This is a genomic window from Okeania sp. SIO2C9 (assembly GCF_010672455.1).
Taxonomy (GTDB): domain Bacteria; phylum Cyanobacteriota; class Cyanobacteriia; order Cyanobacteriales; family Microcoleaceae; genus Okeania.
The window spans coordinates 53,268-93,729 of record NZ_JAAHGO010000035.1; the positions used below are offsets into that span (position 1 = coordinate 53,268).

Annotated in this window: 24 protein-coding genes and 1 pseudogene; 17 read left to right on the forward strand and 8 right to left on the reverse strand. The window is 35.4% G+C overall.

Translation table 11 applies throughout. The annotated features are described in order from the left end of the window. Positions 1-1,473 (reverse strand): DNA primase (dnaG, locus tag F6K23_RS23875; protein WP_293160431.1); only part of this gene is annotated, 1,473 nt, incomplete at its 3' end. A gap of 2,529 nt (positions 1,474-4,002) precedes the next feature. Between dnaG and F6K23_RS23880 the strand changes: the two genes are divergently transcribed. From F6K23_RS23880 to argH, 8 genes are all read left to right on the forward strand, one after another. Continuing rightward, positions 4,003-4,722 carry a DUF502 domain-containing protein gene (locus F6K23_RS23880; protein ID WP_293160433.1) on the forward strand — a complete coding sequence of 240 codons (720 nt, stop codon included), beginning with the start codon at positions 4,003-4,005 and terminating at the stop codon, positions 4,720-4,722. Between the two features lie 1,156 nt (positions 4,723-5,878). After that, positions 5,879-6,058 (forward strand): hypothetical protein, encoded by a 180-nt coding sequence (locus F6K23_RS23885; protein WP_287244680.1) that lies wholly within the window; start codon positions 5,879-5,881, stop codon positions 6,056-6,058. Positions 6,059-6,203: 145 nt separating this feature from the next. Then, positions 6,204-6,827 (forward strand): transcription antitermination factor NusB, encoded by a 624-nt coding sequence (nusB, locus tag F6K23_RS23890; RefSeq protein WP_293160436.1) that lies wholly within the window; start codon positions 6,204-6,206, stop codon positions 6,825-6,827. A 1,862-nt stretch (positions 6,828-8,689) separates the two neighbouring features. Beyond that, positions 8,690-10,351, forward strand: coding sequence for a signal recognition particle-docking protein FtsY (gene ftsY, locus F6K23_RS23895; protein ID WP_293160437.1), 1,662 nt, complete (start codon positions 8,690-8,692; stop codon positions 10,349-10,351). A gap of 813 nt (positions 10,352-11,164) precedes the next feature. Continuing rightward, a complete protein-coding gene (locus F6K23_RS23900) occupies positions 11,165-11,443 on the forward strand; it encodes a zinc ribbon domain-containing protein (RefSeq protein WP_293160439.1) in 279 nt (92 codons plus the stop codon). A gap of 652 nt (positions 11,444-12,095) precedes the next feature. Next, complete coding sequence (locus F6K23_RS23905) at positions 12,096-13,523, forward strand: PP2C family protein-serine/threonine phosphatase (protein ID WP_293160441.1); 1,428 nt, start codon at positions 12,096-12,098, stop codon at positions 13,521-13,523. Between the two features lie 112 nt (positions 13,524-13,635). After that, positions 13,636-13,878, forward strand: a complete 243-nt coding sequence (locus tag F6K23_RS23910; RefSeq protein WP_293160443.1) for a hypothetical protein — start codon at positions 13,636-13,638, stop codon at positions 13,876-13,878. Positions 13,879-14,193: 315 nt separating this feature from the next. Beyond that, positions 14,194-15,582: an argininosuccinate lyase gene (argH, locus tag F6K23_RS23915; RefSeq protein ID WP_293160445.1), complete on the forward strand. Its 1,389-nt coding sequence runs from the start codon at positions 14,194-14,196 to the stop codon at positions 15,580-15,582. A 107-nt stretch (positions 15,583-15,689) separates the two neighbouring features. On the opposite strand, the gene F6K23_RS23920 is transcribed toward argH, so the two are convergent. Next, on the reverse strand, positions 15,690-15,875 hold the full coding sequence (locus tag F6K23_RS23920; protein ID WP_124146119.1) for a hypothetical protein: 186 nt from the start codon (positions 15,873-15,875) through the stop codon (positions 15,690-15,692). 1,231 nt (positions 15,876-17,106) lie between these two features. On the opposite strand from F6K23_RS23920, the gene bioF reads away from it, so the two are divergent. From bioF to F6K23_RS23935, 3 genes are read left to right on the forward strand one after another with little or no spacing between them, the layout of a single operon-like run. Continuing rightward, positions 17,107-18,288 (forward strand): 8-amino-7-oxononanoate synthase, encoded by a 1,182-nt coding sequence (bioF, locus tag F6K23_RS23925; protein WP_293160447.1) that lies wholly within the window; start codon positions 17,107-17,109, stop codon positions 18,286-18,288. 57 nt (positions 18,289-18,345) lie between these two features. After that, complete coding sequence (locus F6K23_RS23930; RefSeq protein WP_293160449.1) at positions 18,346-18,759, forward strand: hypothetical protein; 414 nt, start codon at positions 18,346-18,348, stop codon at positions 18,757-18,759. A 39-nt stretch (positions 18,760-18,798) separates the two neighbouring features. After that, on the forward strand, positions 18,799-19,038 hold the full coding sequence (locus F6K23_RS23935) for a hypothetical protein (protein WP_293160451.1): 240 nt from the start codon (positions 18,799-18,801) through the stop codon (positions 19,036-19,038). 309 nt (positions 19,039-19,347) lie between these two features. Here the strand turns inward: F6K23_RS23935 and F6K23_RS23940 are convergent, their stop codons facing one another. Together F6K23_RS23940 and F6K23_RS23945 are read right to left on the reverse strand one after the other, a co-directional pair. Continuing rightward, positions 19,348-20,208: an alpha/beta fold hydrolase gene (locus tag F6K23_RS23940; protein WP_293160453.1), complete on the reverse strand. Its 861-nt coding sequence runs from the start codon at positions 20,206-20,208 to the stop codon at positions 19,348-19,350. A 68-nt stretch (positions 20,209-20,276) separates the two neighbouring features. After that, positions 20,277-20,729 carry an NUDIX hydrolase gene (locus F6K23_RS23945; RefSeq protein WP_293160475.1) on the reverse strand — a complete coding sequence of 151 codons (453 nt, stop codon included), beginning with the start codon at positions 20,727-20,729 and terminating at the stop codon, positions 20,277-20,279. Positions 20,730-21,501: 772 nt separating this feature from the next. Here F6K23_RS23945 and F6K23_RS23950 point away from each other — a divergent pair. The 4 genes from F6K23_RS23950 to F6K23_RS23965 all read left to right on the forward strand — a co-directional run bounded on the left by F6K23_RS23950 (position 21,502) and on the right by F6K23_RS23965 (position 30,652). Next, a complete protein-coding gene (locus F6K23_RS23950; RefSeq protein WP_293160455.1) occupies positions 21,502-23,028 on the forward strand; it encodes an NADH-quinone oxidoreductase subunit M in 1,527 nt (508 codons plus the stop codon). Between the two features lie 779 nt (positions 23,029-23,807). Continuing rightward, a complete protein-coding gene (locus F6K23_RS23955; protein ID WP_293160457.1) occupies positions 23,808-24,938 on the forward strand; it encodes a CO2 hydration protein in 1,131 nt (376 codons plus the stop codon). 1,161 nt (positions 24,939-26,099) lie between these two features. Next, positions 26,100-27,917 (forward strand): diguanylate cyclase domain-containing protein, encoded by a 1,818-nt coding sequence (locus tag F6K23_RS23960; protein ID WP_293160459.1) that lies wholly within the window; start codon positions 26,100-26,102, stop codon positions 27,915-27,917. 572 nt (positions 27,918-28,489) lie between these two features. Continuing rightward, positions 28,490-30,652: an N-acetylmuramoyl-L-alanine amidase gene (locus F6K23_RS23965; RefSeq protein WP_293160461.1), complete on the forward strand. Its 2,163-nt coding sequence runs from the start codon at positions 28,490-28,492 to the stop codon at positions 30,650-30,652. 839 nt (positions 30,653-31,491) lie between these two features. On the opposite strand, the gene F6K23_RS23970 is transcribed toward F6K23_RS23965, so the two are convergent. The 4 genes from F6K23_RS23970 to F6K23_RS23985 form a co-directional block, all read right to left on the reverse strand. Next, on the reverse strand, positions 31,492-33,726 hold the full coding sequence (locus tag F6K23_RS23970; protein WP_293160463.1) for an adenylate/guanylate cyclase domain-containing protein: 2,235 nt from the start codon (positions 33,724-33,726) through the stop codon (positions 31,492-31,494). 1,047 nt (positions 33,727-34,773) lie between these two features. Next, a complete protein-coding gene (locus F6K23_RS23975; protein WP_293160465.1) occupies positions 34,774-35,565 on the reverse strand; it encodes a DUF928 domain-containing protein in 792 nt (263 codons plus the stop codon). 1,332 nt (positions 35,566-36,897) lie between these two features. After that, positions 36,898-37,821 carry an N-acetylmuramic acid 6-phosphate etherase gene (gene murQ / locus F6K23_RS23980; protein WP_293160467.1) on the reverse strand — a complete coding sequence of 308 codons (924 nt, stop codon included), beginning with the start codon at positions 37,819-37,821 and terminating at the stop codon, positions 36,898-36,900. 252 nt (positions 37,822-38,073) lie between these two features. Then, positions 38,074-38,445 (reverse strand): DUF3110 domain-containing protein, encoded by a 372-nt coding sequence (locus F6K23_RS23985; RefSeq protein ID WP_293160469.1) that lies wholly within the window; start codon positions 38,443-38,445, stop codon positions 38,074-38,076. Between the two features lie 1,103 nt (positions 38,446-39,548). Between F6K23_RS23985 and F6K23_RS23990 the strand changes: the two genes are divergently transcribed. Together F6K23_RS23990 and F6K23_RS23995 are read left to right on the forward strand one after the other, a co-directional pair. Continuing rightward, the gene (locus F6K23_RS23990) at positions 39,549-39,917 is read left to right on the forward strand and encodes a hypothetical protein (protein WP_293160471.1); all 369 of its coding nucleotides are present in this window, start codon (positions 39,549-39,551) and stop codon (positions 39,915-39,917) included. Beyond that, a pseudogene (locus F6K23_RS23995) lies at positions 39,898-40,462 on the forward strand (RNA-guided endonuclease TnpB family protein); the annotation flags it as partial. The gene F6K23_RS23990 and the pseudogene F6K23_RS23995, both read left to right, overlap by 20 nt.

The window sequence follows — 40,462 nt, forward strand, 5'->3', positions numbered from 1 at the left end:
TTTCTGTGAATTATTATTTTTTCCCTGAGTGAAATTTCTATTATTTTTTCGATAATATTTTAACTGTTTTGCTACTAGCAATGGTGCTGATAAAAATTCGTTCTCTGCTAAAAGCTTTTTCCAATGAATAACAACTTGGTTCAACAAATTTTCAGTAAGTAATGAAACTCTCCGAGAATCTCCTTGACTCAAAATATCTGCACAATATTGAAGATAATAAGTAAGCTGATTATCGTTAGTTATTTTCGTTAAAATTTTAATTATTTGTTGAGTTGTTTGACCATACTCATCAGCTAAACTCAAATTTTTATTTGCTGCAATATTTTGAATTTGCCAGTCAATCCATAGTGGAGAATTAACTAATAATTCCCGATACTTTTCAGCCGAATAATTTTGCAAATATTCATCAGCATCTTTCCCATCAGGAATATTCAGTATTCGCAGTTGAACGTCCCCACTATAAGCAAGATTTTCTATTTCTCCAATTGCCCGGTCTGTTGCTTGAATACCTGCTCGGTCGGCATCAAAATTTAAGATAATTTGTTTAGAATCTGTATAACGTAAAAGTTGTTTAATTTGAATAGAACTTAATGCCGTACCTAAAGAAGCAACAACATTATTAATTCCCGCAGCATGAAGAGCAATTGCATCAAAATATCCTTCTACAACCACAGCTTTATCCTGTTTTGAAATAGCAGTTTTTGCCTTATCCAAACAAAATAAAGTTTTACCCTTATCAAATAATTCAGTTTCAGGAGAATTCAAATATTTAGGTTGTTCATCACTCAAAGTTCTCCCACCAAAACCAATAACTCTACCTTGCACATCATGAATAGGAATCATCAAGCGATCGCGAAATCTATCGTAATAACTATTGCCTGATTTTCTAGGTAAAATTAATCCTGCTTTTTCCACTAATTCTACAGGAAAACCTTTTTGTTCCACCAAATAACCATAAATAGTTTCCCAACCATTAGGAGCATAACCCAGTTGAAATTTTTGAATAGTTTCTTCTGTAATTTGACGTGAAGATTTTAAATACTCTAAAGCAATTTTTCCCTGTGATTGTCTCAAAGCGTGTTGATAAAAACTATTAGCCATTGCCAAAATTTCATAAAGTTGTTCCCGCAGAGAAATTTGACGTTGAAATTCTTGTCTATTTTCTGGTGATTCAGTTTTAATTTGTATTTGATAACGTCTGGCTAAATCTAAGACTACATCGCTAAAAGAAGACTTACCAACTTCCATCAGAAATTTCAAAGCATTACCACCTGCACCACAGCCAAAACAGTAGTACATTTGTTTGCTGGTACTAACAGTAAAGCTAGGAGTTTTTTCTTCATGAAAAGGGCATAATCCTACATAATCTTTACCTCGCTTTTTTAATACAATATGCTCTGAGATAACATCATAAATGTCAGCTCTTTCTTTTACTTCTGTAATGGTATCTTGATGAAAACGAAAATTATTCATAGAATTTATTGCAGCGGTTTTTATTTAAGTAGACTAGAAAATTATTTGAGGTTAGAAAATAGGGAATAGGAGAATGCTTTGAGCACTGTAGTCTATCTATTTTCAAACTGCTATAAATCGTTGTGAAATACTATTTTTTGCGTTGAATAAAAAGTCATGTACAGGGGCGAACGCAACCCAATAATTGCATACTATCATAATTTTTTTGGGGAAGCAACGGCTAAAGCCTTGCCTTTTTTTTGAGCTTCAGGAAATGATGATTTTCCTTGTGAATATAGCGATCGCTTCTACATGAGTAATATTGATGTGTTGATGGGGTGAAAATTTTCCCTATCATCTGGGAGATGCTTCACAGGATGATGATTTTTCTGGTGTTTTGATGTTGTGAGTATCTCTTCTATATATATTCAGTGGCGAAATGCTGTTTTTGTGTTGAATAAAAAGTCATGCTCAGGGGCGAGCGCAACCCAATAATTGCATATTATCATAATTTTTTTGGGAAAGCAACGGCTAAAGCCTTGCCGTTTTTTTTGAGCTTCATAAAATGATGATTTTCCTTGTGAACATAGCGCTGGCACAGCAAGTGCGGTAGCTACATCGCTTCTACGTTAGATACGATGTGTTGGTGGAGTGAAAAATTTTCCTGTGGTTACTTTTTTTGAGTAGTGCTTCACAGGATGATTTTTCTGGTGTTTTGGTGTTGTGAGTATCTCTTCTATATGTATTCAGTTGCAAAATACTATTTTTTGTGTTGAACAAAAAGTCATGCGTAGGGACGAACAACACCTAATAACTGCATAGTATCATAATTTTTTTGGGGAAGCAACGGCTAAAGCCTTGCCGTTTTTTTTAAGCTTCATAAAATGATAATTTTCTTTGTAAATATAGCGATCGCTTCTACATGAATATTGCTCATGTGTTGATGGAGTGAAAATTTTCCCTATCATCTGGGAGATGCTTCACAGGATGATTTTTCTGGTGTTTTGATGTTGTGAGTATCTCTTCTATATATATTCAGTGGTGAAATGCTGTTTTTGCGTTGAATAAAAAGTCATGTATGGGGGCGAGTGCAACCCAATAGTCGCATACTATCATAATTTTTTTGGGGAAGCAACGGCTAAAGCCTTGCTATTTTTTTTGAGCTTCATAAAATGATAATTTTCTTTGTAAATATAGCGATCGCTTCTACATGAGTAATATTGATGTCTTGATGGAGTGAAAATTTTCCCTATCATCACTTTTTTGGTTGGGGAGTGCTTAAGCGGATGATAATTTTTCTGGCGTTTTGATGTTGTGAGTATCTCTTCTATATATATTCAGTGGCGAAATGCTGTTTTTGCGTTGAATAAAAAGTCATGTGCAGGGGCGAGTGCAACCCAATAATTGCATACTATCATAATTTTTTTGGGGAAGCAACGGCTAAAGCCTTGCTGTTTTTTTTGAGCTTCATAAAATGACGATTTTCTTTGTAAATATAGCGATCGCTTCTACATGAATATTGCTCATGTATTGATGGAGTGAAAATTTTCCCTATCATCATTTTGGGAGGTGCTTTACAGGATGATAATTTTTCTGGTGTTTTGATGTTGTGAGTATCTCTTCTATATATATTCAGTAGTGAAATGCTGTTTTTGCGTTGAATAAAAAGTCATGTGTAGGGGCGAGCACAACCCAATAATTGCATACTATCATAATTTTTTTGCGGAAGCAACGGCTAAAGCCTTGCTGTTTTTTTTTGAGCTTCATAAAATGATAATTTTCTTTGTAAATATAGCGATCGCTTCTACATGAGTAATATTGATGTGTTGATGGGGTGAAAAATTTTCCTGTCGTCACTTTTTTTGAGTGAGTGCTTAAGCGGATGATATTTTTCTCTGCCCTTACCGCCCCAGCAGTTATAAAAGATGAATATTAACTACATATCAAGATAAATAACCCTCAGCATAGGGAATAGGAAAATAAGGAACGCCGAAGTAATAAAATTCTCATAAATAATTCCATATTGCTATAGTTGCAAATATATATAGCTATCCTATACAGAAGATGAATATTAGCTACATATCAAAATAAATAATCCTCAGTATTTAAGTAACTAAAATTTGTTCACAATCTATTTAGGACAGGTATAGTATTTTAATTTTAGGCGTGAAGAAAGTTAACATTAAATCTTTTTTACTTCCTCCCTTTTCTCTTCTATTGCTTTTGATCCCTGTGACTTATGTGGCGAAGTCTACAGTTGAGAAAAACAGACAAATTGTTTTACCATATAAACTTATCGAATATCATCTGAAAATCAGCCACGACTCTCAGTCAAATTCTTCCTATGGATAAGTGGTAGAAAATACCTCTGAATATTTTAGATGATTAAAATCAGTCCAATTTTGATTTGGATTTACAATTGCAACAATTCTTGACAGTTGTTAATAATTGTAAGTATTCAGAATAAAAACTATAAATATTAAATTAAAAAAAATTGGTTTCAAGCTAGATCAAAAAATATCTAGCAATTTACGAGGAAATGGATAAACAGTGTTCCAACGCATAAGGCAGGATTTAAAAAACGACCTAATTGCAGGTCTGCTGGTAGTTATACCATTAGCTACAACAATTTGGTTGACCATAACTATTGCTCGGTGGGTAATAGATTTTTTGACCAAGATCCCCAAACAAATCAATCCCTTCGATGGTTTACACCCAGCTTTAGTGGGTCTACTAAATTTCTTAGTAGGACTAGCAGTACCATTGCTAAGTATTCTAGTGATTGGGTTAATGGCTAGAAATATTGCTGGAAGATGGTTATTAGATGTAGGCGAGCGAATATTACAAGCTATTCCATTTGCAGGGTCAGTCTACGGTACTCTCAAGCAAATCTTAGAAACTTTGCTCAAGGATTCTAACGAGAAATTTCGCCGTGTGGTACTTGTAGAATATCCGCGTCAGGGAGTTTGGACTATAGCTTTTGTCACTGGTACGATTAGCGATCAAATTAAATCTCATCTAGGAGACTCAATGCTAAGTCTTTTTATTCCAACTACTCCTAACCCTACATCTGGTTGGTATGCCATAGTGCCAGAAAAAGATGTGCTTAACGTTTCAATGTCAGTGGAAGAAGCATTTAAAGTTCTCATATCAGGTGGAATAGTAACTCCAAATCAATCAGTACGTCCAGAAAAAAAATCAAATGCTCGACTCAAACCTTTACTTTTAGAAAGCGAGGACTATCAAAAATTTTCCACTGAAGAAGATTGAACGACTGATAATGAAAGGCTATCAAAAACTGTCAACGACCCAACAGTAATTCTGAGAATATTTAGAATATAATTTTGCCTTGGTAAAGCCAGTCTTTATTAAGTCTTAGTTGACCCGCCTAAGTATTAATTTACTACGTTATTTAAGCGAGGGCGACCTTCAGATGTTTCAACAGTATGAAGCTCTATCACTAACTATTAAATATTCTATTTGGGTATTGAAAGTGTAGTTAGTCTTAAAAGCTTAAATAACATTTGGTAGTTGGATATTACCCTAGTAATAGGAGAGTTTTAAATGTTAAATATAAATTCAGTTGCAGCTTGTTTTGGTACTTCTACTCCAGATACTTTGAATATTTTTCAACAATGAATAATGAATAATGAATAATGAATAATTACCTCTCCTTGAAAAGAAGAGGATTGACTAATTCATGAAATTTTTTTTTATTATCCCCTTAAAAGGGGAGGCTTTAAACCACAATTTTTCGGTAATTATCAACCATTAATAATTAAAGCAATGGGTAGAGGTAGTAGACAAATGGTTAAGCCACATAAATATGTTTTTCCTATAACTAAAGCCAAACTTAGAAAGAAATCATTCTATAGCTTCCAAACCGGAGATACTGTTAAAGCTATAGTAACCAAAGTTCAACAATTAATAATTAATAATTAATTATTAATTATTACCTCTGCTGGAAAAGAAGAGGATTGACAAAGAGATGAAAATTTTTTCTTTTCTTGGTCGATGGTCGGCCAGCGAGGAGAGCCGTTCTTGCAGACCCGCTCCGAATTGCGCCATCCCACCCAACGGGGAAGCTGCGAAGATCGACCGCTTTTTTCTCCTTTAAAGGAGAGACTTTAAACCTTAATTATTCGGTAAAAAATTGGTACTTATGTTAGTCGAGTTGCTGTTATAAAAACTGGAAATTTCAATATTAAAACTCAAACTGAAACAGTCCAAGGAATTAATTATAAGTATTTTCAACAATTAATAATTAAGAATTAATTATTAACAATTACCTCTGCTTGAAAAGAAGAGGATTGACAAAGAGATGAAAATTTTTTTTCTCTTGGTCGATGGTCGGACAGCACAGGTTTCGGAGCCATCCCTCCACCGCTAAAGGAGAGGCTTTAAACTTTAATTATTCGGTAAACACTTGCATGAAATAGATGGTTATACTTATAATTTCAGTGAATTGGTCAAACAGAAAACTACTGATTTTCTCAAGAAAGTAGTTGAGGTTTTAACTTTACCAGTTCAACTTAGTATATTTGATACTTCTGAGCTAACTACTGTTGGTGTTAGTATTACAAAGCAAAGTACAACCAAAAGTTAGAAGGAAAAAGAAAAAGTTTAATGGCACTGAAGGAGAATAATTAAGTTTGTTTTAAGTTAATAGAGGAAAGTAATTTATTTGCTGGTTGCTTTCCTCGTGGCACTAAATTAAAAATTATAGTGTAGGTCTTCAGCAACTATTTAAGATGAACAAAGCTCCTCGCTCCACAGCTCGCGAACTAGCTCTGCTTGGTCTGAGTCAATTACCAACAAATTCAGGCAGTCTAGAAAAAAAGCAACTTCAAGAAGTTATACTCGCAGCAGTTAGGACTCTTAGAACTGAAGTCCAAGATATTTTAGAAACTGCTGCAGCAGAATTACAGAGAGGGAGCGATCGCCTCCTTAATAGTCAAATTAGTGCTAGTGATGTTCAAAGTGCAAGTTCGATGGTCCACGAAGCAGTGGAGTTAGGCCAAACGGCAATTAATCGTATTGGCACTGCTGTGGAGTTACCAGAATTAATTCAGTTAACTAATCAATTAGAAGTTCGCAAGTATGCTTTAGAAATTCTGATAAAAGTGAATGATAATAAAGAGGAAATTGATAGTTTATTGAGAGAATCAATTGTAGATTGGCAAATAGAACGTTTGCCTAGAATAGATATAGATATTCTCAGAATTTCAGTTACAGAAATGATGTTTATTGGCATTCAAGAACAAGTGGCAATTAATGAAGCTGTAAAATTAGCCAAGCGTTACAGTAGTGAAGATGGATATAGATTTATTAATGGGGTATTGCGAAGAGTGCTAAATAAAATAAATTTAGCTTGAATAGTTATAGCAGAAGGAAGAAGGAAGAAGGAAGAAGGAAGAAGGAAGAAGGAAGAAGGAAGAAGGAAGAAGGAAGAAGGAAGAAGAAAAAGTATTATGTTGTCTGAGTATTAAGCTTTTGATCTGTTCTAACCTTTGCTTCGATTGCTATATATAGATATAGTTGTCAAAAGTTAAAATTAAGGTCTTTGCTTTGACAGCAATTATGTAAAAAAACTATAGTGCTACACTCAAATTAATACCAAATTGATAAATGTTGGCTACAAATAGTTAGGGTATTTCTTGGAATTCACGACTTAGGAAGACCTAGTTAGAATGAATAGCTTCAATACCAGTTTTTAGGTCATAAATTCTCTTTACATAACTGCTAAAAAAATTCCTACAGCACTTTTGAGGAAGCGAGAAGTACGGCTTAATATTAATCTCTATTCCCTATTTCCTAAAAGTGAAGTGCAGTTTAATACTAATCTCTGTTTCCTATTTCCTATTCGCTAAACTCATAAAACTTTGTACCTCATCAACTCCAAAACTGCTGTAACTGAACTGTATTGACCTAAGTCCTATCTGACAAAAAAATTAACTGGATCGAGAGTCAAGGAATTTATTCCTAAATGTTTTAGGTCTTATAGCAATTTAAAATAAATAGGGTTTGCTGAAAAAGTCTTATGGGTGAGGGTAGGAGACAGGAGACAGGAGACAGGAGACAGGAGACAGGAGACAGGAGACAGGAGGAATGGGAATGAGCGAGGAGGTAGGAGTAAGAATTTTCCCTTGATTTTTCTGCCATAATCATCCCAAAATACTAGCTTTATGCAGCTCTTTCCATTCCAAAGCTGGTACTTTTTTAGACAAAAAAATGCTAAAACCAATATCAGTCAATGCTTTGATATTTAATCAGCAAGCCCTAAATAATGTTACGAATAATAAGTACGAGAAAATGACTTTCTAGGAGATATCCCTTTGAGCAACAAAATAATTTATGAACTAAGAAAAGGCATAGAAGCTATTCATTCTGTACGTTTCCCTACCGACGGCTTCCCTGCCTGAGGACTAAGAAATACCCTAGCTTTTTGTAGCAAATACTTATCAATTTGATATTACAGAAAATGTAGTCGGAACAATTTTTCCTACATTTTTCTGCTGTTATCTACTCAAAATGCTCGCATTTACAGCTTAAGGGAAAAACCTTGCACATCTATATATCAGTACTTTTAGATTTAATCAGCAAGCTTTAATTATCTAGTTTTACAAAGTATTTATGCTTAAGTTATTCAGTTTTTATTGGCTTTTGTCTAAGTTAAATTATGATGATTTATAGACTATAAGTGCTTAGTTCTAGTCTGATTAATTAGTCATAGTAAAAATGTTTTCTTTGATAAATTTCTCCCTATTCCCAGAACCGGTGTTTCCTATTCCCTAAAATTTTTATTGTGGGTATTTAAAGATCAATGATATTAGCAACCAACTGATGTTTGTGGTACTTTTTATTTATGTGAGAAATTGACGTGCATAATTTGAGTTACAAGTAGTTGACAGGGTATTTCATATTAGTAAGGTACACCAGTCGCGGGCAAGATGCTCACACTGGAAAAACTTTATCATTCTTATGTGTACCTCATTTACCTGAAATCTGCTGTAATTAATTAATAAGGAAATAATTTATGGTTTCCACAAAGCAGGTTATTGAGTTTGGATATTCACAAATATCTGACAGTGGTTTTCCAATGGATAAACTATAAGTCTGGAAAATAACCCCAAAATATTTTGTGGTTTACTCAAACAAAAAGTTCTGTAATTATGCGATGGTTGAACATAACTCAGTATAAAATAGACTATTTAAAATAGTAATATCTAGAATAAGTATGGTTTTTAATTGGTTCCGTCGTCAATATAATGACAGCTCAGACAAAACTTCAAAGGAGATATCTAAACCTGAAGCTGAAAAAGAACAGAAAGAACAGGTAGAAGATCAAGTTGAATCACAAGCAAAATCAACAGAAGAGTCAGAACAGACAACAGAAGATTATTTAAGTTGGGCTAAAGCAGCTTACAAAAATCTTCAAGAAAAGAAAAAAAATGATTCACAAGAATCTCAAATCGCAACAGAGACTACTGATGTAGAGGAAAAGCTAGAAACTCAAATACCCTCAACAGAGACAAAAAGCGATCCAACCATATCAGATACTCTACCTATAATAGAGCATATTGCAGCAGAAAAACCAGAATCCACAGAAACAGATACCCTGGTTAAACCAGTTCCAATAGTAGAGGAAACCCCCTCTAGCCAAGCAAAACCGACCGAAGAAGAAACTCAAGTCAAGCCAGATTCAACTTTTGAAGAAACTCAAACATCAGAACAACTACCTTTCTGGGCTAAAGCTCAAGCAGAAAGACAAGCAAGAGTAGAACGTCTCAAAGAAACAGCCATAGAAGAACCAGAACCAGAAACTCTTGAGAAAACAACCGTAGAAATAGAACTAGAAGAAATAGACCCCCTAATACTTGATGAAGCATTTCTCTGGTCAGCAGAAATTTTAGCAGCTCAAGGACGTCGTCCAGAACAAGTATCTGTAGAAGAAATTTCTTGGCTGAAGAAATTACGACAAGGCTTAGATAGAACTCGACGCAACTTACTCAATCAATTACGGGCAATTGTTGGCCAAGGACCGCTAAATCAAGATGCGGTGATGGAAATAGAGTCAATGTTACTACAAGCTGATGTAGGAGTAGAAGCAACAGACTTAGTGATAGAAACCCTACAAAATAAATTGCGTGAAGAAGTTTTACCACCAGAAGAAGCGATCGCCTATCTGAAAAGCATTTTACGAGATATTCTAGATAAGCCATTCCAAGATTCTGAAACAATTAGTCCTGCCTACAACTTAACTTTTGTCCCAGAAAAAGATACTTTGAATATTTGGCTGGTTAATGGTGTAAATGGGGCAGGTAAAACCACAACTATCGGTAAAATTGCTCATTTAGCTACCAAGTCAAACTATAGATGTTTAATTGCAGCAGCAGATACATTTCGAGCAGCAGCAGTAGAACAGTTGAAAATTTGGGGACAACGCAGTGAAGTAGAAGTAATTGCTAATGCAGGAAAGAATACCGATCCAGCAGCGGTAGTGTTTGATGCTATAGTAGCTGCTCAAGTCAGAAATACAGAATTATTACTGGTGGACACTGCCGGAAGACTACAAAACAAGAAAAATTTGATGGACGAACTTAGTAAAATTCATCGGATAGTGGAGAAAAAAGCACCAGATGCAGTGGTGGAATCTCTACTAGTGTTAGATGCTACACTTGGTCAAAATGGTTTACGGCAAGCAGAAGTATTTGCAAAAGCTGCTAAACTTAGCGGAGTAGTCTTGACAAAACTTGATGGAACTGCTAAGGGTGGTGTTGCACTAGCTGTTGTCAAGCAACTAGGTCTACCGATTCGTTTTATTGGTGTGGGAGAAAGTCTGGAAGACCTGCGTCCATTTTCTAGTTATGAGTTCGTTGAAGCTCTTCTAAGTGGTTAGAGATTCATCACTCTTAACTGTTGAAAATGGGTAAGGATATAGCAGTAGTAGTAGTGAAAAAACGGATGTATTTTTCGGTAGAAGTGTAAAAATAATTAAGGTGGGAGTATCAGACTCTATAATTTTGATTTTCCTATAGAACCTAGTGTTATTTAGGATATTTTTTAAATTAAGAATCATCCTTGAAATTTACTTGAAACTACAGGAAACAAAAATAAACAAACTAAATGTTGATATTGCTTTCAGTATCTAGTAATAATTAGTATGAAAAATAACTACAAATTTAGCTGTAAAAAAAAATGAATTTAACAGCAATATTATTCATACTTTGAAGCTGAAAAGAAGTGATGTAGATAAATTTGTTGTTTGGTGACTGAACCTTAATTTTTTATAGAAAATATCAATCTAATTTAGCAAGAAAGCAAAAAAAAGTATCTAGAAAAGAAATTGGGTCTAACAACTGGAGGGGGCACAAAATAGAATAGCTAGACTACATCAAAATATTGCTAGGCAAAGAGAAGATTTCCACTATAAAGACTGCTCATAAATTAGTGAAAGGATATGACCTAATTGCCATTGTAGACGCGGAGTGGCGCGCCGAAGGCAGACCTTAACATTAAAGGCTTGGCTAAAAACACTAAACTATCAAAATCAATTTATGATGTAGGTAAATAATTAACAATGAATAATGAATAATGAATAATGAATGATTCTTTAATAATTAATTATTAATTATTAATTATTAATTATTTAAGGTGTTCATGTAAGTAGGGGCGAATGGCTATTCGCCCGTAAATCCTCACAATACGTCACATGCATTGTAGTAATTGCAGTCAAAAAGTACCTAAAACTTTATCAGTTAGAACTCACTTTTGTCCTCAATGTCAAGTAGTTTTAAATAGGGACGAGAATGCTGTAATTAACATATTAAATAAAGAATTAAACGAGGTGGGTATTATCTTGTCTGCTTGTGGAGACTTAGATGTTAATCAGCCGGTGTTCGCGCAGCGTTGCGTCAGCACTCGCAAGAAACTTCTTTGTTTGAGAAGCTCCCGTTATAATCTCCGATTTAACGGGAGAGAACTTAACTAGCAAGAAAAATTCAGCAGAAAATTCACAAAAATAGTAATTCAAGCAAAAATAAATAATTTAAAATATCATCTATGAAAAAGATACACATTAGATAAAAAAGTATAAAATTAATAATTTACTTTGAGATAAAAATTTTATAGTTATGGTAAAAAAAATCAAAGACTGAAACTATAAAATTAAGTTTACTTAGGAATTTATCCTGAAGATATTGTGGATAAATTAATGTAAGCATTCAGCGGTCAGCGGTCAGCTTTATTACCTTTAGCGGACAATTTAAGCTCGTTGTTCTTGTGCTTCAATTCTTTGTTCAAAAATGCGGTAGAAGTTAAGCAAATACTTAGTTCATTAATTTTTATTGCGCTCGAGCTGATTGCTAATAGCTGTTTGCGCAGCATTCCGCAGGAAATGCTTACAAATTAATAGACTAAATCTCCTAAATTGAGGGAATAAAATTTTATCTAAAAAAAATCAAACTCAAGAAAGTCATAGCACCAAAACAAATAGCTCAAATCAAAACTCTTAGCAAAACAAGACAGAGACAAGATAACAGCAACTAGAGAAACCAAAAATTGTCAAAACTTGAGTTAAAAATGTATAACTAACCATCAAACATCAACAGACTTTAAGTAAATCAAATCTATATATCAAACAAATGACTATAGTGCCAGTACATCGAAACTACCCCGAACCAACAGACCAAACTACCAGTGAGACATCTTCACCAATAACATCAGTATATGCTCTCAAACAAATGGTGGCCCGTTTACACAAAGAACAACAAAATGTTAATGATTTATTAAGTTCTCTTGGCTTTGCCTTACGAAGCTTCAATAATCTAAATCAGTTTCTAGAATTGATTCCTCTAATTGGTTGTCGAGTAACCGATGCTGATGGAGGCGCACTGGTATTATTTAAACCCAATGGTCAAGTTAGGTTCCAACAACTACACTGCCAAGAAGGTCGCCAATGTCAAGATATTCGCCAAGCATTAGAAGTAGCAACTAGTCAATTTATTACAGAAACAACCTTACCCGCAGAACTACAAGAAATCTCAATTCAAACCGCTAGTTTGGACTATCAAGTTAGCAACTATCTAGGCAATGATGTTCAATTATTTGGAGCATCAATTCTGGTGAATAACTCAGAACGAGGTCGTCTATATGTATTTAGTCACGACCCAGAATATGTATGGACACCAGCAAGGCAAAAATTAATTCGTCTAGTAACAGACCAGACCGCAGTAGCGATCGCTAATGATGAATTAGCTACATCCTTACGAGAAAAGGAACGTTTGGACAGAGAACTAGAAATAGGGGCAGAAATTCAACTGCAACTATTGCCTCCAGAATGTCCAGAAATTCCTGGCATTACCCTTGCTGCTCGTTGTCAAACAGCAAACCGAGTAGGAGGAGACTATTATGATTTTATTCCCTCCAACTACGACCAGTTGAATTCCAAGAATAAGACACAGCAACCCTGTCGCTGGAGTATAGTGATTGGAGATGTAATGGGCAAAGGTGTACCTGCTGGTTTAATTATGACCATGACTAGAGGAATGTTGAGAGCTGAGGTATTAAACCGCCACTCACCAGCACGAGTTCTCCAACATTTGAACCAAGTAATGTATGCTGACCTGGAAAGTTCTCATAGATTTGTGACTTTGTTTTATTCAGAGTACGATCCAGAAACCCGCATTTTGTCCTATAGCAATGCGGCCCATCATCCTCCAATGTTGTGGCAAGCTGCTAGTAATTCTATCGTACAGTTAGATACTGTGGGAATGTTAGTTGGTTTAGAAGTAGACCCTGAATACCATGAAGCACAAGTGAAACTCAATCCAGGAGATACTATTATTTATTATACAGATGGGTTTACAGATGCAGCTAATCAAAATGGCGATCGTTACGATGATATTAAATTGAGCGAAGCTTTCAAGTTTGCGTGTCAAAATTATCGAGAACCACAAGAAATATTAGACTACCTATTTGCTCAAGTAAAACAATTTGTTGGTGAAGGAAACCAAAATCCAGATGATATGACTCTAGTAGTGATGAGAGTAAAATCTTCTACAGGAGATTAACGCACGTCAGAAGTCAAAAGTTGTTTTTGTAACGGGGATGCGTGAGCAACCCTCCAAAAACATTTCACTATTTCCCTGCGGGGTGGCGCGACCCAATTATTTTGATAAATATATGATTATTAATATAATTTCCACAACTACATCAGATTTTAATCAGATTATTTATGAGACTAATATTCTAGATTTGTTAGGACCAAAAATATTGTATAGTTGGCAACTTTTCGCTCAACAAGTTGATGTAAACTTATGGTCTGATGTGCAAAAAGCTTGGAACAATTTTATAGAATGTGGTCAAGTATGGGCACTATTAGTTGGTCTAGTTATTGGTTGGATGGTTAAGAGCATTTTGCCTTGAAGTAGCACTCAGCAATCAGCAATCAGCAATCAGCTTCTCAAGGTGTATAATTGTGGTTTTAATCCATCATTAACACGCACCACTAATTTTCAAATATAGTGGAGGACTTAAACCCTTGAATTTTCAGCGCTCCAGCTAAATTATGGCCAGTGGAGCATGACTTGAGGAAAAGCTGATAACTACTAACTATTATAAAGGAAGAAGGAAGAAGCTGGCAATGTCTGAATTTTGAGCTTTTGATCTGTCTGCGTCCTTTCCTTCCACTGCTATAAAACCTTACATCTGAATAGAGTTAAATAGAAAAAAATCTGCAAAATGACGCAAGATAAACAAACTTGGAGCAAAAGATTTGAAAAGGCGTTGCATCCTACTATAGCTAAATTTAATGCCAGTATTAGTTTTGACATTGAATTAATTGAGTACGATATTACTGGTTCGGTAGCTCATACAAAAATGTTGGCTAAAACAGGTATTATTTCCGCAGACGAAGGTGAAAAGTTAGTTAAGGGTTTAGAACAAATTCGTCAAGAGTATCGAGAGGGAAAATTTTGCCCTGATGTAGATGCGGAAGATGTTCACTTTGCTGTGGAAAAAAGACTTACAGAAATTACTGGAGATATTGGTAAGAAGTTACATACAGCTAGGTCGAGAAATGACCAAGTAGGAACTGATACGAGACTTTATTTACGAGAAGAAATTCAGCAAATTAGGGATTTATTAAGAAGTTTTCAATCATCTTTATTGGGGTTAGCTGAATCTAATATAGAAACTTTAATTCCTGGTTATACTCATCTACAAAGGGCACAACCTTTGAGTTTAGCTCATCATTTTTTGGCTTATTTTCACAAATCTGAAAGAGACTGGGAACGACTAGGAGATGTTTATCGCCGAGTGAATATTTCTCCTCTTGGTTGTGGTGCTTTAGCAGGTACAACTTTTCCTATAGATAGACACTATACTGCTGAATTATTAAAGTTTGAAAAGCCTTATGCTAATAGTTTGGATGGGGTAAGTGACCGAGATTTTGCTATTGAATTTCTCTGTGCAGCTAGTATAATTATGGTTCATTTAAGTCGTTTGGCAGAGGAAATAATTTTATGGTCATCTGAAGAGTTTAGGTTTGTTACTTTAACTGATAGTTGTGCTACTGGTTCTAGTATTATGCCTCAAAAGAAAAATCCTGATGTGCCAGAGTTAGTTAGGGGAAAAACAGGCCGAGTTTTTGGTCATTTACAAGGTATGTTAGTGGTGATGAAGGGACTGCCACTAGCTTATAATAAAGATTTACAAGAAGATAAAGAAGGTTTATTTGACACTATAAGAACAGTTAAAGGTTGTCTAGAAGCAATGACAATTTTACTTTCTGAAGGTTTACAGTTTAATAGTCATCGCTTAACAGAGGCAGTTTCAGAAGATTTTTCTAACGCCACAGATGTGGCAGATTATTTAGCAGCTCGTGGCGTGCCATTTCGAGAAGCTTATAATTTAGTAGGTAAAGTTGTGAAAACTTGTATTTCTACTGATAAATTGTTGAAAGATTTAACCCTAGAAGAATGGCAAGAATTACATCCAAAATTTGCAGCAGATATTTATCAAGCGATCGCTCCTGAACAAGTAGTATCAGCACGGAATAGTTATGGTGGTACAGGTTTTGAACAAGTAAAAAAAGAAATTGCTACAGCTAAACATAAATTGGCAATTTAATTTTATTTAATTGTCAGATTCTAGATTTGAGTTACTAAGTCTCAAATCTAGATTTGACATTTTACATATCAAAATTTATCGCTTGGAACCTTAAACAGTCAAATGTACTATTGATCTACAGCAGCAGTTTCTTCTGAATTTTGCTCGTTACTACCATTTTCATTATTGTTAGATGAAAACTTAGACGAATATCGCTTAGAAAAAAAACCTGTACCTTTTTTCTTACGAAACTTACGTGCGTAAGCCAGATTACGTTGTGCTTTCTCTTTTTTTGGATTACGGCGTTTAGCCATTATTACCTCACTAATTGACATCCTCCCGACTTTGTCGTTCAAGGACAAAGCGGGATTCCTAAACCTCGCAATTTAGGTTTCTGCTTCTATGCACCTACCTCCAAGGCAAAACCTTTTTTTTGGTCTTACGGTCGCTCCACAGACTGAAACTGCTAGCCCAGCAGCCTCACTAATTATAACACACCGTTGGGAAAACCAATTAATCTTAAGGTTTTCCCGTGCCTCCTTTTATTTTCCCTTTTCAAATAGGGGCTATAGGGGATGAAGAGCGCGGGTCTTCAACCAACATTGAGATCAAGAACAAAGGTGCTTATTTTTAGACAGTTTTTTTATTATAGCAAAGACTTGAATATTTGCCTACTAAAAATAAATCTAAAAAGTCAGCAATAAATATTTTATCTGGAATTGCTAATATATGAAAGTATATAGGAATTTTATCTGAATTATGAGATATTGGCAATACAGAAGAAAGAAAAAACGGTATCTATATGAATATGAGAACCACTATCTTCTAGACTTTTAGGGAATAATAAAATTCTCACATCAGATTCGAGATCGCTACATAATCAAAATCATCAAAGTTCACGATAAATATTATATAAAACTTCAATTAGATGGTCATTTCAGTTATCAGTTATCAGTTATCAGTTATCAGTACCGACCACTAAAGCTGGAGGTTTAAAAATACTGAATTGAATATTCTCTTGGTCTCATGGATATGGCGCAGGTTTCCTCGCTATCCCACCCTACTGTTGTGTCAAGTTTAAAATAGGGTGATAGAAAAATGGCAAAATCTAAGCTATATATTGTTTTTGTCCAAAATCCTAATACAACATTTAAAGCTTGACATGACACTACGGGAAGCTCCGCTTTTCATCCCCTTAAAAGGGGAGGCTTTAAACCAGAATTATTGGGTGCATCTCAATGCGTGAATAAAGCCAAAAATTTATCGTTTTTAGGGAACAGGGAATATATAGGAAAAAAGTATTTTTGCAAATATGAGATGCACCAGAATTATTTAATTATTAATTATTAATTATTAATTATTAGGCAACAAAAACTTATCAAGTTGGTATTACACATTATTGAGAATTGCCATAGCGTTTCTCAAGTTACTGAGATACATTTGTTTTTCTACTCCCTACTTCCTACTCCCTAAAAAAAAGGAATTTTGTACTTCATGCTTCTTGGGAATTACTATAGTAAAAACAAATAAAAGAAATCATAAAAAATGCCAAATAATCCCTATAATTGGATAGATAAATCCCTATCAATAATACATAAAGCTAACTGGTATCGTTCAGTTAAAACTATCGAAAGTATTCCCGGTGCAACCATAAAAATAGAAGGAAAAAAACTCATCAATTTTGCCAGTAATGATTATTTAGGATTAGCAGGAGATCCACGTTTAATTGAGGCAGCTATTCAAGCAACAAAAGAATTTGGTACAGGTAGTACTGGTTCTCGTTTATTAACAGGTCATAGAGAAATACATCAAGAATTAGAACTTGAAATAGCAAAATTAAAACAAACAGAAACAGCCTTAGTTTTTAGTTCAGGATATTTAGCAAATATAGGCGTAATCTCTTCAGTAGTAAGTCAGCGTGACCTGATTTTATCAGACAAATATAATCATTCTAGTCTAAAAAATGGAGCTATCCTTAGTGGTGCAAAAATTCTTGAATATAGCCACAATAATATTGAAGATTTGACAAATAAACTAGAACAAGCTCGAGAAAAATATCGTCGCAGTTTAATAATTACAGATAGTGTTTTTAGTATGGATGGCGATTTATGTAAACTGCCATTATTATTAGATTTAGCAGAAAAATATAACAGTATGTTATTAGTAGATGAAGCTCATGCCACAGGAGTATTTGGCATTAATGGAGGAGGTTGTGTCGAACATTTTAATTGTACGGGAAAAGAATTAATTCAAATTGGTACTCTCAGCAAAGCATTAGGAAGTTTAGGAGGCTATGTTGCTGGGTCAAAAAAATTAATTGAATTTCTTAGAAATAGAGCACCAAGTTGGATATATACCACAGGTTTAACTCCTGCAGATACTGCTGCTGCTTTAACAGCTATAAAAATTATCAAAAAAGAACCAGAACGTCGTCTCAAATTATGGCAAAATCTAGATGATTTAATGAATTTATTAGAAACAGAAAATAAACAGTTAGGTGCAGAGAAAAAAAACTTGAATTATCAATCGCCAATTATTTGTTTTCCCCTCAAAAATGCAGCCGAAGCATTAATAATAGGAGAAAAATTAAAAGAAGCAGGAATATTTGCTCCGGCCATTCGCCCCCCTACTGTTAATACCAGTCGGATTCGTATTTCATTAATGGCCACCCATGAAACAAATCATATTCAGCAATTAGTAACAGCATTAGTAAATTTGGATAAGTAATACCAATTTGAAGAATAACTGCAATTAGATTGAACCTATTAATAATAAATTAGATTAATGGATAAACTAAACATTTGTCTGAGTCAACATGGTTCAGCAGCTCAAGATTATATTGACCGAGCTATTTTACTAAATGATGAAATTTGTTTATTGCCAAAATTTGGTTTTCCTCCATCCATTTTTGAGGCGATCGAAAAAACTTTAGAAGTGGAAAAATGGTTTGGTAAAAAAGTATTTGGCAGGTTTGTTGTTAATATTCAGTTATTTGCTAAACCAGCAACATATACCCCAACATCAAAAGATATTGATTCGGGAGTTGTTCAGTTTTTCTTTGAATTAGGAAAACAATGTCTTAATAGCGATCGCTATTTAAACTGTTTTGAAAGTTCTTGGTATTTCCCTTATGAACATGAAGAAGGATATATTTTAGACCAGATGAAAGATATTAGTCAATTTGAGTTTATTGAATGATTTAAAGCTATTTTTTTTACGGATAGATATGACCCTAGATTGACAAAAAAATCCTCAGCTAAATCTACTAAATCTAAATCTGGTAAATCTAAACATATCAAAGCTTTCTTAAAACACCGTGATTTAATTCTCGCAATAATTATTCCCAAACTTTTCGGAAAACAATCTGACAAAGTTCTATTATTTCCACTTAACAATGGTCAATATGATGAACATTATTCTTTTGTTCCTTATGTAATAATCGGTCAAACTTGTTTAATGTTTATTATGGTAGAATAAATTCTTTAAATTGATAATTTAGATTTTGTCTACCCTAATTTTTGAGATTAATTGATAATAAGTAAAGATTTGCCGTCTACCTTTTTCACCTCTAAGTATTAAGTCTTAATATCAAGTTTTATTTTCAGGATTGAATATTTCTACTGAACGTTCCACATATTCAATGGTGCGTTACGACAGATACTAAAATGGCTCTAGCAACTCAAATTATAGCTGTCAACGCACCCTACTAGACTAATGGCTAGCCATGAAACAACTCATCTTCAGCAATTAGTAGCAGCCTTAAAAAAGATTGACTCTCATTAACAATTATCTTTCTTCATTACCTAAAAATACGCGAATTTCTTCTACTACTATATCTGGCATTTGTTCGGGTAAATTATCTCCGCCAGAATTAATTAAATGAAGTTTCGCCATCGGCAATAAATCGGCATAAAATTTACTCATAGATAAAGCAATATTCGTATCTTTGTAACCTTGTAAAATCAACGTTTTTACTTTCAAAAAAGCCAATTCTTCAGTCAATAACTCAGCTTGAATTTCTGTCCACCTACGTCGAAATAAAATTTTAGTTCCGGTTGAAGAAAGTAATAATTTTTGTCGAAATTGTAGAATATTCTTAATTTTTTTGTGAGCGCCTAATAACCTAACAAAAGGATATATTAATTGTAAAACCCAACACAAAAAAGAAGGTTTTTGAATTAAGCATCTAAATAATCGCCAACGTGCTTTAACAGCAGCAAGGTTAATTCCTTCAGGAGATATTAATATCACACCCAATAATTGTTCAGAATATTTGAGAGCATAACTAGCAGCTATCCAACCTCCTAAAGAGTGGGCAACTAAATATACTTTCTCCAATTTCAAAGTAGCTATATATTCAGCCAAAGATTCTACTATTTGATTGATAGAGTAATGAGTAGAAGAAAATTCTGACTCACCAAACCCTGGTAAATCTGGTGCAAAACAATGGTAATGTAGACTCAACCGCTCCATCACTGGTAACCACTGACTACTGTTATACCAAGACCCATGTAGAAAAACTACATTATTTGAATTACCACCAATTTCACGCCAAAACAATAGTCCACCAGACAACTTGATACGAGAATTACGCCATAAAAAGTGCATAACTATGGAATTATAAAATTTAACAGATATCTCACCCAAATTTATATATTCAAGTGAAAATACCTTCAAATAATCCTTTTCTAATGTGAGATTATAGAATCACGAAATTAAGCTAAAATTGTCAAACCAGTAAAATAATCCTTTAATTGTCGGTCGTAGTCGTAGCTAAGATTATCCGGCAAAGATGTAACTTCAAAAGCTTGAACATCACTAATTTCCAAAGTATCTTGAACATTCATCTCTCCCCGAACATCAGCCTCAACCAAAATATTAATAGAATGTACTCTAGGGTCTCGATCTGGTGCAGAATATACTCCCACTAATCTACGAATTTTAACTAACTCTAATCCTGTTTCTTCAAATAATTCCCTTTTCACAGTAGTTGTAACATCTTCACCCCATTCCACCATACCTCCTGGTAGAGCATATTTATTATTGTCACGGCGACGAACCAAAACTATCTGGCCATCAGGCAAAATGGGGACTACACTAACACCTGTCAGAGGATGGCGGAAAATTAAGCCAAGTACAGTTTGTCCAACTTGCCATAATTGACGTATGGGCTGAGGAACCAAAACTAAAATAGAAAGCACTTTCAATAATTATTTTTGTATTTTTTTTTGATTTAGGAGCAAATAAAAAGTTAATTTACAAGCTGATATTGCAGATTTTTTTTACCTAATAAGGTAAAATATTTTGCAATTTTTACTAAACACCTTAACTAGCTATCAGCATTTTCCGTACCGAAACACTTTTTAACTGGGAATGCAGGATCAAGTATTAAGATTGACATCCTCCCGACGTTCCCGACGAGGAGAGCGCGGGTATAAATGCCAACATTTAGATAAAAAAATTATTATTACAATTCCTAATTAATATTTCTTGAAAACTATCCTCTCGCTTCCTAACTAAAAGCTTAGTAAAATATAGGACATATTGTATCCTATTAAGTAATTTGCACTTAAATCAATTTGTTAGAGACTGTTTGTCAACAAAAGATTAGGCGTTGCTGATTCTGGGTATGATGCAAGCCCCCCTAACCCCCCAATTTTGGGGCGAATAAAACTCTAAAATTCCCCCAATGGGTGGGGGATGCGCGGGGGCGAAGGCGAGAACCAAACAATTGCCCATTCATACTTCAATTCAGGAACGCCAAAGATTAAGCAGAGTGTGTGACGGCACGCTTACCATTTCTGGAATAATCGTCGGTTTTACACTTCATGCACCGCATGCTGTGGGATGGTGCATTACGTGACACTAACGCACCCTACGTGATTTAATATTCATTTTACAAACACTCTGTCAATTCCCATCAAAGGAAAATATTAATAAATGCTTAACGGTCTGCTCTTAGTGCCATTAATAGGTGCCGCTATCATTGGTTTTTGGCCAAGCACTCTCTCACCAAAATTAGCCAGGCAAATCGCTCTAGTTGTGGCCATAATTAGTTTCGTATGGTCTTTAGTACTACTGACTGAATTTAACCCACAAGATCCAAATCTACAATTTGTAGTTTTAGTGCCCTGGATAGACTCTCTGGGATTAAATTACTACCTTGGCATAGATGGTTTATCTTTGCCATTAGTAGTATTAAATGGTCTGTTAACTGCCATTGCTATTTATGCCACAGACAAATCAATCAAAAGACCCCGTTTTTATTACTCCCTAATATTGTTGCTAGCACTCAGCGTATTTGGAGCTTTTCTCGCTCAAGACTTACTACTATTTTTCCTATTCTATGAACTAGAGCTCATTCCTCTATACCTATTAATAGCAATTTGGGGAGGAGCAAGACGAGGTTACGCATCCACAAAATTTCTGATTTACACAGCAATTTCAGGAATTTTAATCCTAGCTGGGTTCCTGGGGGTAGTGTGGTTAAGTGGCTCATCTAATTTTGCTTACGACCAAGCAGTTGCTCATACTCTACCTTTAGGAACTCAACTATTATTATTAGGAACAATAGTCATCGGGTTTGGCATTAAAATTCCTCTAGTTCCCTTCCATACATGGCTACCCGATGCTCACGTTGAAGCTTCCACACCTATCTCCGTACTTTTAGCAGGAGTGTTGTTGAAACTAGGAACTTATGGTTTACTGAGATTTGGATTAAATATGTTCTCAGAAGCTTGGGTATATATTTCTCCATGGTTAGCAATATGGGCAGTAGTCAGCGTACTTTATGGTTCATTTAACGCGATCGTCCAAAAAGACATGAAAAAAATGGTAGCTTATAGTTCCGTTGGTCACATGGGGTATATTTTGTTAGCAAGTGCAGCAGCAACTCCCCTCAGTATTTTGGGAACAGTTTTTCAAATGATTAGCCATGGTCTAATTTCAGCCCTACTATTTTTATTAGTGGGAGTAGTTTACAAAAAAGCTGGCACTCGCGATATAGATATATTGCGTGGTTTGTTAAACCCAGAACAAGGTTTACCATTGATTGGTAGTTTGATGATTTTAGGAGTAATGGCAAGTGCTGGTATTCCAGGAATGGTTGGATTTATTTCCGAATTTTTAGTGTTTAGAGGCAGTTTCAGCGTGTTTACAGTTCCCACTCTTCTTTGTATGATCGGAACAGGGTTAACATCAGCCTATTTTTTGCTATTAGCGAACCGAGTATTTTTTGGTAGGTTATCTGAAACAGTTGTGAATTTGCCTCCCGTACAATGGTCAGATAGAATACCATCTATTATTTTAGCACTTCTAATCGTCATTTTAGGAATACAACCAAACTGGATGTTACGTTGGACTGAAACTGAAGCAAATACAATGAGCGTAGGTCAACCTACGTTGTCACAGGTAGTTAAAAAGTCAGCGATCGCTCCAAATCCTGTACTCGTTAACTATTCTGAATAAGAATAATTCTATAGAACCCCCGATAGTATCTTCATAAATTTAGCAAGGAGACAGGAGACAGGAGACAGGAGACAGGAGACAGGAGACAGGAGACAGGAGACAGGAGGTAAGAGGGGAGATGTGAGGAGAAATAATACAAAAAATTCAACACTCCTTCAGATGATTTTTCCTCAAAAGTGATGCGCGAAAAGACTTGACTACCATAATTATATAGCGATCAAATGGGTTCTATACTCATAATTATTTGTCTTTTGCAATTATATCATGTCCGGATAATAGTATGGTAAAAAAAAATCTCTGAACTCTTCCCTCATTTTTTATAACTATTCAACCGGACAGAATATTATTAGGTTGTTCATAATTAAAACTATATCATTCAATTTTTGTATAGCGCTGTGCGCAGACAACAGGCAACAGGCAATAGGCAACAGGCAATAGGGGGAATAGATTGCCGATAATATAAGACTTTTAGTTATTGGGCACCTCCTGCAATTTGTAAATATAACAGCGCACACTGGTATAAAATGGAATAGGGATACAAATAGCATGAAATATCAATACCTCTTCAGACCAAATCCTAAAAATAATGCTATATTTATTGAACACTTCAGTTATTAAGCAATAAGTAAAGTTCAGCAATATTTTTAGCAATTGTAGGTATGAAGTAAAGAACTATTATTTCTTATATCCCTGCTCTCAATAAAATGTCGCAAAAATGCGAGAGATTTAGTATTAGCAACTCTAGCAAATCAAAAAAATCAAACTTAGGAAAAATAATTATGACAAACACCATTTTAAAATGTAATACTCATCCACTCTCAGCTTATATTAATCGTTTAAAATCTGGTCAAGCTCTACTAAAAGATACACCAGAAAACGTCTTAGAAGTTGTCGGAATTTTGAAAAGCTATGGCATTGTATTAGATGCCTATTCCAAGAATCTAATTTATATTGCCGACCATCAATTTTTAGAATTATTTCCCTTTTTTAAATACTTCAACGGCAAAATTTCATTAGGTAAATTACTCAAGTTTTGGTGGCACGACCGGATTAATTATGAATATGCAGAATATTGTATGAGAGGAATGTTATGGCATGGGGGTGGAGGTCTCGATAAATATTTAGATTCACCAGAATTTAAACAACTAGCAAAAGCAGTAATAGATGCCAAAATTACAGGAAACTTGATGTTAATGCCACTCAATCAATTATTTCCAGAATTTTTACCAGACATGGTACGTCAACAAGCTTATTACAGTGCTTTAGGTCAATTTTGGCGGGTAATGAGCGACATATTTATGACCTTATCTGATAAGTATGACCAGGGGAAAATGACATCTATTCCTCAAGTAGTAGATCATATTTTATCAGGGTTAGTAACAGCAGCAAATTTACCAATTACCTATGCTGTAAATGTCAAAGGTAAGCGTTATGAAATAATTCCTAAATCAGTAGGTTTAACCTTTTTAACCGATACAGCAGTGCCCTATGTAGAAGCAATTTTCTTCCGAGGCACCCCATTTTTAGGAACAGTTTCATACAATGCTCAAGCTCAACAAATAGACCACGAACAAAGTCGATTTACTTATGGTGCTTTATATGCAGATCCATTACCAATTGGAGGAGCAGGAATTCCACCCACATTACTAATGCAAGATATGCGACATTTTTTACCAGATTATCTTCTAGAAGTTTATCAAAAAACTAACCGAGGTACAAATAATTTACGAGTCAAAATTTGTCAGACTTTTCAAAAGTCAATGTTTTGTGTAACAACAGCAGCACTTTTAGGATTAGCACCTCATCCTTTAGATACAGAAAATCCAGAGGAACAAGCAGCAAATCAAGCCTATTTAGAAGCTTGGATGGATCGATTTTTAACATCACAAATACAAGAAGTTAATAGTTAGCTAACGCCTCTACTTTTACTCTAAATTTCATAATTAGGGTTTGCGTATGGAAAGTCTTTTTGCTCTTTGTAGGAGACAGGAGATAAGAGACAACCCACCCCTCGCCCCTCCCCCTCCCAGGAGGGGAAGACAGGAGAAATGGGAATGAGCGAAGAGGTAGTAGAAAGAATTGTCCCAAGATTGTTCTGCCTAACTATGCGCCTAAAATACGCTCCATGCATGAGCATGAAGAGCTGAAAACCAGGTACTGCAATTCGACCCCAAAAAAGCTAAAGTCTTTATATGTCAATGCTTTTAGATTTAATCAGCAAGCCCTAATTAATTGTTCATTGTTTGAGGTGGAAAAACAATGAACAATTCTTATTTTATGGCTTTGGTAATTAATATCAATATTAAATACTAAAATGCTGGCTATATCTCCCTTTTTGTGAAGTGCGAACATCGGATTGTGTAGATATTATATAGCATTCACCATTAGACATCTCCGATGATTCAACTGAAACACCTGTAAAAAGGCTGTTAAATCTTAATCTCCGGAGAGGTCTATTACTGTGGTATATTACTGTTAGGATATATCAAAAGCTTAAAACTCAGACAACGCAATATTTTTCCTTATTCCTTATTTATTCTGCTACATTATACCCAGTGAAATTGAATAATGTTAAAAATAAGATAGAGTGATTTTTAGATTGAATTTAACTCTCTCTTTAATATCTAGATTAAACCTCAAATTATTCACATTTAAATGTTCAACACCCCCGCTTTTCAATAAAAAAAATATAAATGATATCAATAGATAATAAAATACGGTTACCGAATAATTAATAATTAAATAATTAAATAATTAAACAATTCGGGTTAATACCAATTTTATGTGAGGCTGCATAGAATTAGTTGTTAGGTGTTAGGTGGCACATAATTATGAAATTTATTAACAAGTCTTTCTTTAATGTACAGGCAACTTTGATTAAAATATTGTTCTATGCAACTTTATATTAATTTGGTATAAAAGCCTCCCCTTTCAAGGGTAAAAAAATAAATTTTTTCCTTATTTGTTAATCCTCTCCCTAAAAGGGAGAGGTAATTATCAATTATCCATTAATGAAACAGATTTTTTTTTAAATGCTATATTTGGCTTATAATTTTTTATAAAAAACCCTGATGAATAAAAGAATACCTAAATCTACATTATCTACGATTCGCCGTAAAATTGTTAATCAAATATCTAGGTTATTGAGATTACCTACCATTGATGATTTAGAGGATCAACTGCATGATAAAACTGAACAACTAGAACAAATATATGCACAACAAAAGGCAATACATCGAGTGATCAGCAAAATTAGAGCATCTCTCGACATAGAAACAATCTTTCAGACAACCACAAAAGAAACTTGTAGACTTTTAGGTGCTGAACGAGTCTCAGTATATCGTTTTAATGAAGACTGGGGGGGTGAATTTGTTGGTGATTTTGAATTTGCTGAAGTTGGTTGGGATGAACTCGAGTTTAAATACAAAAACACTGTCTGGAATGATTGTTATCTTAAAAAGTATCAAGGTGGTCGGTATCGTAACAATGAAACACTCGTAGTAAAAGACATTTATCAAGCAGGGTTGTCGCAATGCCATATTGAAATATTAGAACAATTTCACATCCGAGCATATGCCACTGCTCCCATTTTTATTAAACAAAAACTATGGGGTATTCTGGCCGCTTATCAGCATTCCAAACCCCGTGAGTGGGAAACTACAGCAGTAATTTTTTTGACTCAAATTGCTGTTCAACTGGGCTTTGCAGTGCAGCAAGCAGAACAACTAGCTGAAGTAGAACAAACAGCCAAAGATTTGCGAGCAGCTAGTCAGCAACAAATGATTTTATTTAACTTAATTTCAGAAATTCGTGAATCTCTTGACCTCGATACTTTATTTAAAACCACTGCTAAAGAAGTTAGAAAAGCTCTAGAGAGCGATCGCGTAGGCATATTCCGCTTCTACCCAGAGAGTAACTACTGCTATGGAGAATTTGTTTCTGAAAGCGTTTTACCCATTTATGATTCTGCGCTTTCGATTAAAGTTAACGATTATTGTTTTGGGGAACAGTACGCCATCCATTATCAACAGGGGCGTATGCAAGTGCTGACTGATATTTACAATGCTGGTTTAAAAGACTGCCATATTCAAGTCTTAGAGGAATTTCAGATTAAAGCACAAATTATTATGCCTTTAATGATGGGTTCAAAACTTTGGGGACTGCTTTGTATTCATCAGTGTGAAAACAGCCGTGAATGGACTCCCACTGAAATTAGATTTGTCAAACAATTAGCAGCTCAGTTTAGCGTAGCCTTAGAACATTCCCATTTACTTGCTCAAACTCGCTCACAAACAGATGAGTTAGCCAAAACCCTAGATGCACTTCAAGAAGCAAATCTCAAGTTAGAACGTCTGGCTCGAATTGATGGTTTAACTCAAATTCCCAACCGCCGTTACTTCGATGAATTTTTAGACCAAGAATGGCGACGAATGGCAAGAGAAAAGCAATTTTTATCCCTAATTATGCTTGATGTGGATTATTTCAAACTATACAATGATGTTTACGGTCATCAAGAAGGAGACAAATGCTTGATTAAAATAGCGAATACAGCTCAAGGGGTTTTGAAACGTCCGGCAGACTTGCTAGCTCGTTATGGGGGCGAAGAGTTTGCTGTAATTTTATCAAATACTGACCAAAGGGGAGCTTGTGAAATAGCAGCACAGATTCAATCAGCGATTAAGGCTTTAGGTATTCTTCATCCTAGTGGGAAAGAACAAATAGTTACTATCAGTCTTGGTGTTACGACTCAGATCCCTTCATTGGCTCAAACACTCCATACATTTATAGGCCAAGCTGATAAAGCTTTATATAAAGCTAAACAACAGGGACGAGATTGCTGGATACATTTTAGTATGATTTCTGCTTCTCCAGAGACAAAGGACTTTTAAGATTACTGCAAATTTTCAAACTATGATGCGATCGCACAAATATATTTCAATAATTTACTCCAGAAAGTTGCTCTTCAGATTGAATATATCATTTAAGGAACTATATCTATAATTTTAGATGGAATTAACCTGACCTTAAGATTAATGGGTCTACTTAATTTATCGTTCTTAGAAACCTACAAGTATCTGTAAAAATCTATAATTTTCCCCATAGCAGTTGCCATTACTGTATTTTACTTATGAAATAGCTCAAACAAGGAAATATCAATCATTAAACCTCTTGCTTATACTATTCTACTATATGAAAGAAAATCGCTATAATACCCGCAACTATCGACAAGGAATAAAAAATATTGTCCAAATTAATCAATTTATCTGGAATAACTGACAACTATGTAGGAAGTTGTATGATAGTATGTTCCTCTAGTTATGCTGAGAGTCGTTATTGAAGTGTGAATTCGATGTATGAGTAAATTTTACAGGTTAATAATTATTCTATTCAGCAAAAATTATCAGGGGTATATCAATACATCATCTATATCTAGAGGAGTTCATAAAGTATTAAACTTGATATGAAAAATATATATCCAGGAAATCGTGTGATATTTCTCAAAAGTACCCAGATGGGAAAAAATCTAATGGTACGCTATTTACTCCCAAGTATACTCAGTGTTTTTGTACTTGGAAGTCCTACTGAAGCTGCTACCCTAGAATCTTGGCAGTTTCAAGCAAATCAGAATCGACTATCTTTTACTACTGAAGGAGGTGTTCAGCCAAAAGCACAATTAATAACTAACCCAACTCGCTTAGTTATAGATCTGCCTGGAACAACTTTAGGAGGCATTAGGACTTCTCAAGTTGTCGGTGGGGCAATAAAAGCAGTTAGAGTAGGACAATTTAATTCTCAAACAGCTAGGATTGTAGTAGAATTAAATAATGGGTATACTCTTGACCCAAAACAGGTGCAATTTAGGGGCATATCTCCTAGCGAATGGACTGTGCAAATACCCACACCTCAAAAGATTGCCTCTACTTCAGATATTAACCTTAAACCCCAGTCTCCATCCCCACCACCTCAAAGTTCTCAGTCTCCACCACCCCTACCTGAAAGTTCTCAGTCTCCACCGCCACTACCTGAAAGTTCTCAGTCTCCGCCACCCCTACCTCAAAGATCGCCTTTAGCTCCTCGCAGAATAGAGAGACCGAGTAATCAAAACATACTAAGACAAAGAAACCCTGCTTCTGTTAATCAAGTTGCTACCACTGGTACGCCAACTCTGGTAGAAGATGTCCAAGTAAAGCAAGATGGAGTAGTTCTACAAACGAGCGGTCAACTACCAGAAATAGAACTTAAGAAGAGTGTTGACCGTACTTGGATGACCATTGATATTCTGAATGCTACTCTCACAGCAAAAGATGTCAAGTCAAATCAAAGATTTAACGAATCTGGATTAACAATTACTCAACTTACTCAGCTTTCAATAACACCTGCAGTAGTTCGTTTGACAGTGAGTCTTCCAGATACCAAAACTCAATGGCAAGCTCGTGCTTATGCAGGTGGAGTAGCAATATGGCCTCAAGGAGAAACACCACCAACAATTAATCAAGGTACTGGTTTTGCAGTTGTTAAGTCAGTAGAATTGAAAAATGGTACTGACTTAGTAATTACAGGGGATCGACCTCTGAACTATACCAGTGGTTGGGATTCTGAAGAGGATGCTTATGGAATTACTATATATGGTGCTAAGGTAGATGACCGATTAAAATTGCCTGGCCGACGGGTTGGCAGTCCTTTAATTTGGTCAAAGATACGTCAAGAAGATCCAGAAACAGTTACGATTCTGGTTAAGCCTGCTACTAATATTAAAATTGCCCAGGTAACTCAGCTTACACCACAAAAGTTATCTTTACCCATGGGTTGGGGTAATATTGGCACTACTCCTCCTGGTTGGCAGTCAGCTCCTAGACAACAATCTTCTAATTCCAGACCTTCAATTTTATCACGGGGAAACAGTTCATTACCCCAAAATTCACCTCCTCAGAATAGATTACCTCAGAATTCTCAAGGAAATTTACTTCCGAGACGGTGGCCTTTCCCCTGGCCTCGTCGCAACGACCGCCGTTCTAATACTACTAATAATGGTAATAGTCGTTTTCCTTTGCCGAATAGATTACCCCAGCGTGATGGACGGTTAATGATAGTTATAGACCCTGGGCACGGAGGACCTACAGATTTAGGTGGAGTGGGTTTTGGTCTGCGAGAGAAGGATATTGTGTTGCCCATGTCATTGGAGGTAGCTCAAATCCTGGAGCAGAATAATATACAAGTGGTGATGACTCGTAAGACAGACCGGGATTTAGATTTACCACCACGGGCAGAATTGGCTAATCGGGTAAATGCCGATCTGTTTGTGAGTATTCATGCTAATGCTATTAGTGCGAGTCGTCCTGATGTGAATGGTTTAGAGACTTTTTATTATCAAAGTGGCCAGGCTTTAGCGCAGTATATTCAGAATAGTATGTTGGAAAGTTTCCCCACAATGAATAATCGTGGCGTGAAGCGGGCTCGTTTTTATGTGCTAAGAAAGACTAAGATGCCTGCTGTATTGGTAGAGGTAGGTTTTGTTACTGGTAATTATGATTCTAGGATTCTTGCTGACCCTGTTCAACGTAGTCGTATGGCACAGGCGATCGCTCGTGGGATACTTAGATATGTTCAAGCTTATTCTCGCTAAGAGTAATGAGGTGTTAGGTTTTAGGTTTTAGGTGGTAGGTGTTGGGAAAAATACTAAGGTATAGCAATACCCGCTGGTATATTTACAAATTGCAGAAATAGCTAATTGCCAAAGGCTTTATCTCGTAAGCTTTTTCCATCCCTACTTCCTACTCCCTACTCCTAATAATGTAGCGCTATAGTTGTCAAATCAAGCATTAACGCAGGAGCTATGGTATTACTGATTCTCCAACCCACATTCCGCACTTCAAGAGCGTATCATTAAAAGTAGTATATGAATCTGTAGCTTGGTAGGTATTTAGGGTTTGCGTATGGAAAGTTTTTTTGCTCTTTGTAGGAGACAGGAGACAGGAGGAACGGGGAATGTAGAAGAGGTAGTAGAAAGAATTGTCCCAAGATTGTTATGCCTAACTATGCGCCTAAAATACGCTCCATGCATGAGCATGAAGAGCTGATTCCCAGGTACTGCAATTCGACCCCAAAAAAGCTAAAGTCTTTAATTGAAATATAAAGGTTTTAGCTTTTTTAGGTCAAAAAAAGTGCCTGGTTTTCAGTTGAGTTCGCTCAAAAAGTTAGCATAAAAGGCAGGGGGGATAGCAGAAGAATCACTCTGATAATTGTTCCGACTATCTTTTCTATAATTCCTCGTTTCTCCTAACTACTCTCTACTCCCCTACTCCCCCGCTCCCCTACTCCTTAAAAAAGACTTTTTGAGCAAACCCTCATTAGCAATAGAACTTTGTTCCGCGCTCTGCGTTAACTAACCTGCTTTGTGCGCAAGCAAACAAAAACCTTCTTCTCCTTTTCTTTCTTCTTTCCTCCTAACTCCTGACTCCTTTCTTAACTATTAGTTATGACCCAAGTTTGTAAAATATTTTCAACCTCTGGGGATACAGCAGTAAAATGTATATAAAATCCACTTTTATCTTCTTTTCCACCTGTTACCTTGGCATAAATATAATCCATTTTTTCTTTTTGAAGATTTCCAGTTAATAAATGAATTTCTAGGTTACTCATTGAATCTACCAAATAATCAGATTTTACTTCAGCACAATTAGCAGATACTTTGACAAAACTGCCTGACATTAATTGTTCGCTAACTTCCTTTCCTTCAAGAACTGCAAACTGAATAGGAACTGCTTCTGATAAAGCCACACATTTTTCTGATGTTAGGGGTAAAAATAAATTATATTTTCCGGCGATACCTCCTACTTGATAAATAGTTATAGCTTCAGCAAAGCCTTTGATTTTTACTGATTTTTGCTCAACTATTTTAACAATAGAACTGACTGCTTCGAGAGTGTTTTCTGAAATCAGAATTTGACCTCCTAATGTATAAGATTCAATCCGAGAAGCTAAATTAATATTACTACCAACAACTCCATATTTAGACCTCTTATTACCACCAATATTACCAACTACTACTTCTCCAGTATTAATCCCAATTCCCATCTGAATTTCTGGTAAATTTAATTCTTTTAATTTAGCATTCACATCATATATTCCCATCTGCATTGCTACTGCACAAGCAACAGCTCTTTCTGCATCATCCTTTTTCTGAGTAGGAGCACCAAAAATAACTAAAATAGCATCACCAATAAACTCATCAATAGTACCACCATATTCATTAATTATTTCCGTCATTCTTGCTAGATAAATATTCAACATAGCAAAAATTATTTCTGGTTCTGACCTTTCAGATATAGCCGAAAATCCTCTGATATCAGATATCAAAATCGTCACTTTTCGTCGTTGACAATCTAAATTTAATCCATCAGGATTTTCTAATAAGTTGGCTACTATTTCATCAGTCAAATAACGACTAAACACCTCACGAATATATCCAGCAGTTTTAGCAACAAAAGCTGTAATGGCGATCGCCGATAAGCAAATAGCTAATAATGGTGGTATTATGGGAATCCATAAACCCCATAAAAACCCGTAATAACTAATACAAATTAATCCAGCATTAGCAGCAAATAAAGCAATAATAGATTCACCAGAAAATCGGGAAAAACCTCCATAATATCGCCATTTCCAACTAACACTTGTCCCTAATGCTGACCAGGAAAAAATCCATAGCCATTCTAAATATTCCGGCCATATTTTAATAAGATTAATTTCACCAAGAGCAGAACTAATAATCATACTAGTAATATTGGCATGAATTTCTACCCCGGACATTTTTTCAGGAATTCCAATAATTTTGCTACTGTAAGGTGTGAGAAATAAATCATTTTTACTCTCTGCTACTGAGCCAATTAAAATAATCCGGTCGCGTACTAATTCAGGAGAAATTTGATTATTTAAAACATCACTTACTGAAAGCTGTTGAAATGTATTTTCTGGGTGGCGATAATTAAGAATAGCTTGATACCCTTCAGCATTAGTTTTTACATAAGCACCATGATTTTTTTCAAAAGGAATAAATATAGCTTCTCCCAACTGTAAATATTCAGAATTAACTACCGCAGGTTGAGGAAAAATATTGAATTTTTCAAGATAAATTTTTGCTAGTTTTAATCCTAAACTTGGTACTATTTTGCCTTCTTTATCTGTCAAATATAAAAAGAATCTTCTAATCTTACTATCCGCATCCATAGGCACATCATTGGCTGCAACTTGATTCAATTTATCTAAAATTGGTGAGGGGTTAATGGGAGAATCATTTTGATTACCAACTACCTTTTTAATACCAATTAAATTTGGTGTAGATTCAAATACTTTTACTAATTTTTCATATCCTGGTTCTTCTGGTAAATCTCGATATATATCTAAACCAATTGCTGCTGGCTGATATTTTTTCAAGTTTTCTATTAATTTAGCAAGTAGTTCATCTGATAAAATTGTCATCCCCAATGTTTGTATATCTGATTCAGTAAATCCCACAATCAAAAATCTTTGATCGGCAGGTTTTTGGGGACGTAATCTAATTAATTGATCAAATGCTGCTAACTCAAATATTTGCAAACTACCTGTGCAATTTATCCCGATTAATAAGACAGTAATACTAGGGACTGTAAATAATACAGCGCGCCATTTCCAAGCAAGATTTTTAATTATTTTTTTCCACATAAAAAATCTTTTTTTTTTGATTACTTTATTATGGGCTTTGAAAACTTTTTTTTGAAGCTATATATAGCAATCCTATTTCTATTATTAAGTAATTAGGGCTTGCTGATTAATTCTAAAAGTATTTACAGATAAAGGTTTTAGCGTTTTAGCGTTGAAAAAAGTACCAACTTTTTGGTGGAAAAAGCTCATGCATGCTGGTATTTTAGGATGATTATGGCAGAAAAATTGAGAGACAATTCTTGCTCCTACCTCCTGGCTCATTCCCATTTCTCCTGGCTCATTCCCATTTCTCCTGTCTCCTGTCTCCTGTCTCCTGTCTCCTGTCTCCTGTCTCCTGTCTCCTGTCTCCTGTCTCCTGTCTCCTGTCTCCTGTCTCCTGTCTCCTGTCTCCTACAAAGAGCAAAAAGACTTTATTCAGCAGACCCTAATTAGTACTTATCTATCAGTCATCAGTTTTTTTGTATTTACCGAATAATATGATGTCCGTTGGTATCGTTTGTGTAAAAGTTAGTGTAAATATCTACAGGAAATTTAAGTTTTTTTCTTGCTCTGAAGTCTTCTTCCGTCTTCCTTCTCTCCTAGATAACTAAAGCCTTCTTCCTGATCCTTACCTGAGAATAGTGATGCTACCGGAATTGATATAATTAAGGTTTAAATCCTCTTTTTTACAGAATAAATAAGTAAAAAAAATCCTTTTCCTCAATCCTATCTGTTTTAAGGAGAAGTAATTAATAATTACTTTTTTCTCTTGAGTTTAATACCCCACCATCAACGGGGGTGTTTACAAGCTTTTTGGGGTTTGAGTCCCCATCCACTTCTTCCTTCTTCCTTCTTCCTTCTCTCCTAGATAACTAAAGCCTTCTTCCTTCTCCCTTACCCTTATTTTTTAAGCCACCAATAATTGGATTTATTGATATTTTTAACATTGGATTTAAGAACCTCACACTTATTTGAAAAATTAGTAGTTGGTGTGAATTGCAGCTCTTAATCCTCCATTAGACATATGAATTCAGCAGTTCCTACCCAAGAAGATAAATGATAACTAATTTAATCTTCTCTTTGACAACAATCTAATACAGGTGCTTGAATAAATTCTTCCTTCCCCTGAGAATTAGCTGATTCAAATAATTTTTTCCAGTCATCTATTAACTGAGGATTCTCTATATTTAGGCTACGAAGTTCTACTATACTTTCTAAAGCATCATACCAAATTCCTTGGGAAGCATAAACAGTTGACAGACTTAGAGGTCTTGCTGTTTTTAACTTTTCAAGCAAATATCTATCAGCTTGGATACGCTCTATAAAACCTTCACTCAAATAATCTGCTCTTTCTCCTAGAGGGTCATATTCACACCATATTTGTACTCCCCAAATGTAGGTTTTTCCAATTTCCAAAGGAGTTGATTTTTCAGCAGGAATCTTAATTTTAATAATTCCTGATTTTTTAGGCAGCTGAAAATCTTCTTCGTATATTTCTTCCTGTGAAATCCATTCTGTCAGAAAAAACCTTGCTTTTTGAGCTTCTTGATAGGGAGGAATATAGATAAAAAATGTCGGATGTTTAGATAATGTTACTCCAATATTATTTCCCGGTATTAGAAGAGGAACAATTTTTTTTTCAGACAAAAGGCATTGCTCACCTCCACGGGTTCCTGAAGGTGTTGTAGTTGGAGGTGCGCCTCGATCTGGAGGTATATATGTTTGAGAAATTCTCCAGTCATTGCTAATATTTCCGAAGCTAGGTATTGCGAAAGCTGGTCTTTGCACAACTCCAGCAATACTCAATAACTTCATCACTAAAACAACTGATAAAGTAGTCATTAATAATAGATATTTCATATAGTATCCAGATAATTAGTTATCGTATAATTATTCAGTAGTCGGGAGAAAGGAGAAAGAAAAGGTGAGAGTAGGAAAAATCTTGAGATATTCCGGCATTTTATGTATGAATTGAATGGAAGTATAGAGTGTGAAAACTGTATAACCGGATTTCATATTATATAAATTATGGGCGTTCCTGAATAAATGTATGACATTTTAGGAGTCAGGATTCACGAGGTATAAAAACTCCTTTCTCATCGCTTATTTAGGAAAAATAGCTATGATTTGCACTCTTATTTTTGGAGAAAAATTTACATTTTAGAAGTTTCATACTTAAAATCACCAAAGCCAATTCTGTAGTCATTTATCCAGATATTCAGTTTTTATAAACTTCATAGTTATCGGCGTTTATACATGATTTATTACACTAAATTATATTCTTTGATTTTTCCGGATAAAAAAATAGCAAAACCTCCCACTATTCTGTAAAGTATTTATTTTTTGTTCATATAGCAATCCTAAATCATTCGTGAAATTTTATCTTTATCAAAATAATATGGGTCTGGCAACCCCGTCTTTTAAGGCGAAATATTTTTGGAGCGAAGCTCAAATACCCGTTACAAAAATAAATTCTGTACGTCACCAATCCGACGGTTCCCTTATTTGACTTCTGACTTCTGACTTCGTTACCCTGATGAGTTTAAGACCCAACCTTACAGCTATCCATTACCGAATAATTAAGGTTTAAAGGCTCTCCTTTAAAGGAGAAAAAGCGGTCGTTTGCTTTTGCTTTTGCTTCGCAAAGCTGGCGCAACGCAAAACTGGCGTAACGCAACGCTGACGCGAAACGCGACAGCGGAACGGAGTTCTCTCTTCGCAGCTTCCCCGTTGGGTGGGATGGCGAGGTCAAAGGAGCCATATCCAATCGACCAAGAAAAGAAAAAATTTCCTTTGAGTCAATCCTCTTCTTTTCAAGGAGAGGTAATAATTAATTATTAATTATTAATTATTAATTATTAATTGTTGAACCACATCTTTCTTAATATAAAACTTTACAAAATAGACAACTTATGTATAAGTCCTTGAGAGGATTTTTCCGGAGAAAAGTGTATTGAAAAATACATTTTTTTGAGCACTGTAGACAAGATTCTGACTCCCCACCCTCCCCACAAAGTTTTCAGAGTTCCGTATAAGGGATAGACCTTATAGAGATACAAATAGGTTTGGTAGGGTGAAAATTCCCATCCACCCTATTCTCAGTTCTAGCTAACTGCTGACTCCTGGCGGCTGTACGTCGCCAATCCGACGGCTCCCCTACCTGACTCCTAATTCCTGACTACTTCTTAAATTCTAATCCTCAATTTTTCCTACTTTTTGCAATGCTGCTCTGAGATTACCTTGGTACTCAGATAAAATCCGATCGCCTTCTTTTTTTTCTAGACCACTCCAATGCATAAAAAGTGCCAACTTAACTGAATCATCACTTTTATTTAATAACTTTCCGGCTTCATCCCTACTCAACTCAGTTAAATCCTCAATAATGCGTAGAGCGCGATCGCGTAACTTAGTATTTTTCACTGCTACGTCAACCATACGATTACCATAAACCTTTCCTAGTCCTACCATAACTCCTGTTGATAAAATATTCAAAGCCATTTTGGTAACAGTTCCCGCCTTTAAACGTGTGGAACCTGCCAATAACTCTGGGCCAACTACCAACCGAATATCCACATCTGCCTCGACACTAAACTGCTCCACAGGCACACAAGTAATAAAAATTGTTTTTGCCCCCCTTTGTTTTGCTGCTTCCAAAGCACCATGGACATAAGGAGTCGTACCACCAGCAGTAATACCAGCTACCACATCCAAATTCGTAATATGGCGCGAAGCGATCGCCTGACTACCATCCTCAAATCGGTCTTCCAAATCTTCCGAACTACGGACTAAAGCACCCGCACCACCAGCAATAATTCCTTGTACCAAATCCGAAGGCGTACAAAATGTTGGAGGACATTCAGCCGCATCCAATACCCCCAAACGACCACTGGTACCAGCACCCACATAAAAAAGTTTGCCACCTTGGCGTAGAGCTTCAGTCGTGATGTCCACTGCCTGAGCCAATTGTAAACGGGATGCAGCGATCGCCTCTAAAGTTCGCCGATCCTCTTGATTAAATAAGTCCACCAACTCTAAAGAGCTGAACCTATCTAAATTCTGACTATTAGGGTTAACCTGTTCCGTCAATAAATGACCTCGTGCCTGTAAATTGTCCATCTTTAGCCCATTACTGATTAAAAAATTATAGATTGTGCTCAAACCATAAACGAAGGCGTTTAGTTATCTAGGATAGAAGGTTGATTATTGATATTCAGTTGTTTTAGATATTCTATAAGTCAAGAGAGTAATGGCAGTTGCTATATTTATCCATAGATAGGAAAAAATGCCTTCAGTCTTGTAAGCTCCTTGATTCATCAAGGGGCTTATGCTTTTATTTTTTGATTTTTGATTTAATTTTGTGCCCAATAACTATAAAAGACCCTCCAGTTGACGCCTAATTTTATCTAAGTCAAACTCTGAGTTTTCAGCCTTTTGAGAAATTTCATCTGCATCTAGTTGCCAATCAGTATTTTCTACATTATTGTCTGGAGGTATCTCCAAGGAACCTGCTGGTATAACTTCCCACTCATAATCTACACCCCTACAGAATTCCATAATTTCTTCTTGGTCAAGTTCTTCTACTGTAGGAGAAGGAAAATCTTGAGCTTCTAGCAACACACCAAACCGAGTCGCATCATCCTCTGATTCAAACATCAAGACCTTATTACGATCGCCAATCTGAATAGTATGAATTCCTTCATTTTCAGTTCTAGCATTAAACAGTAAAACAAATACTCGCATAACTTTTCCTCATGTGAATAGACAATTGTTTTGTCTATATTAGTAGAGACAAAGAAATAATGTGTTTAAATTATCATCAAGGCAGAAAGATTTAATTTTTACTTTTGTAAGAGGTATAGTCTGTATTCATAACAAATTATGGAAAGTTATTTGACCAGATATCCAAAAAAAAGGAATGCTATTATTTAGAAGTCTATACCAAACTAAGTCTAAGTCCAGAAATATTCTAGTCAAATACTATCTTAAATACAGCAGTCTTCAGAAATTATTGAAACTCCTGTTTGATCATAAAGTTTAAAATTCTGAGATCTGTTTGGTGTTTATAGGATATTTTTTATACAACTTTCATAGGTCTTATATAGTTGAAACACTGAAATAATAATACTTTTGGTTTAATAATTGGAGAAGCTTCAACAATTAAGAATGAATAATGAATAATGAATAATTACCTATCCTTGAGAATAAATTGAAGAGGATTGACAAATTCATGAAAATTTTTCTTCACAGGAGTCGATGGTCGGACAGCGAAAAGACCTCGCCATCCCATCCTACGGGAAGCTCCGAAGATCGACCGCTGATTATCCCCTATCCAAGGCAGGGCTAATTCTTTGTCGTCAGAGAATATTCATAAGAAATACAAAAAATTATGCAAATATACAAATCTCTCCATCTCCCCACCTCCCCATCTCCCCATCCCCCCATCTCCCCATCTCCCCATTCCCCCATCTCCCCATAAATTTTTCTCTAGTGACAATAAATAGACCCTGCCTATCCAAGGGGAGGCGCATACCCACAATGTTTCGGTAAGTAACTTAAATTTACCTAAAATCTTGATACACAGAATACACAGAGAAAAAAATATAGCATCCATAGCAAGGAACGAGTTGGTGTTTGACATAGACTGATGATGAACCTTAGACAGGGAAATGCTTTTCCCGCTGTTGCCTCTATTGGTGCCCATTCCCTATCTTGGTCGATTGGATATGGCGTTTGCTAGGGCACAACTAGGTTAACAGGTAGCGTCTCGGAGGGACAGGAGACTCACCATTCCACCCTACAAAAGCTGAAGACGAAGATGAGAGCCAGGCGGTTTTAACCCCTGGGTGAAAAATGAGCCACGGGATTTATCCCGTAGTACCCTACACAACTGTATAGGGTTGTGTTACGATACTTCTACTATGAGTAAATTAACCTTGACACTAAAATTACCTTTTTATCGCCTTAATGCTTGTAAAGCAGCAGAGTTTGAGCGTCTTACTTTGCTCAATACTGAAGTAGCTAATACATTGCTAAAGGTCGATAAGTCAGAGCGTCGCAAGTATACGAGCAAAGATTTTCATCATGTTGAAATAGGTTCAATGTGGATTAATCAAACTATTCGTAATACTTGTGCTCAAACCAAGGTAAAAAAGTTTAAACGCTTACCAATAGAAGTTAATAACCAAGGGTATAGTGTCAGTCGTGGCTGGTGATTTATTTACAGTTTCTTTGAGTCTATATAGAGGTAAGAAAAAAAGAATACCTCTTTTAGTTCATTCAGCTTCACACCAAGAAACTCTAGAAAAAATGATTAGTGGAGAAGCTTTGTTAGGTTCTCTGAAAATATCAAAATCTAGAAAAGGTATTTGGTATGCACTAATCTCGGTATCTATGGATGTTCCGGAACCAGGATTAGTTAATGGTTGGATAGGAGTAGATAGAGGTCAAAATAATCTGGGAGTAGCAGCATTACCCAATAGTTTTGGCAAGTTTTGGAGTGGAAAGCAAGTAAAAAATTTAAGACGTAAATATCAAAAACTGCGTCAAAAACTCCAGTCAGCTGAGAAACTGAGAAAAATTAAAGATATTGAAAGACGTGAGCGTAGAATTATGACTCACATTAATCATATTATTTCCAAGCAATTAGTACAATTTGCCAAAGACTACAACATGGGTTTACGGTTTGAAGATTTGTCAGGTATGAGACAAACTTCACTTCAACGTAAAAAAACCAAGTCAGATGCTAGCCAAAACAGAG

Excerpts from the sequence above, each read along its gene's own strand:
- F6K23_RS23950 (WP_293160455.1), top strand. The coding sequence starts at position 21,502 with ATGCTTAACGGTCTGCTCTTAGTGCCATTAATAGGTGCCGCTATCATT.
- bioF (WP_293160447.1), top strand. The coding sequence starts at position 17,107 with ATGCCAAATAATCCCTATAATTGGATAGATAAATCCCTATCAATAATA.
- nusB (WP_293160436.1), top strand. The coding sequence starts at position 6,204 with ATGAACAAAGCTCCTCGCTCCACAGCTCGCGAACTAGCTCTGCTTGGT.
- murQ (WP_293160467.1), bottom strand. The coding sequence starts at position 37,821 with ATGGACAATTTACAGGCACGAGGTCATTTATTGACGGAACAGGTTAAC.
- F6K23_RS23960 (WP_293160459.1), top strand. The coding sequence starts at position 26,100 with ATGAATAAAAGAATACCTAAATCTACATTATCTACGATTCGCCGTAAA.
- F6K23_RS23985 (WP_293160469.1), bottom strand. The coding sequence starts at position 38,445 with ATGCGAGTATTTGTTTTACTGTTTAATGCTAGAACTGAAAATGAAGGA.
- ftsY (WP_293160437.1), top strand. The coding sequence starts at position 8,690 with ATGGTTTTTAATTGGTTCCGTCGTCAATATAATGACAGCTCAGACAAA.
- F6K23_RS23905 (WP_293160441.1), top strand. The coding sequence starts at position 12,096 with ATGACTATAGTGCCAGTACATCGAAACTACCCCGAACCAACAGACCAA.
- F6K23_RS23955 (WP_293160457.1), top strand. The coding sequence starts at position 23,808 with ATGACAAACACCATTTTAAAATGTAATACTCATCCACTCTCAGCTTAT.
- F6K23_RS23970 (WP_293160463.1), bottom strand. The coding sequence starts at position 33,726 with ATGTGGAAAAAAATAATTAAAAATCTTGCTTGGAAATGGCGCGCTGTA.
- F6K23_RS23975 (WP_293160465.1), bottom strand. The coding sequence starts at position 35,565 with ATGAAATATCTATTATTAATGACTACTTTATCAGTTGTTTTAGTGATG.
- F6K23_RS23920 (WP_124146119.1), bottom strand. The coding sequence starts at position 15,875 with ATGGCTAAACGCCGTAATCCAAAAAAAGAGAAAGCACAACGTAATCTG.
- F6K23_RS23910 (WP_293160443.1), top strand. The coding sequence starts at position 13,636 with ATGATTATTAATATAATTTCCACAACTACATCAGATTTTAATCAGATT.
- F6K23_RS23900 (WP_293160439.1), top strand. The coding sequence starts at position 11,165 with ATGCATTGTAGTAATTGCAGTCAAAAAGTACCTAAAACTTTATCAGTT.
- F6K23_RS23930 (WP_293160449.1), top strand. The coding sequence starts at position 18,346 with ATGGATAAACTAAACATTTGTCTGAGTCAACATGGTTCAGCAGCTCAA.
- F6K23_RS23965 (WP_293160461.1), top strand. The coding sequence starts at position 28,490 with ATGAAAAATATATATCCAGGAAATCGTGTGATATTTCTCAAAAGTACC.
- argH (WP_293160445.1), top strand. The coding sequence starts at position 14,194 with ATGACGCAAGATAAACAAACTTGGAGCAAAAGATTTGAAAAGGCGTTG.